Annotated in this window: 53 protein-coding genes and 2 other annotated features (1 of these 55 running past the window's edge); of the genes, 46 read left to right on the top strand and 7 right to left on the bottom strand. The window is 48.1% G+C overall.

All coding sequences use genetic code 11. From position 1 onward, the window contains the following. From tig to ispG, 4 genes are all read left to right on the top strand, one after another. Nucleotides 1-1,044 carry the 3' portion of a trigger factor gene (gene tig, locus PBN151_RS26555; RefSeq protein ID WP_065292018.1) on the top strand. The gene continues 243 nt to the left of window position 1, outside the view, so only the last 1,044 of its 1,287 coding nucleotides appear in the window; the start codon falls outside the window, past its left edge; its stop codon occupies nucleotides 1,042-1,044. Between the two features lie 354 nt (nucleotides 1,045-1,398). Then, on the top strand, nucleotides 1,399-1,995 hold the full coding sequence (clpP, locus tag PBN151_RS26550; RefSeq protein ID WP_021252338.1) for an ATP-dependent Clp endopeptidase proteolytic subunit ClpP: 597 nt from the start codon (nucleotides 1,399-1,401) through the stop codon (nucleotides 1,993-1,995). A 13-nt stretch (nucleotides 1,996-2,008) separates the two neighbouring features. After that, complete coding sequence (clpX, locus tag PBN151_RS26545) at nucleotides 2,009-3,256, top strand: ATP-dependent protease ATP-binding subunit ClpX (protein WP_021252337.1); 1,248 nt, start codon at nucleotides 2,009-2,011, stop codon at nucleotides 3,254-3,256. A gap of 43 nt (nucleotides 3,257-3,299) precedes the next feature. Further along, nucleotides 3,300-4,397, top strand: coding sequence for a flavodoxin-dependent (E)-4-hydroxy-3-methylbut-2-enyl-diphosphate synthase (gene ispG / locus PBN151_RS26540; RefSeq protein WP_021258198.1), 1,098 nt, complete (start codon nucleotides 3,300-3,302; stop codon nucleotides 4,395-4,397). Nucleotides 4,398-4,512: 115 nt separating this feature from the next. Here the strand turns inward: ispG and PBN151_RS26535 are convergent, their stop codons facing one another. Further along, nucleotides 4,513-4,917 carry a bactofilin family protein gene (locus PBN151_RS26535; RefSeq protein ID WP_021252335.1) on the bottom strand — a complete coding sequence of 135 codons (405 nt, stop codon included), beginning with the start codon at nucleotides 4,915-4,917 and terminating at the stop codon, nucleotides 4,513-4,515. 27 nt (nucleotides 4,918-4,944) lie between these two features. Continuing rightward, nucleotides 4,945-6,006, bottom strand: a complete 1,062-nt coding sequence (locus tag PBN151_RS26530; RefSeq protein WP_072731602.1) for a M23 family metallopeptidase — start codon at nucleotides 6,004-6,006, stop codon at nucleotides 4,945-4,947. Between the two features lie 342 nt (nucleotides 6,007-6,348). Between PBN151_RS26530 and PBN151_RS26525 the strand changes: the two genes are divergently transcribed. The 13 genes from PBN151_RS26525 to hemB all read left to right on the top strand — a co-directional run bounded on the left by PBN151_RS26525 (nucleotide 6,349) and on the right by hemB (nucleotide 21,525). Then, on the top strand, nucleotides 6,349-7,710 hold the full coding sequence (locus PBN151_RS26525) for an alanine/glycine:cation symporter family protein (RefSeq protein WP_051249836.1): 1,362 nt from the start codon (nucleotides 6,349-6,351) through the stop codon (nucleotides 7,708-7,710). 102 nt (nucleotides 7,711-7,812) lie between these two features. Then, nucleotides 7,813-9,549: an ATP-dependent protease LonB gene (gene lonB, locus PBN151_RS26520; protein WP_072731600.1), complete on the top strand. Its 1,737-nt coding sequence runs from the start codon at nucleotides 7,813-7,815 to the stop codon at nucleotides 9,547-9,549. Between the two features lie 96 nt (nucleotides 9,550-9,645). Further along, nucleotides 9,646-11,982 (top strand): endopeptidase La, encoded by a 2,337-nt coding sequence (lon, locus tag PBN151_RS26515; RefSeq protein ID WP_072731599.1) that lies wholly within the window; start codon nucleotides 9,646-9,648, stop codon nucleotides 11,980-11,982. A 123-nt stretch (nucleotides 11,983-12,105) separates the two neighbouring features. Further along, nucleotides 12,106-12,699 carry a ribosome biogenesis GTP-binding protein YihA/YsxC gene (yihA, locus tag PBN151_RS26510; RefSeq protein WP_072731597.1) on the top strand — a complete coding sequence of 198 codons (594 nt, stop codon included), beginning with the start codon at nucleotides 12,106-12,108 and terminating at the stop codon, nucleotides 12,697-12,699. Between the two features lie 157 nt (nucleotides 12,700-12,856). Next, on the top strand, nucleotides 12,857-13,441 hold the full coding sequence (locus PBN151_RS26505) for a hypothetical protein (RefSeq protein WP_021252329.1): 585 nt from the start codon (nucleotides 12,857-12,859) through the stop codon (nucleotides 13,439-13,441). A gap of 339 nt (nucleotides 13,442-13,780) precedes the next feature. Continuing rightward, the gene (gene speD, locus PBN151_RS26500) at nucleotides 13,781-14,179 is read left to right on the top strand and encodes an adenosylmethionine decarboxylase (RefSeq protein WP_021252328.1); all 399 of its coding nucleotides are present in this window, start codon (nucleotides 13,781-13,783) and stop codon (nucleotides 14,177-14,179) included. 152 nt (nucleotides 14,180-14,331) lie between these two features. Further along, nucleotides 14,332-14,871, top strand: a complete 540-nt coding sequence (locus tag PBN151_RS26495; RefSeq protein WP_072731596.1) for an S-adenosylmethionine decarboxylase — start codon at nucleotides 14,332-14,334, stop codon at nucleotides 14,869-14,871. Between the two features lie 196 nt (nucleotides 14,872-15,067). Next, nucleotides 15,068-16,453 carry a glutamyl-tRNA reductase gene (hemA, locus tag PBN151_RS26490; RefSeq protein ID WP_072731594.1) on the top strand — a complete coding sequence of 462 codons (1,386 nt, stop codon included), beginning with the start codon at nucleotides 15,068-15,070 and terminating at the stop codon, nucleotides 16,451-16,453. A gap of 27 nt (nucleotides 16,454-16,480) precedes the next feature. Continuing rightward, nucleotides 16,481-17,308, top strand: coding sequence for a cytochrome c biogenesis protein CcsA (gene ccsA / locus PBN151_RS26485; protein ID WP_021252325.1), 828 nt, complete (start codon nucleotides 16,481-16,483; stop codon nucleotides 17,306-17,308). Nucleotides 17,309-17,311: 3 nt separating this feature from the next. Beyond that, complete coding sequence (locus PBN151_RS26480; protein ID WP_072731593.1) at nucleotides 17,312-17,956, top strand: precorrin-2 dehydrogenase/sirohydrochlorin ferrochelatase family protein; 645 nt, start codon at nucleotides 17,312-17,314, stop codon at nucleotides 17,954-17,956. A 38-nt stretch (nucleotides 17,957-17,994) separates the two neighbouring features. Then, nucleotides 17,995-18,927, top strand: coding sequence for a hydroxymethylbilane synthase (gene hemC, locus PBN151_RS26475; RefSeq protein ID WP_072731591.1), 933 nt, complete (start codon nucleotides 17,995-17,997; stop codon nucleotides 18,925-18,927). A 5-nt stretch (nucleotides 18,928-18,932) separates the two neighbouring features. Beyond that, nucleotides 18,933-20,519, top strand: coding sequence for a uroporphyrinogen-III C-methyltransferase (gene cobA, locus PBN151_RS26470; RefSeq protein WP_072731589.1), 1,587 nt, complete (start codon nucleotides 18,933-18,935; stop codon nucleotides 20,517-20,519). 1 nt (nucleotide 20,520) lies between these two features. Next, complete coding sequence (hemB, locus tag PBN151_RS26465; RefSeq protein ID WP_072731587.1) at nucleotides 20,521-21,525, top strand: porphobilinogen synthase; 1,005 nt, start codon at nucleotides 20,521-20,523, stop codon at nucleotides 21,523-21,525. 115 nt (nucleotides 21,526-21,640) lie between these two features. Here hemB and PBN151_RS26460 read toward each other — a convergent pair whose 3' ends face one another. Next, nucleotides 21,641-22,318, bottom strand: coding sequence for a Crp/Fnr family transcriptional regulator (locus PBN151_RS26460; RefSeq protein ID WP_021252320.1), 678 nt, complete (start codon nucleotides 22,316-22,318; stop codon nucleotides 21,641-21,643). A gap of 78 nt (nucleotides 22,319-22,396) precedes the next feature. Between PBN151_RS26460 and hemL the strand changes: the two genes are divergently transcribed. From hemL to PBN151_RS26445, 3 genes are all read left to right on the top strand, one after another. Next, complete coding sequence (hemL, locus tag PBN151_RS26455) at nucleotides 22,397-23,701, top strand: glutamate-1-semialdehyde 2,1-aminomutase (protein ID WP_072731586.1); 1,305 nt, start codon at nucleotides 22,397-22,399, stop codon at nucleotides 23,699-23,701. A 132-nt stretch (nucleotides 23,702-23,833) separates the two neighbouring features. Then, a complete protein-coding gene (locus tag PBN151_RS26450; protein WP_139295429.1) occupies nucleotides 23,834-24,721 on the top strand; it encodes an RluA family pseudouridine synthase in 888 nt (295 codons plus the stop codon). 143 nt (nucleotides 24,722-24,864) lie between these two features. Then, nucleotides 24,865-26,448, top strand: coding sequence for a LysM peptidoglycan-binding domain-containing protein (locus PBN151_RS26445; protein ID WP_072731584.1), 1,584 nt, complete (start codon nucleotides 24,865-24,867; stop codon nucleotides 26,446-26,448). Between the two features lie 99 nt (nucleotides 26,449-26,547). On the opposite strand, the gene PBN151_RS31555 is transcribed toward PBN151_RS26445, so the two are convergent. After that, a complete protein-coding gene (locus PBN151_RS31555) occupies nucleotides 26,548-26,712 on the bottom strand; it encodes a hypothetical protein (protein ID WP_162833933.1) in 165 nt (54 codons plus the stop codon). 164 nt (nucleotides 26,713-26,876) lie between these two features. Then, nucleotides 26,877-27,169 (top strand) — a binding site (T-box leader). Between the two features lie 190 nt (nucleotides 27,170-27,359). On the opposite strand from PBN151_RS31555, the gene PBN151_RS26440 reads away from it, so the two are divergent. From PBN151_RS26440 to murC, 3 genes are all read left to right on the top strand, one after another. Continuing rightward, a complete protein-coding gene (locus PBN151_RS26440; RefSeq protein ID WP_175560807.1) occupies nucleotides 27,360-29,996 on the top strand; it encodes a valine--tRNA ligase in 2,637 nt (878 codons plus the stop codon). 93 nt (nucleotides 29,997-30,089) lie between these two features. Beyond that, a complete protein-coding gene (locus tag PBN151_RS26435; protein WP_072731581.1) occupies nucleotides 30,090-31,475 on the top strand; it encodes a bifunctional folylpolyglutamate synthase/dihydrofolate synthase in 1,386 nt (461 codons plus the stop codon). Between the two features lie 7 nt (nucleotides 31,476-31,482). Next, nucleotides 31,483-32,853, top strand: a complete 1,371-nt coding sequence (gene murC / locus PBN151_RS26430; RefSeq protein ID WP_072731580.1) for a UDP-N-acetylmuramate--L-alanine ligase — start codon at nucleotides 31,483-31,485, stop codon at nucleotides 32,851-32,853. 150 nt (nucleotides 32,854-33,003) lie between these two features. Here murC and PBN151_RS26425 read toward each other — a convergent pair whose 3' ends face one another. Next, entirely contained in the window at nucleotides 33,004-33,240 is a 237-nt protein-coding gene (locus PBN151_RS26425; protein WP_021254213.1) for a hypothetical protein, read from the bottom strand. A 177-nt stretch (nucleotides 33,241-33,417) separates the two neighbouring features. Between PBN151_RS26425 and PBN151_RS26420 the strand changes: the two genes are divergently transcribed. The 4 genes from PBN151_RS26420 (at nucleotide 33,418) to PBN151_RS26405 (ending at nucleotide 37,602) form a co-directional block, all read left to right on the top strand. After that, nucleotides 33,418-34,782 carry an SPOR domain-containing protein gene (locus tag PBN151_RS26420; protein ID WP_072731579.1) on the top strand — a complete coding sequence of 455 codons (1,365 nt, stop codon included), beginning with the start codon at nucleotides 33,418-33,420 and terminating at the stop codon, nucleotides 34,780-34,782. Between the two features lie 280 nt (nucleotides 34,783-35,062). Beyond that, nucleotides 35,063-35,671: a Maf family protein gene (locus PBN151_RS26415; RefSeq protein WP_072731577.1), complete on the top strand. Its 609-nt coding sequence runs from the start codon at nucleotides 35,063-35,065 to the stop codon at nucleotides 35,669-35,671. A gap of 166 nt (nucleotides 35,672-35,837) precedes the next feature. After that, complete coding sequence (radC, locus tag PBN151_RS26410; RefSeq protein ID WP_065293527.1) at nucleotides 35,838-36,524, top strand: RadC family protein; 687 nt, start codon at nucleotides 35,838-35,840, stop codon at nucleotides 36,522-36,524. Nucleotides 36,525-36,567: 43 nt separating this feature from the next. After that, nucleotides 36,568-37,602 carry a rod shape-determining protein gene (locus PBN151_RS26405; RefSeq protein ID WP_021254217.1) on the top strand — a complete coding sequence of 345 codons (1,035 nt, stop codon included), beginning with the start codon at nucleotides 36,568-36,570 and terminating at the stop codon, nucleotides 37,600-37,602. On the opposite strand, the gene PBN151_RS31550 is transcribed toward PBN151_RS26405, so the two are convergent. Continuing rightward, nucleotides 37,554-37,724: a hypothetical protein gene (locus PBN151_RS31550; protein WP_175560804.1), complete on the bottom strand. Its 171-nt coding sequence runs from the start codon at nucleotides 37,722-37,724 to the stop codon at nucleotides 37,554-37,556. The genes PBN151_RS26405 and PBN151_RS31550 overlap by 49 nt on opposite strands. 66 nt (nucleotides 37,725-37,790) lie before the next feature. Between PBN151_RS31550 and mreC the strand changes: the two genes are divergently transcribed. The 13 genes from mreC (at nucleotide 37,791) to obgE (ending at nucleotide 49,053) form a co-directional block, all read left to right on the top strand. Further along, a complete protein-coding gene (mreC, locus tag PBN151_RS26400; protein WP_036591306.1) occupies nucleotides 37,791-38,693 on the top strand; it encodes a rod shape-determining protein MreC in 903 nt (300 codons plus the stop codon). Continuing rightward, nucleotides 38,690-39,217 carry a rod shape-determining protein MreD gene (gene mreD / locus PBN151_RS26395; protein WP_021254219.1) on the top strand — a complete coding sequence of 176 codons (528 nt, stop codon included), beginning with the start codon at nucleotides 38,690-38,692 and terminating at the stop codon, nucleotides 39,215-39,217. Before mreC ends, mreD begins: the two co-directional genes overlap by 4 nt. Nucleotides 39,218-39,345: 128 nt before the next feature. Then, entirely contained in the window at nucleotides 39,346-40,002 is a 657-nt protein-coding gene (minC, locus tag PBN151_RS26390) for a septum site-determining protein MinC (RefSeq protein WP_065293529.1), read from the top strand. A gap of 4 nt (nucleotides 40,003-40,006) precedes the next feature. After that, on the top strand, nucleotides 40,007-40,804 hold the full coding sequence (minD, locus tag PBN151_RS26385; protein ID WP_021254221.1) for a septum site-determining protein MinD: 798 nt from the start codon (nucleotides 40,007-40,009) through the stop codon (nucleotides 40,802-40,804). A gap of 7 nt (nucleotides 40,805-40,811) precedes the next feature. After that, nucleotides 40,812-41,969: an FtsW/RodA/SpoVE family cell cycle protein gene (locus PBN151_RS26380; protein ID WP_021254222.1), complete on the top strand. Its 1,158-nt coding sequence runs from the start codon at nucleotides 40,812-40,814 to the stop codon at nucleotides 41,967-41,969. 216 nt (nucleotides 41,970-42,185) lie between these two features. Continuing rightward, nucleotides 42,186-43,118 carry a M23 family metallopeptidase gene (locus PBN151_RS26375; RefSeq protein ID WP_072731575.1) on the top strand — a complete coding sequence of 311 codons (933 nt, stop codon included), beginning with the start codon at nucleotides 42,186-42,188 and terminating at the stop codon, nucleotides 43,116-43,118. Beyond that, a complete protein-coding gene (locus PBN151_RS26370) occupies nucleotides 43,111-43,980 on the top strand; it encodes a site-2 protease family protein (RefSeq protein ID WP_028533800.1) in 870 nt (289 codons plus the stop codon). Before PBN151_RS26375 ends, PBN151_RS26370 begins: the two co-directional genes overlap by 8 nt. A gap of 146 nt (nucleotides 43,981-44,126) precedes the next feature. Then, entirely contained in the window at nucleotides 44,127-45,392 is a 1,266-nt protein-coding gene (locus PBN151_RS26365) for an Rne/Rng family ribonuclease (RefSeq protein ID WP_021254225.1), read from the top strand. 53 nt (nucleotides 45,393-45,445) lie between these two features. Beyond that, nucleotides 45,446-45,526: a sequence feature (ribosomal protein L21 leader region), on the top strand. 13 nt (nucleotides 45,527-45,539) lie between these two features. Further along, entirely contained in the window at nucleotides 45,540-45,851 is a 312-nt protein-coding gene (gene rplU / locus PBN151_RS26360) for a 50S ribosomal protein L21 (RefSeq protein ID WP_005547385.1), read from the top strand. Between the two features lie 11 nt (nucleotides 45,852-45,862). After that, nucleotides 45,863-46,189, top strand: a complete 327-nt coding sequence (locus tag PBN151_RS26355) for a ribosomal-processing cysteine protease Prp (protein ID WP_021254227.1) — start codon at nucleotides 45,863-45,865, stop codon at nucleotides 46,187-46,189. A gap of 22 nt (nucleotides 46,190-46,211) precedes the next feature. After that, nucleotides 46,212-46,523 carry a 50S ribosomal protein L27 gene (gene rpmA, locus PBN151_RS26350; protein WP_021254228.1) on the top strand — a complete coding sequence of 104 codons (312 nt, stop codon included), beginning with the start codon at nucleotides 46,212-46,214 and terminating at the stop codon, nucleotides 46,521-46,523. 445 nt (nucleotides 46,524-46,968) lie between these two features. Next, a complete protein-coding gene (locus PBN151_RS26345) occupies nucleotides 46,969-47,724 on the top strand; it encodes a Spo0B domain-containing protein (protein ID WP_072731574.1) in 756 nt (251 codons plus the stop codon). Between the two features lie 12 nt (nucleotides 47,725-47,736). Beyond that, nucleotides 47,737-49,053: a GTPase ObgE gene (gene obgE / locus PBN151_RS26340; RefSeq protein ID WP_072731573.1), complete on the top strand. Its 1,317-nt coding sequence runs from the start codon at nucleotides 47,737-47,739 to the stop codon at nucleotides 49,051-49,053. A gap of 81 nt (nucleotides 49,054-49,134) precedes the next feature. Here obgE and PBN151_RS26335 read toward each other — a convergent pair whose 3' ends face one another. Next, entirely contained in the window at nucleotides 49,135-50,004 is an 870-nt protein-coding gene (locus PBN151_RS26335; RefSeq protein ID WP_083545341.1) for an aldo/keto reductase, read from the bottom strand. A 298-nt stretch (nucleotides 50,005-50,302) separates the two neighbouring features. Here PBN151_RS26335 and PBN151_RS26330 point away from each other — a divergent pair, with 298 nt between their 5' ends. The 6 genes from PBN151_RS26330 (at nucleotide 50,303) to PBN151_RS26305 (ending at nucleotide 57,356) form a co-directional block, all read left to right on the top strand. Then, entirely contained in the window at nucleotides 50,303-50,740 is a 438-nt protein-coding gene (locus tag PBN151_RS26330; protein ID WP_021254232.1) for an ACT domain-containing protein, read from the top strand. 83 nt (nucleotides 50,741-50,823) lie between these two features. Then, complete coding sequence (locus PBN151_RS26325; RefSeq protein WP_072731572.1) at nucleotides 50,824-52,110, top strand: homoserine dehydrogenase; 1,287 nt, start codon at nucleotides 50,824-50,826, stop codon at nucleotides 52,108-52,110. A gap of 35 nt (nucleotides 52,111-52,145) precedes the next feature. Beyond that, nucleotides 52,146-53,213 (top strand): threonine synthase, encoded by a 1,068-nt coding sequence (gene thrC / locus PBN151_RS26320; RefSeq protein ID WP_072731571.1) that lies wholly within the window; start codon nucleotides 52,146-52,148, stop codon nucleotides 53,211-53,213. Next, nucleotides 53,213-54,172 (top strand): homoserine kinase, encoded by a 960-nt coding sequence (gene thrB, locus PBN151_RS26315; RefSeq protein WP_072731570.1) that lies wholly within the window; start codon nucleotides 53,213-53,215, stop codon nucleotides 54,170-54,172. The genes thrC and thrB overlap by 1 nt, the downstream gene beginning before the upstream one ends. A 21-nt stretch (nucleotides 54,173-54,193) precedes the next feature. Next, entirely contained in the window at nucleotides 54,194-55,063 is an 870-nt protein-coding gene (gene pheA, locus PBN151_RS26310) for a prephenate dehydratase (RefSeq protein WP_072731569.1), read from the top strand. 283 nt (nucleotides 55,064-55,346) lie between these two features. Beyond that, nucleotides 55,347-57,356 carry a LysM peptidoglycan-binding domain-containing protein gene (locus PBN151_RS26305; RefSeq protein WP_072731568.1) on the top strand — a complete coding sequence of 670 codons (2,010 nt, stop codon included), beginning with the start codon at nucleotides 55,347-55,349 and terminating at the stop codon, nucleotides 57,354-57,356. The last annotated feature ends 315 nt before the right edge of the window (nucleotides 57,357-57,671 follow it).

Raw genomic sequence — 57,671 nt, 5'->3', positions numbered from 1 at the left:
GAAACAAACATCCAACCGGTTGATCAGCCGGAAATCGAAGTTGAACAATTTGCAAAAGGCAAAACGTTCAAGTTCAAAGCAAAAGTAACAGTTAAACCTGAAGTGAAGCTTGGCGACTACAAAGGTCTTGAAGTGGAAGCTAAGGAAGCTGAAGTTACTGAAGAAGAGCTTGACGCTGAATTGAAGCGTCTGCAAGAGCGTCATGCTGAACTCGTTATCGTTGACGAAGAAACAGCACAAAAAGGCGACAGCGTTGTTATGGACTTCGAAGGATTCGTTGATGGCGAAGCATTTGAAGGCGGCAAAGGCGAGCGCTACACATTGGAGCTTGGCTCTAACACGTTCATTCCTGGATTCGAAGATCAATTGGTTGGCCTTGGAACAGGCGACTTCAAAGATGTTGAAGTTACATTCCCTGAGCACTACCATGCAGAGAACTTGGCTGGCAAGCCTGCAACATTCAAAGTGAAAGTTCATGAAATCAAGCGCAAGCAGCTTCCACAGCTTGATGATGAGTTCGCTAAAGATGTTAGCGAGTTCGAAACTTTGGATGAGTACAAAGCTGATCTTACAAAACAGTTGAAAGAGCGCAAAGGACGCGAACTGGAAGCAGCTCGTGAAGCTGAGCTCGTTGAAAAAGCATCTGCAAATGCAGAAGTAGAAATTCCACGTGCGATGATCGAGACTGAAATTCAGCACATGGTTAAAGACTTGGACAACCGTCTTCGCATGCAAGGCATGAACATGGATATGTTCTTGACATTGTCTGGCCAAACGATTGCAGACTTGCGCGAGCAAATGCAACAAGAGGCTGACAAGCGTGTGAAAAACAACCTCGTTCTTGAGCAAATCGCGAAAGAAGAGAACATCACAATTTCCGAAGAAGAGCTGCAAGAAGAGCTTGATAAAATGGCAGCTTCTTACCAACGTTCTGCGGACGAAATCCGCTCCATCTTGGAGAAGAACGGCACGATTGAAAACTTGCGTGAAGAGGCAGCTCTTCGCAAAACAGTTAAGTTCATTGTGGACAACAGCAAGAATTAATTGCATATCGGCTGCAACTGCATCATGCATGTGAGAGCGGCGTAACAGGATAAGGCACGTTACTTTTTAAGGGCGTGCCTTATTTTTTACCACCTGTCTGGTGAAAGTTTGCTGGATTGTAAGTTCTTGATTTACTACATAACGTTTCACCACCCAGCAATTGGGTGTACATAATCAGTATGTAACATATTAGGCGATTCCGACCCGCGAGAAGTCACGAATATAGAGCTTATTTGCAGGGATTACGGGCATTTGCCGCACATAGAATAATGGTAATCGGTGTAAAAATGACACCACGTTCAGAAAATGTTAGAATAGAAATGTAAAGCTATGTAAAGAAAAGAGGTCGGTACCATGAATTTAATCCCGATGGTCATCGAACAGACAAATCGCGGCGAACGCTCTTATGATATTTACTCGCGTCTGCTGAAAGATCGCATTATCTTTCTGGGCAGCGCCATCGATGATGACGTAGCGAACAGCGTCATTGCGCAGTTGTTGTTCCTTCAAGCAGATGATCCAGAGAAGGACATTTTCTTGTATATCAACTCACCGGGCGGTTCAGTTACGGCCGGCATGGCAATTTACGATACGATGCAGCATATCAAACCTGACGTATCTACAATCTGCGTAGGCTTGGCTGCAAGTATGGGTTCGCTCTTGCTGACAGCTGGGGCGCCAGGCAAGCGTATTGCTCTGCCGAACAGTGAGATCATGATTCATCAGCCGCTGGGTGGCGTGCGCGGTCAAGCGTCCGACATTAAGATTCATGCGGACTGGATCTTGAAGACAAGACATAAGCTGAACCAAATATATGTGGATCGCACAGGTCAGCCGATTGAGAAGATTGAACGCGATACGGATCGTGACAACTTCATGAGCGCTGATGAAGCGAAAGAATACGGTCTTGTTGACCAAGTTTTACATCCGGCAAGCCCGGGGCTCAAGTAAGGGGGGACACCGATTGTTTAAATTTAATGATGAGAAGGGGCAATTGAAGTGCTCGTTCTGCGGCAAGTCGCAGGAGCAAGTACGCAAGTTGGTTGCCGGTCCTGGCGTATATATATGTGACGAGTGCATCGAGCTGTGCAATGAGATTGTAGAGGAAGAGCTTGGTCACGAAGAGGAAGTCGATCTGAAGGATATACCGAAACCGAAGGAAATTCGTGCGATTCTGGATCAATATGTCATTGGTCAAGAAATAGCGAAAAAGTCGTTGTCCGTAGCGGTATATAACCATTACAAACGGATTAACACCCAGAACAAGATTGAGGATGTTGAGTTGCAGAAGAGTAACATCTTGCTCGTGGGGCCTACTGGTTCCGGTAAGACACTCTTGGCGCAGACCATGGCTAAAATCTTGAACGTGCCATTCGCAATTGCGGATGCCACATCGCTTACAGAAGCAGGTTATGTGGGCGAAGATGTTGAAAATATTCTTCTGAAGCTGATCCAAGCGGCAGACTATGACGTGGAGAAGGCGGAACGCGGTATTATTTACATCGATGAAATCGATAAAGTAGCTCGCAAATCCGAGAATCCTTCGATTACACGCGATGTATCTGGCGAAGGGGTACAGCAGGCATTGCTGAAAATTTTGGAGGGAACCGTTGCTTCTGTTCCGCCGCAAGGTGGCCGTAAGCATCCTCACCAAGAATTTATTCAAATTGATACGACGAACATCTTGTTCATTTGCGGCGGTGCGTTTGACGGACTGGAGCAAATTATCAAGCGTCGTGTAGGGAAGAAAATTATTGGCTTCAATGCTGATGGTGGTCAGAAGGATTTGAAGCCTGGCGAATACTTGACGATGACACTTCCGGAGGATTTGCTGAAATTCGGACTTATTCCTGAATTTGTTGGGCGTCTTCCAGTCATCTCGACGTTGGAGCCGCTTGATGAGCATACATTGGTTCGTATCTTGAGCGAGCCGAAGAATGCGCTGACGAAGCAGTACCAGAAGTTGCTTGAGATGGACAATGTGAAGCTTGACTTCGAGTCTGGTGCACTGGAAGCCATTGCTCGCGAAGCGATCAAGCGCAACACTGGAGCGCGTGGATTGCGTGCCATCATCGAGGGCATTATGCTTGATGTGATGTATGAAGTGCCATCGCGCGATGATGTAACAACATGTGTCATTACGGAGCAAGTAGTAAAAGAACGAATGATTCCGGAACTGACGACAGATAAGAAACAAGAGGAAAGCGCCTAATAGGCGCTTTTCCGTCCGTTTCCGACATGGGAGAGAATGTATCATGTATTTGCGACATCAGACTAGAGCTGTAAAAGTGGGCGATGTAACGATTGGCGGCAACAATGAGGTTGTCATTCAGAGCATGTGCACGACGAAGACGGCAGATGTAGAAGCCACTGTTGCGGAAATTCATCGACTTGAAGAAGCTGGATGCCAGCTTGTTCGGGTTACGGTCAACAATGAGGAAGCAGCGGATGCGATTAAGGAGATTAAGAAGCGTATCTCGATTCCGCTCGTTGCTGACATTCACTTTGACTACAGGCTCGCTTTGAAGGCGATTGAGAACGGTATTGACAAGGTTCGGATCAATCCGGGCAATATTGGGCGCCGTGAGAAAGTGGAAGCAGTCGTGAAGGCGTGCAAAGAGCGCGGCATTCCGATTCGAATCGGTGTTAATGCAGGATCGCTGGAGAACCACCTGCTCGAGAAGTATGGATATCCAACGCCAGAGGCGATGGTCGAAAGTGCTCTATTCCATATCGGAATTTTAGAAGAACTTGATTTCCATGATATTATTGTCTCGTTGAAGGCATCAGATGTGCCTATGGCCATCGCTGCCTATACAAAGGCTTCTGAGGTAATTCCGTACCCGCTTCACTTAGGGATTACAGAAGCTGGAACACTGTTCTCAGGGACGATTAAGAGTGCGGCAGGGCTCGGAGCCTTGTTATCACTTGGAATTGGCTCGACGGTTCGTGTCAGCTTGAGTGCGGATCCAGTAGAAGAAGTGAAGGTTGCGCGTGAGATGCTGAAGTGTTTCGGCTTGATTTCCAATGCAGCTACACTTGTATCATGTCCAACATGCGGCCGACTTGACATCGATTTGTTCTCGATTGCGAACGAAGTAGAGGAGTATATCTCCAAAGTGAAAGTTCCAATTAAGGTATCGGTGCTTGGTTGTGCGGTAAACGGTCCGGGCGAGGCTCGTGAAGCGGATATCGGCATCGCTGGAGCTCGTGGTGAAGGGCTGTTGTTCCGCTACGGAGAAATGATTCGTAAAGTACCGGAGGCAGAGCTTGTCTCTGAGTTGAAGAAGGAAATCGACCATATCGTCGCTGAATATGAGCGTACGGGTCAGATTCCAGGGCGTAAGCACTAATCGAAATATAAGAAGCTATCTTGTTATCGTATGATACAAGAACACCCACATGCAGCAGTGGCGCATGTGGGTGTTTTCTTTGTCTGTATCCAAGTTACTAATTCAATGATCTCGTTCATGTGTCAGACGAGTTAGTAACCTCAGCGATAGGAGCATTGGTTAGTGAGGGAGCATTTTGCTGCATTTTGCTGTTTCCGTTGAATTTGCCGCCTTCTTTGATAATGAAGGATTGGCACAATACATTGCCTTCCAATCTGCCAGAGCTCTCGATGATGACACTTTCTGTGACGTTGACATCACCTTGCATGAACCCTGCGATAACTAGGCTGGAAGCTTGAATATGGGAATAGGCTTTGCCCGACTCTCCAATAATTACGTTCTGACTGCAATGAACATCACCAGTAATGGTTCCCTCGATCCGTAGGTCAGTTTCGCATACAAGCTTTCCTTCAAATGTAGTAGCTTGTCCAATTAAGGTGTCGGTTCCGCTAATTTTTTTACCAGAGGATTTGGCGAACATATCGTGCTCCTTTCTTATATAAAAATCTTATTCAGGAGTGTTTACATAAGTCATTGGATCAATAGGCTGTCCGTTCTTACGAATTTCGAAATGTAGATGAGGTCCTGTGCTCCGACCTGTTGTACCGATTTTGCCAATGAGTGTCCCTTTTTTCACCGAATCTCCGCTGGCCACCACTCTCTCGCTTAGGTGCAAGTAACGTGTAGTAAGTCCGCTGCCATGATTCACGATGATATAATTCCCCTTCAGCTCATCCCTGTCGGAATCAATGACGACCCCTTCGGCAGTAGCGTAAACCGGATCGCCTGTATCTCCGCCTATATCTAATCCAGCATGGAATGCTTCATTGCGTTGAAACGGATCACTGCGTTCTCCGAAAAGAGAGGTGATTCGTGTGCTACCTGTTGGCCATAAGGTTGGAGTAGCGTTCAACTGCTGCTGGAAGGCTTCGGCATTCTTAAATAGAGGAGGCATTGTTCGTTCCCAATCCTGCCACTTCTTATTCATATGATGGAGCTGCTTATTCGCGTTCTCCCATGCTTCAAGTGGTGAGACAGGCTTTTGGTCGCTGCTGTTCACTTCTGTAGCGGCAGAACGAAGCGTCGACAACTTAGATGCAGGAAGCATAATATACTCACCACCTAGCGGCAAAGGCAAGGATGCCGTGTCGCGCTTGGTTGACATGGAGTTGGGCTGACCCGTGCCAGGTGACAGCTTGCTATTCTTTGGAGGGTTAGCGCCAGATGGGACTTGTAAATAGGATTGCAATTGCTGTTCCCATTGTGAGATTCTGTCCATTTTCTGTTTCATATCGTTGGAAGAAGCGGTAATAATGGATAATTGCTTGTCCATCTCTGCTAACAGTTGATTCTTCTCCTGCAGTTCAAGCTGTAATTGTTCATGACGAGCAACAATATCATGCATGGTGAATCGTTGAATGACTAACGATAAAAGTAATGCGCTAATCCCGCCAATGACAATAAACATGACAAGTTTAACCACTACAGTTGGAATACTGTATTGAATAACTGGCCGATTTGGTCCTCGCATAAGCATCCACGTCCAGTGGCGATCGTTTGATTTCGTCATAATTCAAGGATTCCTCCTTAACGACACAAAGGTAAAATAAGCTAGAAACGTTTACATAACATTCCTATTGTACATGATTTTCGGTGAAAAGTAAGTAGAATAATGCAACGATTCGACATAAAAATCGGTTTGTGTCGAATAACGAAAAGGTAAATTTTATCACAAATTGAAAAATGATAAAAAACATTTTGCCATTGCCTGCGATTTACGCTACAATCAGATAGTACGTGTTAGCAAAGTTAACATATCGCGTGCAACAGGACTAGAGAATAAGAGAGGTGCGATATATTGATCGATCAAATTCAGGATTGGATCGGAAAGTTTAATGATTTGTGGTATTTGATGCTTATATTTGTCCTGATAACAGCGGGATTATATTTTTCATTCCGAACAGGCTTCGTGCAGCTTTCCGCGATTAAAGAAACGTTCCGTCTTATGTTGGGGCGGGATAAAGGAAAGTCTTCCGGTGAGAAACAAGGCGTTTCCTCCTTCCAGGCATTCGCAATGAGTACGGCCTCGCGTGTTGGTACGGGGAATTTGGCCGGAGTCGCTATTGCCATTTCGTTGGGTGGCCCTGGCGCTGTATTCTGGATGTGGATGATTGCCATTATTGGCGCGGCTTCGGGGTTCGTCGAATCCACATTGGCACAAGTGTATAAAGTGCGCGATGGCAAGGATTTCAGAGGCGGCCCAGCTTACTATATGGAACGAGCGTTGAACGCACGCTGGCTAGGCATTATTTTTGCAGTCCTCATTATTTTCAGTTTCGGATTCGTTTTTAATTCTGTACAGGCCAACACAGCAAGTGCTGCATTCCAGGATATATTTAACTTGGATCCGATTTGGATGGGGGTTATCTTGGCAGTTCTTGTCATCCCGACGATATTCGGTGGGGTTCAGCGGGTTGCTAAGGTTTCTGCGACTGTAGTTCCGATCATGGCGCTAGCCTATATAGCGATTGCCTTGTTCGTCATGTTCGTGAATTTTAGAGAAATTCCGGGCGTGTTTGCTTCTATTATTCAAAATGCCTTTGGATTTGGAGAGGCGCTGGCTGGCGGCGTAGGCGCAGCGGTGATGAACGGGATTAAACGCGGTCTGTTCTCGAACGAGGCCGGAATGGGTAGTGCTCCCAATGCGGCGGCGACAGCCCATGTTAGTCATCCAGTCAAGCAAGGTTTGATCCAGTCGTTTGGGGTATTCGTCGATACATTGCTTGTTTGTTCGTCAACAGCGTTCATTATCCTGTTCTCCGGGATTTCGACGACGGGCGAGCAGAACGGCATTCGATTGACTCAACATGCGCTTGCGGCTCAGGTTGGAGATTGGGCGCACATTTTTATTGGCTTAGCTGTCTTTTTATTCGCATTTACTTCGCTGATTGGAAACTACTATTACGGTCAAAGCAACATCGAATTCATTACGAAGAAAAAGGGTTGGATGCTTGCCTATCGACTAGGTGTCATAGCGATGGTTCTCTTCGGTTCTGTTGCGAAGATGACCCTAGTATGGAATTTGGCAGACTTGTTCATGGGCTTCATGGCGTTTATTAATCTCATTTCCATTATGCTGCTTGGTAAAGTGGCATTTGCGGCTTTGAAAGATTATATGGGTCAGCGTAAGCGTGGCGAGGAGCCAGTCTTCTATGCAGATTCTGTTCCAGGACTGAAGCATGCAGAATGTTGGGAAAGAAATAATAACTCATAATCACATACGCTTATAATGCATCCGGCAAAGGGTAATACTACCAAGTAGTAAACTTTGCCGGATTTTTTTGTCCTTGCGAGGGCGTTATGGGAGGATGAAACGATGAATTTAAGCGTAATATTGATGCTGATCAATGCGTTCTTTGCCGTAGTTATTGGCATATACTTCTGGAATCTGCTGCGCAGTCAGAAAGGAAATCGCACAGCTGTTGATCGAGAATCGCGCAAGGAGATGGATAAGCTGCGCAAGCTAAGGTCTATTTCCTTGACGAAGCCGTTAGCAGAGAAGACAAGACCTGCGATCATGAGCGATATTGTTGGGCAGAAAGATGGATTGAAGGCGCTCAAAGCTGCTTTGTGCAGTTCGAACCCGCAGCATGTGATCATCTATGGCCCACCAGGCGTAGGTAAGACGGCTGCTGCGAGAGTAGTGCTGGAGGAAGCGAAGAAGAATGCGAGCTCGCCATTTACAATGGAATCCAAGTTCACTGAAATCGATGCGACGACAGCAAGATTTGATGAACGTGGCATTGCCGACCCATTAATAGGCTCGGTTCATGATCCAATTTATCAAGGTGCTGGTGCGATGGGAGTCGCTGGGATTCCACAGCCGAAGCCGGGAGCGGTGACGAAGGCACATGGGGGCATGCTGTTTATTGATGAGATTGGTGAGCTTCATCCGATACAGATGAATAAACTGTTGAAGGTACTTGAAGATCGTAAAGTATTTTTGGAGAGCGCTTATTACAATTCGGAAGACTCGAATGTACCTTCGTATATTCACGATATTTTTCAAAATGGATTGCCTGCGGACTTCAGGCTTGTGGGAGCGACGACCCGCTCTTCCCAAGAACTCCCGCCAGCGCTTCGTTCACGTTGTATGGAAATCTACTTCAGGCCGCTGCTTCCTGATGAAATCGGAGCTATTGCAGAAAATGGTCTGAAGAAAATTGGCTTCCCGCACTCGCCAGAAGCGGTAGATATGGTGAAAAAGTACGCGACCAATGGGCGTGAGGCGGTGAATATTGTCCAACTGTCGGCTGGACTGGCGATGTCAGAAGGGCGGACATCGATTGATGCGGCTGATGTAGAATGGGTTGCCAACAGCAGCCAGATTGCTCCGCGTCCTGATCGCAAAGTTCCTGCAGAACCACAGGTTGGTCTCGTGAATGGCTTGGCTGTGTACGGTCCTAGCATGGGAGCGCTGCTGGAAATTGAAGTGAGTGCGATCCGTGTGAAGAGTGGGCACGGCAAGTATACAATTACGGGTGTTGTCGAGGAAGAAGAGCTGGGCGGTGGAAGCCGAACGCTGCGCCGCAAGAGTATGGCGAAGGGGTCTATTGAGAACGTATTGACCGTGCTTCGCAGCCTGGGACATGAGACATCCAACTTCGATTTGCACATTAACTTCCCAGGCGGATCGCCAGTAGATGGTCCATCCGCGGGCATGGCAATGGCGATAGCCATCGCATCAGCATTGAATGGATGGCCTGTGGACAATAAGCTTGCGATGACAGGTGAAATCAGTCTTCATGGGCGCATTAAGCCGGTCGGCGGCGTACTTGCCAAGGTGGAAGCGGCTTTTCAAGCAGGAGCAACTCGCGTGCTTATTCCGAAGGAGAACTGGCAGGATATCTTCGCAGGCTTGGATGGAGTGCAAGTCATACCCGTCGAACACATTGAGGAAGGCTTCCAACATGCATTCGGCAGTGAATGGAAGGGAGATGCACAGCATAAGCCGCAACCGTTCGAACGTGCCGTGGGCACCTCGCTGCCGTTGCTGCATGCAGAAGGATCGGAGAAGAATAGCAGTTCTTCTGATGGGAGCAGCTATAGCTGATCGGCCTGTGGAAAATTGGTGTTTTACTTGAACATTTGATAAAATGTTGGTTGCAATGTACTAGATAGATCATGATAGCCATGGGGGTGCCGAACGATGGGGCTTAAATCGAACAAAGACCGCCGCCTGCCTCTGCTCCCGCTACGAGGCTTGCTCGTGTACCCGAGCATGGTGTTGAACTTGGATGTGGGGCGCGATAAGTCGGTACGGGCACTTGAACATGCGATGCTGGAAGATCAATTGCTGCTGTTGTGCACGCAGTCAGAGGTCAGCATCGAGGAGCCTTCTCAGGATGATATTTTCCGTATAGGCACGATAGCGAAGGTTCGTCAAATGTTACGTCTGCCTAATAACACAATACGTGTGCTTGTTGAGGGTGTTGAGCGCGCTGAGATCGTTGAATATGTGCCTAATGAGGAGTTCTATGAGGTTCAGGTGCATGTATTGCATGAAGAGACGTCGGATGATACTTCAGAGACAGAAGCGCTCATGCGCATGGCATTGACCCAGTTCGAGAACTATGTGCAAATGTCGAAGAAGGTGTCGCCAGAGACGCTAGCTTCCGTAACGGACATCGAAGAACCGGGTCGGATGGCGGATGTGATCGCCAGCCACTTGTCCATCAAGCTCAAAGATAAACAGGCGCTTCTGGAGACGGTGGATAGCAAAGCCCGTCTGCATAAGCTGCTTGAGCTGCTCAATAATGAGAGCGAAGTGCTGGAGATGGAGAAGAAGATTGGCCAGCGCGTGAAGAAGCAGATGGAGAAGACACAGAAGGAATACTATTTGCGTGAGCAAATGAAGGCGATCCAGAAGGAATTGGGAGATAAAGAAGGCCGCGCGGGCGAGGCCGAGGAGCTGCGTGCCCAATTGAAGGAGCTCGAGGCTCCGGATAAAGTTCGTGAGAAAATCGGCAAAGAAATCGATCGATTGGAGAAAATGCCGGCTTCTTCCGCAGAAGGTTCGGTGATTCGAAACTATATCGATTGGCTGCTTCAGATTCCGTGGGCTCAGCTCTCGGAGGATGATCTGGATCTGAGCAAGGCAGAATCCATTCTGGAGGCCGATCATTATGGACTTGAGAAGCCGAAGGAACGTGTCCTTGAATATTTGGCTGTACAGCAGCTAGTCAAAGAAATGAAAGGGCCGATTCTATGCCTTGTTGGCCCTCCGGGTGTCGGGAAAACGTCGCTTGCAAGGTCAATTGCGAAATCGCTTGAACGGAAATTTGTTCGTATCTCGTTAGGTGGGGTGCGTGACGAGGCGGAGATTCGCGGTCATCGTCGTACCTATGTAGGTGCAATGCCAGGACGAATTGTTCAGGCGCTTAAAAATGCGGGCACGATGAACCCAGTAATGCTGCTTGATGAAATCGACAAGATGGCATCTGACTTCCGTGGGGATCCGGCATCTGCACTGCTGGAGGTATTGGATCCAGAACAGAATAATGCATTCAGTGATCATTTCGTTGAGCTCCCGGTCGATCTGTCCAAGGTTCTGTTCGTGACAACTGCCAATGCGGTTCACAATATACCGCGTCCGCTGCTGGATCGGATGGAACTGCTGTCCTTGTCTGGATATACGGAGCTTGAGAAGCTGGAAATCGCGAACAGGCATCTGCTTCCGAAGCAGAAGGAAGCCCATGGATTGCAGGCGAATCAGCTGACGGTTCAAGAGGACTGCCTTCTGAAAGTGATTCGTGAATATACACGTGAAGCGGGAGTTCGCCAACTGGAACAGCAATTGGCTGCGCTATGCCGCAAGGCTGCAAAGCGAATTGTATCTGAACAGGTGGAAGACATACAGATTCACGCCCAGCAATTATCCGAATATTTAGGTGTAGCTCGATATCGCTATGGTCTGGCAGAACAAAATGACCAGATCGGAACGGTGACAGGTCTTGCGTGGACGGAAGCGGGAGGGGACACGCTTAACATTGAGGTTACCGTGGTTCCTGGCTCCGGTAAGCTGCAATTGACAGGCAAGCTTGGCGATGTCATGAAAGAGTCCGCACAGGCTGCATTTAGCTACATCCGCTCGAAGGCGGCACAGTGGGGATTGGAGCCCGACTTCCATGAGAAGCTGGATATTCATGTCCATGTCCCTGAAGGAGCGATTCCGAAGGATGGCCCTTCCGCCGGAATCACAATTGCGACGGCACTTGTATCGGCGTTCACTAATCGGTATGTATCCAAGGATGTTGCAATGACCGGTGAGATTACATTGCGCGGGAGAGTACTCCCGATTGGTGGATTGAAAGAGAAGTCGCTGGCCGCGCTTCGTGCAGGAATCAAGACGGTTCTGTTCCCACATGACAATGAACGCGATCTAGCGGATATCCCGGATACAGTACGGCGGGAGCTGACCTTTATACCAGTAGCTCATATGGATGAAGTGCTGCAGCATGCGTTGCTGGAAGCGACTTCATCATAATGGTATAGCAACAAGACGGATGCGCGTGCAGCGCATCCGTTTTTCTTTTTTTTTGTGAAATGACGGGAATCGTGTACAATTGTACAATAGACAGAACAGAATGTAAGGTGAGGATAATCGCGTATGAAAATAACAAATGCTGAATTTATTATTAGTGCTGTTGGATCTGCACAGTATCCAGATGACGGGTTCCCGGAGATTGGTCTGGCAGGCCGATCGAATGTAGGGAAGTCATCGTTAATCAATCGCATGATTATGCGCAAGAACTTGGCGCGTACAAGCTCGCAGCCGGGAAAGACACAGCAGTTGAACTACTATCGCATTAATGAAAATATGTATTTCGTGGACGTGCCGGGATACGGGTATGCCAAGGTATCGAAGACGCAGCGCGCTGCGTGGGGACGCATGATTGAAGCGTACTTCCAAGAGCGTGAGACACTTCGCCTTGTGCTGCTGGTTGTTGATTTGCGCCATGCGCCTACAGCAGACGATTGCATGATGCATGACTGGCTTACGCATTACGGCGTCCCGGTATGTGTGGTTGCGACGAAGGCTGATAAAATATCGAGAAACCATCTTCCGAAGCATGTGAAGCAAGTTCGTACCACCCTTGGGTTGTCATCGGATGCTCCGTTTGTCATGTTCTCCGCGGAGACAGGACAAGGCCGTGAAGAGTTATGGGACATTATTAATCAGCATGCAAGCGTTAATTCGTAAGCATGTTGGATAAAAAGCGGGGTAGTTCCGGCCTCAGTCCGTTTTTTTGCGAAATGCACCATAAAATGGCGGCTCATGAACAGGAATTCATATTCTCCCTGTAGTATAATAAACATGTATAAATATTATATGTTGAATACAGGTAAGGAGAGTTTTTATGGCTCGGCGGTTAGCCACAGAGTATGTGAAAGCCAGTTTACAGTTAACGGAAGCTCAATTGACCCGATTTGTGCAATCGCTCGCGAAGCAATCTATTGTGGGGCGGGTGAAAGTATTAGAAAACGGTAATCAAGAGGTGGTTCTTGAGGACGGCCAGGGTGATGAGATCATATTCCTGTTCGAGAAACAAGGCAATCGGTATGTCTGTGTAACGTCTTGCCGCTTGGTTCATCCGAAATTGACACAAGTGATGCATAAGCTTGTGGCGACATTCCGTGGCGAAGCGGTAGTCAATCGGATTTTTGCGGGATTTACAATCACTTATTATTACGCAGATGGGGCTGTTCGCAAGATTGTAGAGCAGAAGGAAGAGCCTCGCGTTATTTTCGAACATAAGGATACGGTACAGGACTTGCATAACATGTACCGTAACGAACATGTAGAAATACGAATTGCGAGTATTAAGGAGCGCATCAACAGTTTGCTCGATAAGCGCAATCGAAGCCTGTCAGCAGATGAGGTTCAAGCTGTAGATCAGCAGCTAACAGCATTGGCAAAGCAATTGTTCATCTTGGAAGCCTGAGCGGCACTTGAATATGAAAGAACTTAAGGCGTATGCCTTAAGTTCTTTTTTTTGTTCTGCAGCGAATATTGGGCGGGCGTACTAGACACCTATTAGAGGCTTTCGCCATATAGTAGACAGGGAAAATGGAATAGTCAGGGGATAAGTGGATAAAAAAGTGTTGCATTTATGTGAGTAAGATGTTATTTTTAATCTCGTTGAAAACAATATAGGAACCAGGATTCACTCAGGACATTGCATGTTGCGAGAGATTTTTCCCTCGGGAAGTGAATGACGTAGGTCCTAGCGGATGAAATTATTTTTTCAAACATTTTATTCCTAGGAAGGGGGAACCGAAAGATGGAATACTCAACTTTCGGAAGACATGTTGCTGTTGACACGTGGGGAGTCGACTTCGATTTGCTGAACAATGCTCAATTGCTTGAAGCACAACTGGTAGAAGCCGCTGAAGCGTGTGGTGCAACGGTCTTGTCTGTTCAATCTAAACAGTTTGACCCACAAGGGGCAACAGTTCTAGTTATGTTGTCAGAAAGTCATCTTTCAATCCACACTTATCCTGAACGTGGATTTGCAGCAATCGATTGTTACACTTGCGGAGAAACAGTAGACCCGCAGCTAGCCATTGATTACCTGGTCTCTGTGTTGAAACCGGAGAAAACGTACGCGAAGAAACTTATTCGCGGATTAGGCGAATTGCAAGTGGTTACTCCGGATATGAAAGTATCCGAATTGGTATAAACGACAATAAAGACCCGCTCATCCTCGTGCTTGGCACAGGGTGGGGCGGGCTTTTTTTTATTCTCATACAGAGACAACCTCATAGCTCGGTTATTTGTCCACTTGTTGCTCCATAAGCTATATACATAATCATATATAGTAGGTGAATGCTGATGAGACCTAGACGATTTCGAGGCGGTATCGTATGGATGGTTGTGTTGTTCATGCTGCTAATATGGCCTTCCATTCAAGTGTACAACTTATTGTCACCGAAGGCAGAAGCGTCCGACCCGCTTAAAATGCTGTACGAAGTAGCTCAATTTCAAACGAACCTGTTAAAAGGATCATTGCAGGAAGCAGCGCGGTATGACTCGACAGAACCGCTTCAAAAATTGAAGCTTGTTGCTTATTCAGCAGCATTTGCACATGAAAGACTGGTTCGTGCGGTTGGGAAGAAGCAGCTGCCAGAGCTGCCTAGCCTGAATAAGGTTGTAGAAACCATCACATTGATGCAGTTAAATGGCGATCGCCCATTAACGGACAGTGAAAAAGAGATGATCAGCATGAGCGCCGAGGCAATGACCCGACTCTATGACAGCTATGCACTCGTCTATAACAGCAGCGGGGGATGGATCGCATCCAAGCGTGAAGAACTGGTTAGCGCAGACAAGGATTTGAAGGAAGTGCTGGAATCTTATTTTACACCGAAGTGAACTGGCAAAAAGTACATAAAAAAAGAATGACATTGGGGCGTTGCAATGATAGTATAAGGTGCAGTTAGCCCGTACAAACTAAAATTTGACATGCATTTCATAATATTTTCAAATTACGAACGAATGTTCTTGTTGATCTATGTTATAATGATTATCATCTGAGAATGTACTAAATTTTGAAAAGCAGGTGAAATGAATGCACATCATCGTCGTCGGCATGAACTATCGTACGGCGCCCGTAGAAATTCGGGAGAAGTTTGCAGTGCCCGAAAGTGATTGGCAAGAGGCGCTGAGACAATTGAGACAGACGAAGAGCGTGCTCGAATGCGTGATGGTGTCGACATGCAATCGCACAGAACTGTATGTGGTTGTCGACAGATTGCACATGTGCGGTCACTTCATCCGCAGCTTTATGGAGACGTGGTTCGGCATTTCCAGACAGCAATTTACACCGCACCTCTATATATATGAAGATGATCAGGCTGTCGAGCATTTGTTCCGGGTCAGTTGCGGCTTGGATTCCATGGTCATCGGCGAAACGCAAATTTTAGGCCAAATCCGTAATGCCTTCTTGTTCGCGCAAAATGAAGGGGTAACCGGGACGTGGCTGAATACCGTATTTAAGCAGGCGATAACACTCGCGAAGAGAGCACATGCCGAAACAAGCATTAACGAAAATGCGGTATCGGTCAGCTATGCCGCAGTGGAGCTTGGCAAGCGAATATTCGGATCGTTCCAAGGAAAGAAGGTACTCATTCTAGGCGCAGGCAAAATGAGCGAGCTGACTGTGAAGCATTTATATGCCAACGGGGCTGCGGAGGTAATGGTAGCAAACCGTACCCTATCTCGTGCGGAAGAGCTGGCGAAGCAGTTTAACGGTCGGGCAGGTACGCTTGATGCGGCCGAACAGATGCTGGCTGAGGCTGATATTGTGATTAGCTCAACGGGTTCGAAGGAATATGTACTGACAGCGGATGATGTGAAGCGGGCGATGAGCAGACGCAAATCTCGGTCGCTGTTCTTCATTGACATTGCCGTGCCGCGTGACTTGGATCCGGCGATTAGTGACGTGTCGAATGTATTCTTATATGATATCGATGATCTGCAAGGTATTGTGGAGAGCAATCTGGCACGTCGCCGCAAGGAAGCGGCGAAGATCGAAGCTTTTATCGCAGATGAACTCGAGGAGCATCGTCATTGGCTCAAAATGCTGGGTGTAACTCCGATGATTCGATCTTTACAGTCCAAAGCAGAACGCATCCACCAGGATACGCTGCAAAGCTTGTTCAATAAACTTCCCGAGCTGTCTGAACGGGAAGAAAAATTGATACGCCGTCTGACGAAGAGCATGTTGAACCAAATGATGCACGACCCAATTAATCAAATTAAAGAGCTCGCCGCTGAGAAAAATGGGGACGAGGCATTGCGGTTATTTTCGCAAATTTTCGCACTGGAGCAGCCAGAAGCGGGTGGCAAGGAGGAGCGAGGCAAGGAACAGCCCTCACCCCAAGTCACCGTGAATCGAAATACGGAACCCGAGCGGGGGAAGTCTGTGCTGTCTTGGGCAGCCGTCACATGGTAGAGGAAGAACAGGAGGCGGCAGGCATCGATGGTTACGAATAGTTGGATTTACGATGCGATTATCTACACATACGCCCTGAGCCTTCTGTTTTATTTTTCCGATGTGGTAGGAGTCAATCGGAAAGCGAAGCGGATGGGCGCAGGGCTTCTTACTTTTGTATGGGTACTTCAGACGATCTTCTTGATTGTAAGAATGGTGAGGCATCAGGATGTGCCCGTTTTTAGTAGTTTTGAATTTATGTTTTTGTTTTCATGGTTCCTCGTGACCGTATCCATTGTCATTAGCAGGTTCTTTCATATCGAATTTATCGTTTTTTTCGTCAATCTTATTGGGTTTGCCTTATTGCTCGTGAACATGCTTAACGACCCGACAATGCCTGCATCGATGAAGGAATGGGAGATGATGCGTAATTTGCTCTCTTTCCATATCTCGCTTGTAGCCTTTGGTTTCGCAGCCTTAACGATTAGTGCCGTATTCGCGGGCATGTATGTATTTCTCCATCATAAGTTGAAGGCTAAGCAATGGTCTGACGCGGTGCGGCGCTTGCCTAGTCTTGAACGAATTGAACGCTTTTCGTTTCTAGCTGTCGTAATTGGCATTCCGATGATTTTACTGTCGCTTGCCGTAGCAGTTGGGGCTATTCTGCTCGACAATCGTACGGAATTGCTGATTGATTTTAAGATATGGTTTACGTTATTAGCGCTTTTATTCTATGGCTCTTATATTGTGAAACGCTCGCGTAATGATTCAACAGGATTTCGACTTTCTTTGTTGAATTTAGGATGTTATGCGGTAATGATGCTCAATTTCGCATTGAATTCATTGTCGACATTTCATCGCTGGATTGGAGTGTAGCGAATGGGAGATTCCCCTCTGTATCCGATTATGCTGAAGCTTGTTGGCAAGCCATGTACGGTGATTGGCGGCGGCAAGGTAGCTGCGCGCAAGGTTCGTCACTTGCTGGCGAGTGGTGCTGAAGTGAAAGTGGTCAGTCCCGTATTGACTGCAGAGCTTTGGCACTTTGTCCATGAAGGTAGCATTGTTCATATCGCAAGAGAGTATGAAGAGGGGGACGCCATTGGAGCGCTGCTTGTGTTTGCTGCGACAGATCACTGTGAAGTGAATGAGCGAGTAGCCGCGGAAGCAAGGCGCTGTGGGGCGTTTATCAATATTGCTCATAGTCCGGAACAGAGTGACTTCGCCAATCCTGGGACGGTGCAGCACGGAGATGTTCATCTCGCTGTATCGACTGGCGGCGCTAGTCCAACTTTGACGAGAAGTATATTAGCCAAGCTGTCCAAGTTAATGGACGATGAGTTGGCGCGAGTAGCGGAGATGCTGCTGCACGCACGCAAGGCTTCGCATGATGTGCTGCCAGACACGGTAGATCGCCAGCGAGCAATGCGGCACTATGCAGAAGAATGCTGGCGAGCCTATGAATGTAATGTCACACTTCCCAAGTGGGAGGACTGGGTCACGGCGTGGCTCGCCCAATATCAATAAATGAATGAATAATTTAGGCAAGCAGGAGGGGCAACTAGATGCGTACTATCATTGTTGGGACAAGGCAGAGCGCCTTGGCATTGACGCAGACCGGGCATGTGATTGCGGCGTTGGAGACCATTTGCAAAGAGAACAACCTTCCGTTCCGATTCGAAATTAAGAAGATCGTAACGAAAGGAGATCGCATCCTGGACGTTACCTTGTCCAAGGTAGGCGGAAAAGGGTTGTTCGTGAAGGAGATTGAACAAGCGTTAATGGATAAGGAAGTGGATATCGCGGTTCATAGCATGAAGGACATGCCTTGGGAACTTCAGGATGGACTGACGGTTGGCGCTGTGCCCAAGCGGGAAGATCCAAGAGATTGCTTGATTATGAAGTCTGGCACCTCGATTGAGGATTTGCCCATAGGTGCGAAGGTAGGCACGAGCAGCTTGCGCAGATCTTGTCAATTGCAGGCGCATAGACCGGATTTGCAGATCGAGCCATTGCGCGGCAATATTGATACACGATTGAAGAAGCTAGAGACGGAAGGATTCGATGCAATCGTTCTTGCTGCAGCAGGACTTCATCGGATGGGATGGCAGGATCGTATCACATCCTATTTGCCGACAGAACTGTGTCTCCCAGCGGTAGGGCAAGGGGCATTGGGGATTGAATGCCGTGCAGATGATGAGGAAGTACTGTCGCTGCTTGCGCGTTATCACGATGTAGATACTGCTCGTACCGTTCAGGCGGAGCGGGCATTTTTAGGCCGCTTGAATGGCGGGTGCCAAGTGCCGATCGGAGCGTATGCAGAGCTTCATAACGCAGATGACACGATACGCTTAACTGGTCTTGTCGGATCGGCGGAAGAGAATACGATTTTGAGTGACACAATGGAAGGCGGTCAACCAGAGGAACTTGGTATTGCAGTTGCAGAGCGTCTGCTGGACCGAGGAGCGGAACAAATGCTATCCCAATTAAGGGGCTGATATGAATGGAACGGCATTCCTCTGAAATAGGTATTGTCTATCTGGTAGGCGCAGGGCCAGGTGACGTAGGGTTGATAACGGTCAAAGGCTTGAATTGTCTGCAGGAAGCAGATGTTGTTGTCTATGATCGTCTCTCTAGCCCTCAATTGCTCAGATATATGAAGCAGGGCGCTCGTAAGATCTATGTGGGCAAGCTGCCTGATCGACATGCGATGAAGCAGGCGGATATTAACCAACTGCTTGCTGATCTAGCACAGGAAGGAAACAGGGTCGTTCGCTTAAAGGGGGGCGATCCTTGTGTGTTCGGCAGAGTGGGAGAAGAAGCAGCTGTGCTGAAGCAGCATGGAGTTCCGTATGAGATCGTTCCGGGAGTCACCTCTGCTGTTGCGGTTCCTGCGTATGCGGGCATCCCTGTGACTCACAGGGACTACGCGTCTTCCTTTTGTGTAGTGACTGGACATGAGAACCCGGACAAGCTGGATGAGTTCATCGCGTGGGAGCAGATGACCCAATCTGCTGGAACTTTGCTGTTCCTTATGGGTATCGGCAAGCTGCGTGTAATAGCCGAACGATTGATGAGTCATGGGCGGGCAGCGGATACACCTGTTGCATTAGTGCGCTGGGGAACAAGAGTTGAGCAGCGCACGCTCGTAGGGACTCTAGCGACGATCGCGAATGAAGCAGAGCGTGCTCGCTTCGAGTCGCCGGCAGTCATTGTCGTGGGGGATGTTGTGAAGCTGCGAGAACAGCTAGCTTGGGCAGAGGAGCGACCGCTGTTCGGTAAGAGAGTACTTGTCACGAGGAGCCGTTCGCAGGCTAGCGAGCTTGTTAAGCCCATTGAACAGCTTGGAGGGGAGACGTATGAATATCCCGTCATTGAGATGCGGGCGCCCGTCTCTCTTGGGAAACAGCAAGCGATTCATCAGGCTTTTATCCATGCACAGCAATATCAATGGCTGGTTCTGACGAGTGTGAATGGCGTCAAGTATTGGTTCCAACACTTGCAGGAGCAAGGGCAGGATATTCGCCAATGGGCGAATGTACGAATCGTAACGGTAGGCCCCAAGACTGCTGAAGCGCTTCGCGAATATGGAGTGCAGCCAGATGTATCTGCTGCTCAGTATAGCCAAGAAGGGGTATGGGATGCCCTTCGTCCATTAATCTCGCCAGAAGAGCGCGTGCTTCTTGCACGGGGTGATCTGGCGCGCCCTTGGCTGAAGGAGATGCTGCAGCAGCATGGCCTGCTTGTGGATGAGGTCGATTTGTACGAGACTGTGCTGCCTGAGTACGATGATCCTTATTTAGTGGAATTGCTGGAAGAGAACGCGATTCATCTGATTACGTTTACAAGTTCCTCGACGGTTACGAACCTGATCGCCGCACTCGAACGCATGGGGGTTCCTGACCCTGTAGCGAAGCTTGGTGGCGCTCAAGTGGTGTGCATCGGGGAGATTACAGCGCGCACGGCGCGTGATGCAGGCTTGCAGGTTGCTGCAGTCGCAGAACGATCTACCATTAGCAGTATGGTGGACGAGATGTGCAGACTTAGCAGTGCTGACAAGGCGCATATACACATTCAAGGAGGTTGCTAACATGGTATTTCCAACTACAAGATTACGCCGCCTACGGAAGACGGCAGCTCTCCGCAATATGGTTCGCGAGACTGTATTGACAGTCAATGACTTAATTATGCCTATATTTGTGACGCATGGTACAGGGATTAAGGAAGAGATTAGCTCCATGCCGGGAGTTTATCATTTCTCCCTTGACCGTATGGATGAAGAAATAGACGAAATTGTTCAATTGGGTATACCAGCTATTGTGCTGTTTGGTGTCCCAGCTTCGAAGGATGCTGTCGGAAGCTCTGCATTCGCCACGGATGGAATCGTCCAACAAGCGACAAGACGAATTAAGGCGGCTCACCCTGACCTGCTTATTATTGCGGATACATGTCTATGCCAATATACCGATCATGGGCATTGTGGAATGGTTCATGTGCATGAAGTGAATGGATGCGAGGTAGGCGAGATTGATAATGACGAGTCGCTCGAGTACTTAGTGCGTACGGCGGTGTCTCAAGCAGAAGCGGGGGCTGATATTATAGCGCCATCCAATATGATGGATGGATTCGTGCATGCGATTCGTGCAGGTCTTGATGAGGCAGGTTATCATGATGTGCCAATCATGTCCTATTCGGTGAAGTATGCATCGGCATTCTATGGTCCATTCCGAGATGCGGCTCATTCCGCGCCTCAATTCGGTGATCGCAAGACTTATCAGATGGATCCTGCCAATGTGCGCGAAGCAATTCGTGAAGCAGAAGAGGACGTTCTGGAAGGCGCGGACATGCTTATGGTGAAGCCAGCCATGGCATACATGGATGTTATCCGTGTGATGAAGGATCAATTCGATTTGCCGCTAGTGGCTTACAATGTGAGCGGCGAGTATTCCATGGTGAAGGCAGCGAGCAAGCTTGGATGGGTTGATGAACGTGCTATTGTGAGCGAACTGCTGCTTGGTCTGAAGCGCGCGGGAACAGATATGATTATTACGTATCATGCGAAGGATGCTGCACGTTGGCTGTCTGAGCGAGCGTAACAATTGTTGCAGTGGGGCTTGATTAAAAGAAGCGACTTCTGTATAAATAGCAAACTCCCCGTGGCAAAGGTCGTTGAATGTGCCGACGGGGAGCTTGTCTACCCGATGTATGGAGCTAGCTAACGTAAGGACTCTGGAATAGTCGGGATACGTCCAGCGTGTATTCGGTCGGCTGCAGCGTCAGGATACGCTGATGCTCGAGATCACGAATCACTTGTTCTAATACGTTCCGATGTACGCCAGCAAGACCTGACATGGCATCAGCGTCGAAGGCGGCACGGATGTAGATTTTATCTCCGCGGCGCTCGCCTTGCTGCTGAGCGATGCGAACGATGTTCTTTACGATGCGGCTTGGTGCATCTAAGAACGTTAAGTCATAGACATATCCGTTCGTCGAGCGCAGTCGACCGCATAGTTGAATCATAACCTGCTTCGCAATATCGTAGTGGGCGCGCAGCAGTAAGTGGAAGCTCTCGGATGTGACGGTAAAGAGAACCGTATCCTCTAATGTCTCTGCTGTTGCAGAACGCGGCTTGCCATCAATAAGCGCAAGTTCGCCGAAGTTGTCGCCGCTCTGAAAGACAGAGAGGATCTTCTGCTGGCCTTTCTTGTTGGATGTGTATACTTTGACGGCACCGCGAAATACGATGCAGAATGTGTGCCCTGGATCTCCCTGCTGGAACAAGATCGTATGTGGGGCATACTCCCGGCGGGATGTGATGGACGATACGATTTCCAGCTGTTCATCAGTCAAATCAGAGAACAGTGGGACGCGTTTGAGCAATTCAATCATGACTTTCCCCTCTTTGCCAAGCCGATTTTTTATTAGTGTAACATAGAACAGAGGAATAAATAAGAAGGAGCAACCAACATGTCTGAAAAAAAATCTGGCCGTGTAGACACACGTTCGCAGGCAGCATTTGCAGAAGCAAAGAAATACATACCTGGCGGTGTGAACAGCCCTGTACGCGCATTCAAATCCGTCGGTCTGACACCCGCTTATATTGAACGGGCGGAAGGATCCCGGCTGTATGATATCGATGGCAATGTATTCGTAGATTATGTATGCTCATGGGGACCGCTAATTATGGGTCATGCGCATCCCGAAGTTGTGCGTGCGATCCAAGAGACGGCTGCGAAGGGTACAAGCTTCGGTGCGCCTACGGAGATCGAGACGGCTATGGCGAAACTGGTATGTGAGCGTGTACCTTCCGTAGACATCGTTCGTATGGTGAATTCCGGAACGGAAGCGACGATGAGTGCAATCCGATTGGCGCGCGGTATTACAAAGCGGAGTAAGATTGTGAAATTCGAGGGCTCTTACCATGGTCATGGAGACAGCCTGCTCATCAAGGCTGGTTCGGGTGTAGCGACATTGGGACTACCAGACAGCCCGGGGGTGCCTGAAGGGGTTGCCAGCAATACGATTGCGGTTCCGTATAATGATCTGGAAGCAGTGAAGCTGGCCTTTGATCGCTATGGCGAAGATATTGCCTGTGTCATTGTAGAGCCGGTTGCAGGCAATATGGGGGTTGTACCACCTCAGGAAGGGTTCTTGGAAGGCCTGCGGCATTTGACGGAGCAATATGGAAGTCTGCTTATTTTCGATGAGGTTATGACAGGATTCCGTGTGGGCTACAGCTGTGCGCAAGGGTTGTTTGGCGTCACACCGGACTTGACTTGCTTCGGCAAGGTTATCGGTGGTGGACTGCCAGTAGGTGCATACGGAGGCAAACGCGAGTACATGGAGCAAATTGCACCGAGTGGCCCAATCTATCAAGCAGGTACGCTTAGCGGCAACCCGCTGGCGATGGCTGCCGGTTATACGACATTGTCTTTGCTTACGCCGGAGGTGTATGCGGAACTGGATCGTAAGGGTGCCAAGCTTGAGGCAGGCTTTATCCGCAATGCGCAAGAACTGGGAGTGCCGTGTACAATCAACCGTGTTGGCTCGATGGTATGCCCATTCTTTACGAATGAGCCGGTAACGAATTTTGATACGGCTCGCACGTCCAATCAAGAGCTGTTCCGTACGTACTTTAAGCATCTACTCGATGAAGGGGTTAATGTAGCGCCTTCGCAATTCGAGGGGATGTTTGTGTCGGCGGCTCATACCGATGAGGACATTGAATTTACAATTCAAGCCAACTATGCTGCACTAAAGAAATCAATCTAAGTATATGCAGGCTTGAATATAGGATGGTATGGTCAATCTATACACATAAATAGGACGAATACGAGCCCGGCGATTCCGCGTTAGAAGTGGAGTGCCGGGCTTTGAAATGGATAGGAACGGAGGAGATGCGTCGTGACACGATATTGGAGACGCCAAGGAGAATGGATAGAATTCATGCCCGGCAAAGCTTCGCTTCAAGATGAACAATCTACACTGGCATGGCTGATTAGCGAGCTGCGTTTGCCAAAAAAATTCGTTCATAGAATGAATCATGCGGGAGATATTCGCACTGCAGGAGATAGGCTGCGTGTGAAATGGTTTGTTGCTGAATCGGATGCTTATGAGCCCGCTGACGCACCTGCCGAGGTGTTATATGAAGATGATGCTTGTCTGGTTGTATATAAGCCTGCAGGTATGGCGGTTCATCCAACGACACCCGAGCAGGATAAGAGGCGGGACAGTCTTGCCCATGCAGTGGCATGCCACTATCTATGGACGGGGCAGGCTTCCAAGGTGCTGCATATACATCGCTTAGATGTTGATACAACCGGGCCGGTGCTGTATGCGAAGCAGCCGTGTACACAAGTGATTCTGGATGAGATGATGCGCGAGAAGAAGATTGAGCGCATCTATCATGCGATTGTTCAGGGAACGCTGACGCCGGCTTCTGGAACGGTAGATGCGCCAATAGGGAAGGATCGTCATCATCGCGGCAAATATCGGGTAAGCGATAGCGGAGCTCCTGCGATTACCCACTATGAAACACTGCAGCCCGGCTCAGAGCTGTCCCTCGTGCGCCTAACGCTGGAGACGGGTCGGACACATCAAATTCGGGTGCATATGAGTGCAAAGGGGCATCCGCTTGCGGGAGATACGCAATATGGGGGCGATGGCAAGCTCATTAGCAGACAAGCGCTTCATGGGGAGAGTTTGCGCTTCATCCATCCGCTGTCAGGAGAACAGATTGTTGTAGACGCCCCGTGGCCTGAGGACATGTTGCGCTTGCGGCAAAAAATATAGTCATGCTCCTCTCTTTCCTCCCATATAGATGAAGTAGTGATACGAGTCTGACTTTGCGACTGTAGCTTAACATCGTTGCCATATCGCATGTACGCTGGTCACAAGGGAAGATGGCATATGAACTGCGGGAGGAGGAGCGGTCTGTGAACGAAGAATCATATGGATTGCGCTTTGATATTTATGAACGTGTGCACTTGTCCGACGAAGTGGTCGGCATTGATCAATTGGAAGAAGTGGAGTTGACACCGCACATTCAGGTCATTCCTGCTGGTGACCAGGTGACAGTGCGTGGCAGCTTGCTGCTGGCTGGGGCATATGTAGGTGCTGATGAACTGCGCAGCAGTCATTCGCTTGAGCATTGGATCCCTGTTGAAATCACACTCCCCTTAAATCGGGTGCGCAGCTTGGATGATATTTCGGTCGATATTGAGCACTTCGATGTAGACCTTTTATCAACACGTACATTAAATATTACAGGAATTTTATCGCTGCGCGGCATCTCAATGGAAAGCATAGAGCCAGCGGCTTGGGAGCCGGAGCAATTTACAGTTGTACATCAAACGGAGCTCGAGCACGATGGGGAAGAGCCAGCGTGGCTGCGTGACTACGGTACATATACACCGGCGTTCACGAAATCAGCAGAGCATGTGACTGAAGAAGTTGTAATTGAATCGGAAGTTGCAACTGAATCGGAAGTTGCGACTGAATCGAAAGTAGAAACAGAAGCTGATTATAGAGATTTCAGTCCTGTTAGGGCTTCAGAGGAACAGGAGCAAGAAGAACAAACAGAAGAACAGGCAGAGGAACAGGCAGAGGAACAGATGGAGGATCAGGCAGAAGAAGAGTTGGAAGAGAACTTCGATCGAGCTGCTGAAGACGTGGAGATTCGCGAAGTCGAAGGGGAAAGGATGCTGCCTGCACAAACCGATCATGATGCATTTGATGGAGATACTCCCCAATCTGAACGTATTCCGCTCACATGGAGTGGTTCTCAGTGGGCCAGAGAGACGCGAGATGAGGAAGAGCGGTTAGAGGTTCAGAGTGCCGAGGGGCAAGGCGAAGCAGGGCGAGCGCCGGGCAGAGCAAGTGCTGCCACGGATAGCGCAGAACACGAGCCAGCAGCGAAAATGACTCAGTTGGAGTCTCATTCACCAACCCTCTCGAATGAAGCAAATACGAATGAGCCTGTTGCGAGAAAGGAAAGTGTGCAATCCATCGAAGTAGATGCAGCTGTTCAATCAGAGGGTGAAGGTGAATCGCTCGCCTCGAATCAGGAAGTGGAGCGGGACGATATTGAAGCAGCTGCTCCATTGAATGAGCCGGAGGATGTTCCAGCAGCTGCCAAGCAGGAGATGAAGGTTGCAATCGGCAAGTCGAAAGCGAGCGAGCCGGAAGCAGCGGAACCAGTTGGATTCAGTTCGTTGCTGCAGAAGAAGCGGGAGTCTCAAGAACTGGAACGTATCCAGAAGGAAGAAGAGGCAGCGCAGCTAGCAGCAATGAATGAGGAGACAACTGGTGAGGAAGTAAAGTGGCAGTCGCTATTCCTGCAGCGTATTGATGATGAGCGGGCTTTCAAGAAGGTGCGCTTGTGTATTGTGCAGCGTTCTGAAACACTCGATACAATTGCTGACCGCTATTGCATGAATTCGAGAGAAATTGCGCTCTACAACCGCTTAGCGGAATCGGATATATCCGAAGGGCAAGTTCTGTATATTCCCACCTCGTAACGATATCTCCACTTCCTAATAGATAGGCAAGAAACCCGTATGGCTCAATGAGCGACGGGTTTCTTTGTGTCTGCATGCAGTTGTACAAGAGTACAAGCTTCAATATACATCCCACAAAAATCCAATGAAGATGAGGAATAATACAAATAGCAAAAATACGTCAAATGCTGTTGGCAGAAGCAACGTGCGAACAAATTGCAAGCAAATGATGGGGAAAAGAACCCCTTTAATGGAACCTCGAACACGACACCACCACCGTTCCATGTAAAACACCTCCTATAGTACATGTTATGAAAAATGAAAAACAGGATATGACTAATAGGGAAAGCATTTGTTAGTATCCTTTTGTGCTTCGTCTATTGACTCGCTCGGTATGCGAAGGTACAATATATCGTAAATGTTATTGTTTATTTTTATAAAGATCTGATTGAAAGACTATGAACAGGATTAGTAAGCGATTGGCCCCTTACAGAGAGCAGAGCGACACGGTGCAACGCCTGCAGGATTGTCCCGCGCTGAAGTCACCTGGGAGTTGCCCTTTTGAACGTGTCACGGTAATGTATGAACACGATGTTCATCATGTTCCGGATACGCTAGAATAGGCCGGCCGCAGCCGTTATTTGCAACTGAAGTGCCGCTCACACGATCTGTAAGATGTAAGGATCTGTACTGGGAGCGGAATAAAGGTGGTACCACGGAAGCTAAACCTTTCGTCCTTTGCGGCGTAAGGTTTTTTTATTTGCCTACGTAAGCGAATTGTCCTTGCAAATACCGAGCTATGCGCTTAGAGAAGCATGCATGGATCGAGCAGTATGATTTGCTTCGATTATATAGGCTGAACATTGTCGATTAGATACTCATGATTATGTAACGGAGGGATTTGCTTGGCAGAGAATCAAGAGCAACTGTCTATGCCTACGACGTATGATCCGAAGGCAGCGGAGCAGAAATGGTATGATTTCTGGATGAAAGGCGAGTATTTTAAAGCAGGTGAACGCAAGGATGCTGAACCATTCACAATCGTAATCCCGCCTCCGAACGTTACGGGTATGCTGCATATTGGTCATGCACTTGACTTTACATTGCAGGATATTTTGATTCGTTTCAAGCGGATGCAAGGATATGATGCTTTGTGGCTTCCAGGTTCTGACCATGCAGGTATTGCAACGCAGACGAAGGTAGAGCAGAAGCTGCGCGAAGAAGGAATCACACGCTATGATCTTGGGCGTGAAGCATTCTTGGAGCGTGTATGGGATTGGAAAGAGTTGTATGCGAATACGATTCGTGAGCAATGGGCGAAGATGGGACTGTCATTGGACTTCTCCCGTGAGCGCTTTACGCTGGACGAGGGTCTGTCTCGTGCGGTTCGCCAAGTATTCGTGAAGCTCTATGAGAAAGGTCTCATCTACCGCGGTAAGTATATTATCAACTGGGATCCGGCAGCACGTACGGCATTGTCTGATATCGAAGTTGAATATAAGGAAGTGCAGGGGCATCTCTATCACCTGCAATATCCTCTGAAGGATGGCAGCGGCACAATCACTGTGGCGACAACACGTCCAGAGACGATGCTTGGCGATACAGCAGTAGCTGTACACCCTAAGGATGAGCGCTATAAGCATATGATTGGCAAAATGCTGGTACTGCCGATTGTTGGCAGAGAGATTCCGGTCATTGCTGATGATTATGTAGATAAAGACTTCGGAAGTGGTGCGGTTAAGATTACGCCAGCCCATGATCCGAATGACTTCGAAATGGGACTCCGCCATCAACTGCCGCAAATTACGGTAATGGATGAGTCCGGTAAAATGAACGAGCTGGCTGGTCAATATCAAGGGCTTGATCGTGCAGATTGCCGCAAGCAGATCGTGAAGGATTTGCAAGAACAAGGCGTGCTGATCAAGATTGAAGATCATGTGCATCAAGTTGGTCACAGCGAGCGCAGCGGCGCAGTTGTAGAGCCGTATTTGTCTACGCAATGGTTCGTGAAGATGAAGCCGCTCGCGGAGCGTGCAATCGAAGCACAGAAGTCTGGCAAAGGTGTTAATTTTGTGCCTGATCGCTTCGAGAAGACATATTTGCATTGGATTGAGAATGTACGCGACTGGTGTATTTCCCGCCAGCTATGGTGGGGACATCGCATCCCTGCATGGTACTGTGAGGATTGCGGACACATTCATGTTGCAGAAGAAGACGCGGCTGCATGTACGTCATGCGGAAGCAACCACTTGAAGCAGGATGAAGATGTACTCGATACATGGTTCAGCTCTGCATTGTGGCCGTTCTCCACACTTGGATGGCCAGAACAGACAGAAGATCTGAAGCGCTACTATCCAACGAATGTGCTCGTTACAGGCTATGACATCATTTACTTCTGGGTATCCCGCATGATCTTTACGGCGTTGGAATTTACAGACGAAATTCCGTTCAAGGATGTGCTGATGCACGGCTTGGTGCGTGATGCTGATGGTAAGAAAATGTCCAAATCGCTTGGGAATGGTGTCGATCCGCTTGAAGTTATCGAGAAGTACGGTGCTGATGCAATGCGCTTCATGATTTCGACGAGCAGTACACCAGGCCAAGACTTGCGCTTCCGCTGGGAACGTGTAGAACAGGCTCGCAATTTTGCCAATAAGATTTGGAATGCATCCCGTTTCGCTCTGATGAACTTGGAAGGGTTCACTTATGCGGATATCGACATCACAGGCGAATTGGGCACAGCTGACCGCTGGATTCTCCACCGTATGAACGAGACTGCCCGCGAAATTACTCGCTTGATGGATGCCTATGAGTTCGGCGAAACAGGCCGTGTACTCAATAACTTCATCTGGGACGATCTGTGCGATTGGTATATTGAATTTGCGAAGCTTAGCTTGTATGGCTCGAATGAGCAAGCGAAGAAGAAGACGCAATCCGTTCTGGCTTACGTGCTTGACCGTACAATGCGCATGATCCATCCGTTCATGCCGTACATCTCAGAGGAAATTTGGCAGCATCTGCCGCACTCCGGCGAGACGGTAACACTTGCGGAATGGCCAGTATACCGTGCTGAATTCGAAGCGCCTGAGGCGGTTCGCGAGATGACACTTCTTATGGATATGATTCGCGCAGTACGCAATATTCGTGCTGAAGTGAACGTTCCGATGAGCAAGAAGGTAGAATTGATTGTGAAGCCGACTGATCGTATGGTAGAAGCGAACATTACGAACAACCTTGAGTTCGTGGAACGCTTCTGCGGTACTTCGAAGCTGGAGGTAAGCATAGAAGCTGCTGCTCCGAACAAAGCGATGACCGCTATTGTGACAGGAGCCGAGTTGTACTTGCCGCTCGCTGGCCTTCTTGACATTGATCAGGAGATTGCACGTCTTCAAAAAGAAGTCGAGCACCTGAACAAAGAAGTGGAGCGTGTCGATAAGAAGCTTGCTAATCAAGGTTTCATCGCGAAGGCGCCTGCTTCGGTCATTGATGAAGAGCGTGCCAAGCAGCGTGATTACAGTGAGAAGAGAGACAAAGTACTGGCGCGTATTACCGAATTGAAAGAAGCGTAATCAACCTGTGCGATATGTACGACCGATCCGGACGTGAGCGCTGTCTCATGCCGGTTCGGTCGTTTAATGACATCTGATAAAGGATGAGGAACTATGCCTACGACAAGCGAGACGGAAGCAACCGATTTTCCTTTTGTTCGGGTAGAAGACGCAATTGATTGGATTAATTCTTTAATTCCTTTTGGAATCCGTCCTGGATTGGATCGGATCGAACTGTTGATGGAGCGGTTAGGTTCTCCGCACCGTCGCTTGAAGTTCATTCATGTTGCGGGCACAAATGGTAAAGGCTCGACCTGTGCGATGTTAACAAGTGTCTTGCTTGCTAACGGATATGATGTCGGCACATTTACTTCTCCTTATATTGAGAAGTATACGAATCGTTTAAAGTACAACAACGAGGACATTCCTGAAGATACGCTGCTTCAACTTGTGAACAAGCTGAAGCCGTTGGTGGATGAAATCGCACAAACGCCGCTCGGTTCGCCGACGACGTTTGAAGTATCAACTGCGCTCGCCATTATGTACTATGCGACAGTGACGTTCCCGGATGTCGTCGTATGGGAAACAGGACTTGGCGGACGGCTTGATGTAACGAACATCGTGACGCCGATCGTATCGATTATTACGAATATCGGCCATGATCACATGGACATACTTGGGGATACGATTGAGAAGATTGCTGCCGAGAAAGCAGGAATTATTAAACCAGGGGTGCCAGCGGTGACGACGGTGGAGCAGCCAGAAGCGCTTGAAGTGATTAAGCAGGCTGCTGAGAAAAACCAATCTACGCTGTATGTCATGAACGAACAGTTCCGGGTGGAACTGCTCCATGCGATTGAAAATGAACAGAACTTCACATTCTTCGGCCCATTCCGTTCGATGGAAGGAATGTCGCTCACGATGAACGGAGCACATCAGTTGAAGAATGCGGCCGCCTCATTAATGGCGCTTGAAGTGCTGCGACAATATATGGCTTTCATGCTAGAGGATGCTACCACGCAAGAAGGACTGAAGCGTGCAGCATGGCCAGGGCGCTTAGAGATGGTATGCGAGAAGCCTCGCATGCTGCTCGATGGAGCGCATAATCCGGAGGGGGCAGCGACGCTTGCACAAGCGCTGCGCGATACGTACCGGTATGAACGGCTTCATATTATGATGGGTATGCTGTCGACAAAGCATCATCCCGATGTTCTACGACATATACTACCTTTAGCAGATACCGTTATTTTTACAGAACCAGATTTCCGCAAGAAGATGGATGCGGAGAGCTTGAAACATATTGCCGAGCAAGTGATGGAGGGCGAGGGCGATATACAATGTCCAACCATTCTTGTAGAGCCGGATTGGCATAAGGCTTTGGAACAGCTACAAGCGATGACAGAGCCAGGAGATTTAGCAGTAGTTACGGGGACATTATATCTGATTGCAGACGTGCGTTCTTTCGTTCTGCATCGGACCGAATCTGAAAAGGGTTGGTGAGTTCGTTTTGAATACGACGGAACATATTCATTTTATCGGCATCGGGGGCTATGGGATGAGCGCCATCGCTCGTGTCATGCTGGAAATGGGGTACACCGTCACGGGGTCCGATGTGGCCGAACAGGATTTGACGGAAAAGTTACGCAAAAAGGGAGCGACTGTACATATCGGGCATGACCCTGCCTATGTTCAGAACGCAGACACAGTAGTATACTCTACGGCTTGTCCGAAAGATAATGTAGAGCGAGTTGCAGCTGAACAGCAAGGGATTCCAGTCATTCACCGCTCACAGATGCTGGCGCGCTTGCTGAATGCGAAGAAAGGCATCGCTGTAGCTGGTGCTCACGGGAAGACGACGACATCTTCCATGATTGCTTTTGTCATGGAACGCTGTGGCGTAGATCCGACTTATATTATTGGTGGCGAAGTGACGAACCTAGGAACGAACGCCCAAGCAGGAAATAGTGAATATGTAGTAGCTGAGGCGGATGAGAGTGATGGCTCCTTCTTGAATTATCACCCTCATATAGCGGTTGTACTTAACATAGAGGCAGATCATTTGGAGAATTATGGCGGGGATTTCGAGCGATTGAAGGAAGCTTATGTACAGTTCCTATCACAAGTAAATCCGGAAGGATGCTCTGTAGTGTGTGCGGATGATCCGATTGTTGGTTCTATGCTTCCAAACTTGGGCGCAGGTGTTGTGACATACGGCATTGAGCAAGCGGCTGATTATACAGCTACAGAGATTATCGCGGAAGATCGCGGCATGACCTTTACGATGAATCATCAAGGCAAGGCGCTTGGCACAGTACAATTGTCTATTCCAGGTACGCATAATGTGTTGAATGCAATGGCGACCATTATTGTTGCTATGCGTGCAGGCATTCCGTTTGAACAGGCATCTACTGCCATCGTGGACTTTATTGGCGCTAAGCGCCGTTTCCAAGTAATTGGGGAAGAGCAGGGCGTACTTGTTGTAGATGACTATGCTCACCATCCGACGGAGATTGAGGCAACACTTACTGCTGCCAAAGCAACAAACCGTCGTATTGTTGCCGTATTTCAGCCGCAGCGTTATTCGCGGACTTATTTCCTGTTCGATCAGTTCAGCCGCGCATTTGAGGGTGCAGATGAACTGATTCTGACAGATATCTACTCTCCAGCTGGGGAGAAGCCGATTGAAGGGGTACACTCTTCGAAACTGGTTGACCGGATTCGCGAAAACAGCAACAGCAACGCACAGTACATTGCGGATAAGAATGATGCATTAGAGCATCTGAAATCAATTGTGAAGTCCGGAGATTTGGTAATCACAATGGGTGCAGGTGATATTTGGAAGACAGCGCGTGACTTAACTGAGGCATTGAAATCGTAGTATCTCTGGCAGTAAGTCAGCGATGTTCCAACAGTGGGATGTAAGTCTGTAAACAACTAGAATAGCAAGAAAAGATCGAGCTGGGGGTCAGGATTTTGGCCCTTCGTTCGATCTTTTTTTCTGTTGACTTATTGTCTTTGTCTGAGTGGATTACACAAGTCTAATAGCAACTACAGCTGCAAATAGAATACGACGGATAAAGAAAAAGCCCCGGCGCTGTACACGTAATCGGAAGGAGATAAGCCCCGAGGATAAGATTCTGCCAACCAGTACTTCTCCAGTAAACAGAACGACAATCACGCGACGGCCGATATTTCGTCTAACGAATCGACGTACCTCAGCTGGGGTCAAACGCAAGTTGCTTTTCTTGCTTTTCTTGCTGTTCATTCTATTCCCTCCTTTGCTGCGGGATTGTATATCATATGCTAGCGTTGCAAGATTTGATAGGACGCATATAGGAGGACGGACGCACTTTCTAGCCAATAATTTGTAAGGTAGGTTCTATTGGATTCGAATCTAGCATAAATCTACTAGTAACCAATAGGACAAGGTAGGTGTTCGGATATGACCAACATGCGAACGAAGATGACGTTTCGATTCGATGATTCCCAGCCTGTGAAGGATAAACATGAGATTCAGGGCATAGAGGCGAGCAAGAAGAAAGAGCGGCTTACAGATTGGGAGGAGATGTCTGATGGTACGATTGTGAATGGGGCTTCAGTTGAGCGGGCGAGCGTATCGGAACTTGAAGAGTATAGTGAATCAACTCCTATAGAGAATCGGCATCATATAGAAAAGGTCGATATAGATGCTCCGAACAATGACCGGGAACAAGAAAAGGTTGAGAGCGAAGATGAACGAGTGGAGCGCTGGATTCGGGAGTCGGATCGTCAGCCTGAATGTGACATTCCGAAGAACGGTTATGCGATCCCAACCTCTATTGAAGATCCTGCCTCTAGTTCACTTAGTGATCAAGGCGAGTTGTTATGGCATGGTATTCATACACGTTCTCGCAAGCCCCCGGTGTGGAGAGTCGTTGCTTCCGTTGCGGGCGCGCTCGCGACGGGGGCCTTGTTCGGATTTCTCGCTCTGTCTCTATTCAAGGGCGAAGTATCGATGCCTAATCCAAGTGATGCAATTCCAGTATTCGCGAATGATAAGCAAGGAAAAGGTGGAGAGCCAGCATCTAAGGACACGGCATTGAACGAACAGGGAACGGTGAAGGCAGGGGATTCAGGAAGCAAGTCCTCATCTACTAGCAATGGAGGGAATTCGGCTGCAGCCGCAGCAGGTCTGTATGTGACGGATGTGAATATTCCAGAGAAAGTGTTTTACATGCTGCAATATGGTGTGTTCGCTCAGGAAGAAGGGGCTCAGAAGGCAGCGGCGGAGCTGAGAGAACTCGGGCTGGCTGCGATGGAGGAGAAGTCAGAGCAGCATCGCGTGTATGCCGCGATAGCACCTTCGAAGGAGGATGCGATGGGGTTGAGCGCGTTGCTGAAGAACAAGCAGGTGGACTTGTATGTGAGAACCTTGAACCGTCCGGCGATTACAAAGTTGGCATTCCAAGGTGACTCAGCCTCCGTGGAGCAATTTTTAGGCCAAAGTGACGTGGTGAATGAATGGTTAATGTCTCAATCGATTGCGTATTTAGAAAAAACCAATACCGAAGCATTCACTCAAGAGATCACGGAACAGCTTCGGAAGGAGCATCAGAAGTGGACACAGCAAATGAGCACCGTGCAAAAAGGGATTCCCGACCAGTCCAAGAAAGCTTGGACGGAGCTGGTTCAGAGCATGAACACAGCAATCAGTGCAGTGAATGAGTATAATAAGCAGCCTTCGTCCTCGCATTTATGGAGTATCCAGCAGGCGGTTATGCATTATCGGAATGCAGAGGCGGTTTGGTTGGGTACGATGAAGGTGTAGCTGAGAGCGGAATAGATCACATGCCAATTATATTGTTGGGAACAGAGTCTTTTGATAGGAGCGTAGCTCTTTGAAGGGGCTCTGTTTTGTATATAAGAACTTGCATTCGCATTGTTGTGAGGGGAAGGATAGAAAACTGCATGAATTTGGGATTGTTGCATAGATTACCATAAATTGTTCATCTAAATCTTGCAAAGATCATCATTTGAATGTTTGTTTCGACAGCCAGTTACGCGTATAATAGAACAGTGTCAAAAAATGGCGAGGAGCGACTACGAAAATGAGTATATCCAAATTTGAGCGACCAACGATCGTAATGGCTTCCTCCTCACCACGGAGACAAGAGCTTGTCCGTTCACTCGGTCTTCCTTATGTCGTACATCCTAGTAATGCAGACGAGACAGTGGATCCCAATCTGGATCCTGACTGTATTGTTGAGACGCTGGCACTGCGCAAGGCACAGGCTGTAGCAGATGTCCGCAAGGCGGCTGGTGAGCACGGTATTGTCATCGGTTCAGACACCATTGTCGTCTTGGATGGCGAAGTGCTGGGCAAGCCAGTGAATGAAGAGGATGCGGTTCGTATGTTGACTAGGCTGCAGGGAAGATCGCACAAGGTGTATACCGGCGTGGCGATGATTGATTCAGCGGACGAACATACAGAAGTTGCGCATGGTGTAACCACAGTCCATATGAAGCCATGGACAGATGAACAGATACATCGCTATGTTGCAACTGGTGAACCAATGGACAAGGCAGGGGCCTATGGGATTCAAGGAATTGGCTCAACACTTGTCACGCAAATTGAAGGCTGTTATTTCAACGTAGTTGGATTGCCGTTGTCGCTTGTTAGCGATATGCTGGCTTCGTATGGCATTATCATCCCGTAATGGGCGCTGCCAGTATGGAGCAGCAAGGTGGAGCAGTAATTGTAAATGAGATAAGATGAGTATGAAATGTTGAATGCAAGACGGTCCTAGGAACAGCGGATGCCGACCAATGGTGCTTCGTCGGTGCATGATGGCGACCGGACAATCGACTACAGGGGGTTGTAAGATGGGACATAGTCCACTTCTACGCGATCTTCCCCATGAAGAACGTCCGAGAGAACGCATGATGCAATATGGGGCAGAGTCATTAAGTCATGCTGAATTACTTGCAATATTACTGCGTACAGGCACGAAAAATGAATCGGCCATTACATTAGCGCAGCGAATATTGAATCACGTAGGACAGCTTCGGCATTTGCACGATATGTCTGTGACAGAGTTGACAGCGATTCGTGGTATTGGCGACGCTAAGGCACTGCAGCTAAAAGCAGGATTAGAGCTTGGACGCCGTATGTCGCGTTCTCGTCTTGAGGATGCACTGCAGGTACGACGGCCGCAAGATGCAGCCGATCTGCTTATGGAGTCGATGCGATACTATGACAAGGAACATTTTATTTGTTTGTTTCTGAATACGAAGAATCGAATTATGGCACAGGAGACGGTTACGATCGGAATCCTGGATGCATCTTTGGTACATCCCCGCGAAGTTTTCAAGGCTGCCCTGAAGTGTGGTGCAGCTTCCATCATTTGTGCTCACAATCACCCAAGCGGAGATCCAACACCGAGTCCAGAGGATGTAGCGCTTACTAGGCGGCTCATGGAAGCTGGAGAAATTGTTGGTATCGAACTGCTGGATCACTTGGTTATTGGCGATAACCAATATGTGAGTTTGAAGGAACGCGGGCTCATGTAATATAATGATTGAGATTGAAGGTTATAAAAAGGAGATTAACATCATGTTGGGTGGCTTTACGAAAGATTTAGGTATTGACTTGGGAACTGCTAATACATTGGTCTATGTACGCGGTAAAGGTGTCGTCGTGCGCGAACCGTCTGTGGTAGCAATCCGCACAGATTCGAAGACGATTGAAGCGGTAGGAGAATCAGCGAAAAATATGATTGGACGTACGCCGGGGAATATCCGTGCAATCCGTCCAATGAAGGACGGCGTCATCGCTGACTTCGACACAACTGCTACTATGATAAAATATTTTATTCGGCAAGCTCAGAAGCAGCGTTCGCTGTTTCCGCGTCATCCGAACGTAATGGTATGTGTGCCTTCTGGTATTACTGCTGTTGAACAGCGTGCAGTTGAAGATGCTACGAAGCAAGCAGGTGCTAGAGAAGCTTATACGATTGAAGAGCCGTTCGCGGCAGCAATTGGTGCTGACTTGCCTGTATGGGAACCAACAGGAAGTATGGTCGTTGATATTGGTGGCGGTACAACTGAAGTAGCGGTGATCTCCCTTGGAGGTATCGTGACATGCCGTTCCGTTCGCGTTGCAGGCGACGAAATGGACGAAGCAATTATTCAATTCATTAAGCGCCAATACAACTTGATGATTGGTGAGCGTACAGCTGAACAGCTGAAGATGGATATCGGCTCGGCTATGGGGCTTGATGAAGAAGAGCAGATGGAGATTCGCGGTCGCGACTTGCTGACAGGTCTTCCGAAGCCGCTCACGATCTCCTCGAACGAAATTACAGATGCTTTGGCTGATACAGTGAGCTCTATTGTTGAGGCTGTTAAGGTAACATTGGAGAAATGTCCTCCTGAGCTTGCAGCTGATATTATGGATCGCGGTATTGTATTGACAGGTGGCGGCGCTTTGCTTCGTAATTTGGATAAGCTGCTTGCTCGTGAGACTGGCATGCCGGTCATCGTGGCAGAGAATCCGCTTGATTGCGTAGCGATTGGTACTGGACGCGCGCTTGATAATATTCATTTGTTCAAGGGACGCAGCAGCTCTGCGCTTCGTTCCAAACGATAAGAATACGCCCATGAGGGAGTCTGATACCCGCGTCGATTCGTTCCAACGACGCGGGCATTGTTATCACTGAAGGTTGCTGCCAAGCCTAATGCTTGGGCATAAGCTTGCGGAAACGACTTCATGATGGCAAGTGGACATCGTGAGCGACCTCTTTTCTGAGGGAACGAGTACCTCTTTACGATGAGAAGGTGTTAATACTGTTTAAGCTTCTGGGGAACAAACGTTTATTTTTGATGTTGTTTGGCCTTATTTTGTTTATTGCGTTAATGGGGTTTACACTAGGCGGACGCCTAAACCTTACTTGGCCAGAGAAATTTGTGCATGATACGGTAACCTTTGTGCAGCAAATATTCTACAGACCGGCATCGTATGTATCGAATTTCGTGAAGGATGTCTCCAGTCTGAAGGAACTGCACGAAGAAAATGAGCAATTGAAGACGATGCTCGCGCAATATACAAGGGATAAGGCCTACTACAATTCGGTTGCGGCAGAAAATAAGAGACTTCTAGACGATCTGGAATTTACGGAGCGTCAGAAGCAGATGAATATGCCTTATAAATACCGAATTGCACAAGTGACGTCTATCAATGTGGCCGATCCATTTAACCAGACGTTGAACTTGAACCTTGGCTCGAAAAATGGAGTTCGTCAAGGTATGCCGGTTATATCGACGGAAGGCGTAGTCGGGATTGTCAGTCGCGTATTCGAATTCTCCTCCACAGTCCAGTTGTTGACGAATATGGATGAGAAGGATCCGAACTCACCAGCAATATCAGCTACTGTACTTGGCAAGGAAAACAAGTCTTTCGGCGTGATTGAGTCTTATGACCACAGCAGTGGTACATTCTTAATGACACGTATTCAAGAGGATGATGAGCTGGAAGAAGGAGATACCATTGTATCGTCCGGCCTTGGCGGTTCATTCCCGAAAGGTCTCGTTCTCGGCCAAGTTGTATCGCGGCAAGTAGGGGACATCGGATTGACGCATTCTGCTACGGTTAAGCCTGCTGCAACCTATCGTGACTGGCGTGAGTTGTTCATCGTTATCACACCGGACATGAAGGAGACGGGGAAAGAGGCGCAGCAATGAATCGAAACTGGATGATCGTATTTATGTTCATTCTCTTCCTGCTGGAAGGTTCGCTGCTGCCTGTATTTATTCCAGATGCGTGGCAAGGACGGATTGTCCCGCAACTGGTATTCATCGTAATACTGTATCATGCCGTATATCATCATCGGCATGCTGCGTTGATGATGGGATTGGGATTCGGGTTTCTGCAGGATATTGTATATTATGGCCATATGCTGGGCCCACACACATTTAGCATGGGGCTGCTCGGATATTTGACAGGATTACTTTTTGCGTCTCGCAACACATCCATGATTACGATGATAATCATTTCTGTATTCGGCAGCTTTGCCTATCAGACGATGCTGTATGCAGCTTACCGACTGTTTGGCTTGCATGGAATGACATTCGAATATGCGATATTCGATTTTATGATTCCAAGCTTGATTGTACAGCTTGTCTTCTCGCTGGCCATATATGTTCCGATGCGAAGATGGTTCGACCATTTGTCTGGGAAGAAGTCTGCCGAAGATGAACAGGGGTAATAGCCGTCTTGGAATATGTTTCCAGACGGCTTATGCCTTTTTGTTATCGATAATTTCTTTTTCAACCCGGTGTTGCAGGAACTTTCCTCTTCCATCTCGAAAAAGATAAAATTGGGGAGGGACCTTTCATGACGGCCAAGTCACTGGTAACGATTAAAGGCATGAAGGACGGCCTAGTGTTCCTGCTTGACGATAAGTGTGAATTTGCAGTCTTGTTGGGCGAATTGCGCGACAAGCTTGAACATACACCGCATTTTTTCGACGGACCGATTGTATATGTCGATGTCAAGTTAGGAGCCCGCGCTGTAACAGACGAGCAGAAGACTGAAGTGCTGGATGTACTGCGTCAGCGGGGGAATTTACTCGTACGTTCGATTGAATCTTTTGAGGACAAGAAGGCGGAGCAGAAGGGGTATCGTATTGAGACGAGAACCGGCATGGTACGTTCTGGACAGGTGCTGCGCCACGAAGGAAATTTATTGTTTTTGGGAGATGTCAATCCTAGCGGAATGATTATATGCACTGGCGATGTAATGGTCCTAGGAGCGCTGCGTGGAATGGTTCATGCAGGGGCAGAAGGAGAGCTATCTGCCGTTATTGGGGCCTCGTTATTTGCACCGACGCAACTACGCATCGGGGAAATTATTAGCAGACCGCCAGATGAATGGGGTGTAACCCAATCGCATATGGAATTTGCTTATGTGCATGAAGGTGTCATGCAAATTGATAAAATCTCGCAGCTACATCGCGTTCGCAAGGACATCAATATGTTCAAAGGAGTGTAGAAGGATGGGAGAGGCAATCGTCGTCACTTCGGGCAAAGGCGGCGTCGGCAAGACGACGACATCCGCGAATATTGGTACCGCGCTTGCTTTGCTCGGCAAAAAAGTGTGCATGATCGATACAGATATCGGTCTTCGCAACTTAGACGTCGTGATGGGGCTTGAAAATCGTATCATCTATGATATCTGCGATGTTGCGGATGGCCGTTGCCGATTGAATCAAGCGCTTGTGAAGGACAAGCGCTTTGATGAGTTGTATATGCTGCCTGCCGCTCAGACGAAGGATAAGTTGGCAGTGTCTCCAGAACAGATCAAGGATATCGTTCTGGAACTGAAGAAGGAATTCGAATACGTTATTATTGACTGTCCAGCAGGCATTGAACAAGGATTCAAAAACGCGATCGCAGGAGCAGACCATGCCATCGTTGTTACGACGCCTGAGAATGCTGCGGTTCGTGACGCTGATCGGATTATTGGACTGCTGGAGAATTCGGAAGTCTCTTCACCGAAGCTGATTGTGAACCGTGTTCGCGCCAATATGATGAAGAAGGATGGCGGCATGCTTGAGCTGGATGATATTTTGCAAGTGCTCAATATCGACTTGCTAGGCGTTGTTCCTGATGATGAAATGGTTATTAAAGCGGCTAACTCTGGTGAACCTACGGTCATGAATCCAGATGCGCCTGCTGCTGTGGCTTATCGGAATATCGCGCGCCGCATCCTGGGGGATACAGTACCACTGATGCCGCTTGAACAGAAGAAAGGCGTGCTAGACCGTGTGAAGAAGTTTTTTGGAATGGGATGATTAATCAGTGTTTAACAAGCTGAAACGAATTGATTGGATTATAGTCGGTATTTTGCTCGTGTTCTCGGTGTTCAGCCCACTGGTCATCCTAAGTGCAACGCATGGGGATGCAATGTTCAGCGATACATCCATGATGATGAAGACGATTATATTCTATATTCTCGGATTTATCCTCATGTTTGCCGTAGCGCTGTTCGATTATCGATTGCTATTGAAGAGCTGGCCGATTTCAATGGGGATCACGATCCTGCTTCTTGTTGGCGTGTTTTTCCTAGGGGCGGATCTTAACGGGGCTGTTGGCTGGTATAAGCTTCCCGGAGGGCAGACCTTCCAGCCTGCAGAGCTCGCGAAGATTACCCTCATATTTGCGTTAGCGCAATTGCTAGGAAGACGGAATGGTGATCCACTCTCACTTACGAAGGACTTGCTGCCAATTGGATTGGTAACGATCCTTCCATTTGGACTAGTAGTGATTCAGCCTGACCTTGGTAACGCCATTATTTATATTGTAATACTGATTGGTATGCTATGGATCGGAGCGGTGAAATACCGGCATGTCCTTGTGGCGCTCCTCTGTGTTGCGGTCATAGGGGGGGCGGTCTACGTATCGTTCACGACCTTCAATAAAGAAGTCAAGGATTTCTTCGTGAATAAGATCGAGAAGAAGCATTGGTATGAGCGGATAAACACATTTATCAACCCAGCGGAAGCAACCAACGATGCGAAGCATCAATCCAACTATGCGATGATTGCGATCGGTTCAGGCGGACTCAGCGGTGATGGCTACATGAAGGGCGAATTGAAGCAGCGCAGCTTCATACCGTATACGTATTCGGATGCCATCTTCGTGGTAATCGGTGAGGAATTCGGGTTCCAGGGCTCGGCCCTGCTGCTGCTGCTGTACTTCCTGATGATATACAGGATGATTCTCATTTCCTTCCAGTGCTATGACTTGCGAGGGTCGTACATGATAATCGGCATTGTGTCGATGTTCGTGTTCCAAATATTCGAGAACATCGGAATGATGATCGGCCTTATGCCGATTACCGGGATTACGCTGCCATTCATCAGTTATGGCGGTACATCACTTCTCTTGAATATGATTTGTATTGGACTGGTGATGAGCATACACATTTATCAAGAGAAATATCAGATTGAGCCTTAATGGAGTCGAAGATTAGGGTCTTGGTCTCATCATTTACGAAATTAGCGCTAAGGCGGCAAAACGTCCATAACGGATGTAGTGCCGCTTTTTTGCGTACATCTGCTTGTTCTCAGGCTCACTGCTCATATCTGCTGTAGGCTTGTCATACACATGTGATAAGCACATCATTCAGCTGATGCATATTGTTGAAATGGGTTAAGAAGGGATGAGACGAGCATGAAAGAAGATATTCGGCGCCGAAGAGAAGAACGAATCCGTGACATTCTAATGGCTGAAGAGATGAAACGTAAGTCGCATGCGAAGGAAGTTGTGGAAGTTAATCTGTCTTCCCATTCACTTGTTCAACCAGATGTCGTGTTGAATACTCCCTCTGCAACGGCTGTCTATAATAACGGAGAGCAGCGTGAGGACTACGAATTCAATCAAGAGTATACGTATGATCCTGAGCAGCAGTGGAAGATAAGCCGTTCGAAGTGGAATGAACGCTACGGCTGGGAAGAGCCTCCTACAGGAAGAGGCAATGTATGGCGCTCCTTGCGCTCCAGACTTCTCGTATCCATCTTGTTGTTCGCTGCAGCTTATGGAATCACATCCTTCCCGGCGGAATGGAATGCACCTATGCGCGCTTGGATTCAATTGTCCCTTCATGATGAGATGGACATGCGGCCGATTGCGGCGTGGTATGAGCGAACTTTCTCCGGAACACCTGTGTTTATCCCTTTGTTTCCACGAGATAAGGAATCTACGAAGGCTGTACAATCCACACATACCTATCCATCCCCAATTAAGGGGCAGATTGTGCAGCCGTTTGCTATGAATCTGAAGTCTGTCGCGATTGCTCCCGATCATGCGAGCGGTGCGGCGATTGAGGTTCAGAATATTGCTACGGGAAAAATTGAACGGGTAACTTCAGACGAGAAGTCAGGAATTACAGTAACTGTCCAACATGCCGATGGTCTTGTGACGGTGTATAGTGGGCTTACAGCGACTTCCGTGCAACAGGATGACTGGCTTGAGCCCGGAGCAACAATTGGTACGATACAGAGTCAGGAGAACCAGTCGGGGGTAAGTGCTGAGCCTGTACTTACATTTGCGATGCAGCAGCGCGGCGTTTATATTGACCCGGCGGATGTGATACGAATTGATTAAATGGGGGGGAACCACCTACTCACTTCATCCGCTATTTGTGATCCTTATGGCTGCAGCTGCAGCTACAGGATATATATTTGAATTGCTTACGTTATTTACGATCGTGCTGATTCATGAACTGGGACATGTAGCTTGTGCTAAGGCGTTTGGATGGACCATCACGGAAGTGAAGCTGCTGCCCTTCGGAGGGATGGCGGAGACGGATGATGGAGCACTATCGCCTGCTTGGCAGGAGTGGATTGTAGCGGTAGCGGGGCCATTACAAAATGGTCTCATGATATTAATTGCATGGTATGCGGAAGCGATGGGTTGGTGTAGTCCAGAATGGGCGAAAGGGTTTATTCAGGCCAATGCGTTCATTGGATTGTTCAATTTGCTGCCGATTCTTCCGCTTGACGGCGGACGAATGATGCAAGCAGCATGTTCGTTATGGATGAGCTATCATCGAACCTTGCTTGTTGGTGCGAGGGTCAGCCTTGGATGCAGTGCCATTATGCTGCTGTACAGTGTGTGCCCGGTAGTTGTGGGAGGCAAGCTGAATATTAATCTCTTGATGCTAGCTCTCTTTTTGCTGTGGACCAACTGGGTGGAACATCGGAATGTTCCTTTTCGTTTCATACGATTTTTGATGAATCGTCCAACGAGGTTGCGCGAGTGGGAGAGTTCGGTCGCACTAGGACGCCCAATTGTAACAGAAGGGGGGCGTTCGTTGTCTCGAATCGTTCGTCTGTTCCGCAGAGATGACTACCACTTCATTTATGTAATGGGTGATGAAGGGCGAATCCAACGGATCGTTCCGGAACAGCAATTAATTGATGCCTTCTTCGATGAGCCTCCGCCTCAGAATCGTATGAAATCATGAGCGCCATCTAGGTAAGTTCGGTCACAATTTTGGAGGTGAAAAGAAACGGTTATCATTTTTTCTAGCCTGTTCCATAAACCGGCATGTTCACCTTATCCTGCTTCATGTTACAATGGAAGATGACGCGCTGTAGTAGAGGTGATACCATGAATCAGATGATTGTTCACTGTGAGGAACAAGTGACGCAGATGGCGTTGCTTGAACATGGTCGGCTCGTCGAATTTGCAGTCGAACGTGCAACTGGCACAACGCTGGTCGGCAGCTTATTTAAGGGGCGGGTAGTGAATGTGCTTCCTGGAATGCAGGCTGCGTTCGTGGACATCGGGCAGAAGAAAAATGCATTTTTATATGTCGATGATTGTTTACATCCTCATTTGGAGAAGCAGCCTAAGCAGAAACCGCCGATAACGAGTCTGCTTCGAGTTGGACAGGAACTTATCGTGCAAGTGATGAAAGATCAGCTAGGAGGCAAGGGAGCGCGTGTAACCACGCATTATTCTCTACCTGGCAGATATTCGGTGTTTATGCCATATGCCGATTATATCGGTGTATCTAAGAAGATTGAGCAGGAATCGGAGCGCAATCGATTGAAGCAGCTTGCTGAACAACTTCGCCAGGGCGAAGAGGGGCTGATCATTCGAACCGTTGCTCAAGGTGAATTGACGGAGACGCTTGAGGGTGATATTGAGTCACTCCGCGAGTTGTGGGAGACGATTGGTTATCGTGCCAAGGAAGCTCAGGCTCCCGCGTTGCTGCACCGTGATCTAAGCATGGTGGAGCGGCTTGTTCGGGATGCGTTCTCACGCGAGATTGACCAGCTGCTCATTGATGATGTTCGCCAATTGAAAAAGGTGCAGTCGTTTGTTCGTTCGTTTGACCCTGAATTGGAAAATCGGATTCATGTATACAAAGACAGTGAGCCGCTATTTACCCGTTATCGGGTGAAAGATCAGCTAGATAAGGCTTTCCAGCGTAAGACATGGCTGCAGAGCGGAGGATATCTAGTATGGGATCAGACGGAAGCACTGACGGTTGTTGATGTGAACACGGGAAAATATACGGGGACAAGCGATCTGGAGGAGACCGTATTCTTAACGAATCTGGAGGCGGCCGAAGAGATTGCGCGTCTTATTCGTCTTCGCGATATCGGCGGCATTATCATTGTTGATTTCATCGATATGGATACGGAAGAACATCGAGTGCGTATTGTGGAGCGATTGGAAACGATGATGCGGAAGGATCGTACGAAGTGCTTGGTTGTCGGTTGGACGAAGCTTGGTCTAATGGAATTGACACGCAAGAAGGTTCGTGAGCAGGTCATGCACCAACTGTTCCAACCCTGTGCCGAGTGCGAGGGAAGCGGAGTTGTTTTGTCCTCGCTTTCTCAACGGGAACCGGAAATTATACGTTGATTTTTATTGAAGAGTGTGCTAAGATCTACGGGTATGTGTTAAGTCTAGTGCTGCACATGCTGTAACCGCTCCAGACAGGTATGAAGTGTGAAGCGATGCTTCACCACCTGATTTAGGCGAGTCTGAGACATGAGGAGGTGCAACACAATGTACGCAATTATCGAAACAGGTGGCAAGCAGTACAAAGTTCAAGCTGGTGATGTATTGTACATCGAGAAGCTGAACGCTGCTGAAGGCGAAAGCGTGACATTTGACCGTGTATTGGCAGTATCCAAGGACAACGGCTTGGTCACAGGTACTCCGGTAGTATCCGGTGCTACTGTTACGGCGAAAGTTGAAAAGCATGGAAAAGGCGCGAAAATTGTCGTGTACAAGTACAAAGCGAAAAAGAACTACCGTCGTAAGCAAGGTCATCGTCAACCGTATACAAAAGTGACGATTGAGAACATTCAGGCGTAAGAAGGTGCCATATGATTCGCATTACAATACGGCGCAAGCCGGATCATTCAATTGAGAGCTTCTCCATTGAAGGACATGCGAATTATGCTCGCCACGGAGAGGATATCGTATGTGCGGGAGTCTCTTCGGTATCGGTGGGTACGGTGAACGCCATTGAAGCATTGACGGGCATTGAGCTGGAATGCAAGATGAAGGATGGATTTTTGAGTGGACGTGTTCCACGCATTAATCAGCCGGATATCGAAGCTAAAGTTCAATTGCTGTTGGAGTCGATGATCGTCAGTTTACACACGATCGAAACTTCATACGATTCGTATCTTCAAATAGAAGACAATTAAGTGAGCAAGGAGGTAGACTATAATGTTGAAACTGAACCTTCAGTTGTTCGCATCCAAAAAAGGGGTAGGTTCCACAAAGAACGGCCGTGATAGTATCGGTCGCCGTCTTGGTGTGAAGCGCTCCGACGGTCAAGTAGTTTCTGCTGGCAGCATTTTGGTGCGTCAACGTGGTACGAAAATCCACCCAGGTAACAACGTGGGCATCGGTAAGGACGACACTCTGTTCGCGAAAGTGGATGGCGTTGTTAAGTTCGAACGTTGGGGCCGCGATCGCAAAAAAGCGAGCGTCTACCCGGTTGAAGTTGCACCTGTTGCAGCAGCTGTGGAGAACTAAGACGACTGAAGAACCCTCGGCTTGAGCCGGGGGTTTTTTTAATGAATAAGAGACGACAATGCGTTGTCTGGCAAAGTGCACGATATGTCAAGCCTGTGCACAGAGCTTATGTAGAGCTTATGCCAAGCTTGTACCAAGCCTGTACCAAGCCTGTGCGAAGCCGAAGTTGTTGTTCGATCGAGAGATAACATAGTCGCTCATCTGAGGAAATGCTTCGAAGGGGCTATGCCACATCAATTCCTTTTTGTCTGCTCATTATTTCCCGCATAATGCCGCCATCAGCGCGGTCCACATTGTTTCTAATTCTGTTGTTACTGGAATGATTTGTGCAAATCCTTTATTTCTTAGTATGATTTTGTTTGGACGAGGTTTCAGGCGCGTGATATACTGAAATTCGGGGAGTTTGTACATAACTGGAAATGTGTGAGTATCGGGGAGCGAAGTGATGAATAGGACAAGCTTATGGATCGGCTGTTGCTGGGCTGTCGCTGCAGCTGGGACAGCAGCTATCATTGGTTGGAATATGCACATCGGGTGGCGTTTTGGACTCGCATTCGTTGTGGCTGCCAGTATTGGCGGAGCATTTTTGCTATTCTCGCGACAACAACAACGACAAAGAGAACGAATGCTTCAAGAAACCCAATTAGCAGCAATTCACTTAATGAATCATCAGCGGCATGATTGGATGAACGACTTGCAGCTTCTGTATGGATATGTTCGTTTGAAAAAGTACGATAAATTACCGGACTGCGTGGAAACAATAAAAGAAAGAATGGCGGAGGAAAGCCGAATTGCCAAACTTGGTTTTCCGGAACTCGTTATGTTTTTGATGCAGCACCGTACCTCTGGCGGTACGATGCCGCTCAAGGTAATGATACCAGAGCCTCTTGAACTCGACCGATTGAACCTGGAAGTGGACACTGTCCGCTTGACGAATATGATTATCGAGACGGTTAACACATTCCGCTTCGCATCCAAGGAGCAGGGGGACGTTTATTGCCCGCTGCAGCTTGCGATATGGTGTGAATCGAGCCAGCTTAACATTCAATATCAATTAGAGGGTAAACTGCTTCGGCCGGGCGAAGTGGCCGAGAAGCTGAGACGAATTGCGATGGAACGCGGCGTGCGGCTGGAGCAGTTGTCGGCGAATCATCATGATGGGCAGGACGCCTACCAAATAGTCGTGCCATGCAGTGCATAATGAGGTGACAGCATGTTTGTAGATAAGACGAGGATTTATGTTAAAGGCGGCGACGGAGGCGACGGAATCGTCTCGTACCGCAGAGAGAAGTATGTGCCAATGGGTGGTCCCGCTGGCGGTGACGGAGGACATGGCGGCGACGTTATTTTCCGTGTAGATGAAGGATTGCGTACGCTTGTCGATTTCCGCTACCAGAAGCACTTTAAGGCAGATCGCGGGGAGAAGGGCCGGAATAAGAGCCGGCATGGAGCGAATGCGGAGGATATGATTGTCCGCGTTCCCCCTGGTACGGTAGTCATCGATGATGATACGAAGGAAGTTATTGCTGACCTTACCCGTCAAGGCCAAGAGGTTGTTATTGCCAAGGGCGGCCGTGGAGGACGAGGCAACATCCGCTTCGCAACAGCGAACAATCCTGCACCGGAACTTGCAGAACATGGAGAAGAAGGTCAGGAGCGCTGGGTTATCCTTGAATTGAAGGTCATGGCTGATGTCGGCTTGGTCGGATTCCCGAGTGTCGGCAAGTCAACTCTCCTGTCTGTTGTATCTGCGGCGCAGCCGAAGATTGGTGCGTATCATTTTACGACGATTACACCGAACTTAGGCATGGTGGATGTCGGAGAAGGACGCAGCTTCGTTATGGCCGATCTTCCTGGGTTGATTGAAGGAGCTCATACGGGTATTGGATTGGGTCATGAATTCCTTCGTCACGTTGAACGTACCCGCATCATTGTTCATGTTGTGGATATGGCGGGCATGGAAGGTAGAGATCCATTCGATGATTGGGTGAAGATTAACGAGGAATTGAAGTTATACAATGAGAAGTTGTCCGAGCGGCCGCAAATTATCGCTGCTAATAAGATGGATATGCCTGAGGCAGAAGAGAATTTGGCGGTATTCCGTGAGAAGGTTCGCGAGATGACGGGAAGCGATATTGAGATTATGCCAATCTCCTCGCTGACACGGCAAGGTATTCAAGAGTTGCTCTATCGAGCGATGGAGTTGCTTGAGCAGTTGCCTGATGCTCCTGAAGTCGAAGAAGTGGCAGAGGTTGATGAGCGTAAAATCTATCGCTTCGAGAAGACAAGACGTGATTCAGAATTTACAATTCGCCGCGAGAACGATACGTTCGTAGTTGAGAGCGAAGCTGTTGAGAATATGCTGAAGCGCATGCAAATGAACTCTCATGATGCGATCTTGCGCTTTGCGCGGACACTGCGCCACATGGGAATTGATGAAGCGCTGCGCAAGCGTGGTGCAGTTGATGGGACGATTGTCCGCATTGCTGATTTTGAATTTGAGTTCGTTGAAGGCAGCAGCTACTATTGAAGTTCATAAGAAAATGATTAGAACGCCTGACCCTTTTGGGTCGGGCGTTCTTTTTTTGAGTCAATGGAAGTGGCGCTTCGATCAAGTGGGAGTATTGGCCTGATCAATATTCGTAAGACGAAGCAGGTCAGCTTCATCCAGCAGAATATCCATTCCGCGTACACTGTCTTGAATAGAGGAAGGCTTGGTGGCTGCCGGTATGGGAATGAGATTAGGGGATAGTGCAAGCAGCCACGCAATCACAATCTGATAAGGGCTTGCCGAATACTTCTGTGCCAGTTCTGACAATACAGGATGGTTCTGCAAATGGATGGAATTGCTCGGCCCACCGAATGGGCTATACGCAATGAAGCTGATCCTATGCTCATCACAGTATCGAAGCACGTCATTCGAGTGTCTGTCATGAAGATGGAGACGGTTCTGAATACAAGTGATGGGTGCGATTTGCTGGACACGCTGACACTCGCTCACAGTAACATTAGATAGGCCTATATGGAGAATTTTTCCTTCTTCCTGAAGTCGGCTTAACGCTCCAACAGATTCTTCAATAGGAACAGAAGGATCGGGAGCGTGCAAAATGTATAGAGGATGGCATTCCCGCTTTAGAGTATGTAAGCTGAGCTCGCATGCAGAGCGAAGAGAATCGGGTCGGCCGTCGCATATCCAGGACCCATTCGGACGAGCTAGCCCCCCTTTTGTAATAATTAGGTACTCTTCCGTGGAATAGGCAGATAGTGCTTCTTGCAGCAATTGTTCATTGTGGCCGAGATCGTGATCATCAAGGCAGTACGTATCGGCAGTGTCAAATAACGTGATTCCGCTTTCGAAGGCAGCTTGGATGGTCGCGATCGCTTGCCCTCGGTCAGGTCTGCCGGCTACAGATAGTGGAGCGCATCCTAGGCCAAGCTTTGACACCTGTATTTGAGTAGTACCAAGCAGTGTGTGCATCATGAATAACTTTACCTCCTCTATGGAAAAATGAAGCAGTTTCAAATTTAATCATTTTATACTGTTACTGTGAAGGGAAGAGAAGGTTTCGTTTTTTTTTTTTCGTCAGAACGGTTTTCATTATTTTTAAATAAAAACAAGGAAGACGATAGGGATAATCGTGTATAATAGATTAAACTTTTTATGCGTGTAAAATGAATTAGAGAAAATATTTATAGATTGGCCTATTGCCAACTTGCGCACATATCCGCTATAATGTCCTCTATAAATAAACAAAAGTCTTTATACGGAGGACTCAATCATGGCAGAGCGATATTACTTGGTGAGAGAAGACATATTGCCAGAGGCGGTAGTGAAGACGGTAAGAGCGAAGCAATTGCTCGCGACAGGTGAAGTGAAGACGGTTCATGAAGCTGCAGAACGAGTTGATTTGAGCCGCAGTGCTTTTTACAAATATAAAGACGGTATCTTTCCGCTTAATCAATTGGAGCGCGAACGGATTGTAACGATCTCAATGGATTTGGATCACCGTTCAGGCATTTTATCTAAAGTGCTTGGTTCTGTCGCTTCCTATGAGGGAAACGTATTGACAATCAATCAGACGATACCCCTGCAAGGAATTGCGAATGTTGTAATCTCGGTTGAAACGTCACTTATCGCAGAGCCATTCGGCAATATGCTGGATGCGCTTCGGGATATCCCTGGGGTAAAGCGTGTGACGATCATCGGACAAGGGTAAGTGTACTTGCTTAATTACATCGGTATTACTCTATAACTACATTAGATACAGACAGCTGCTGGGAGAAGGGGAGGAACTGATTTATGAAGCCGATTAAAGTTGGATTGCTAGGATTGGGGACGGTAGGAACTGGTGTTGTACGTATTGTGGAGGGGCATCAAGAGGATTTGTCCAGCCAAGTGGGCTCGCCGATTGTAATTGAGAAGGTACTCGTGAATGACATTCATAAGGAGCGCAGCATTAGCATTCCTGAACATAAGCTAACAGAACATGCAGAAGATATTATTAACAACCCGGATATTGATATTGTGATTGAAGTCATGGGTGGTCTTGAGCCAACGAAGCAATATATCATGGATGCGCTGGAGCGCGGCAAACATGTGGTTACGGCGAACAAAGACTTAATGGCGCTGCACGGGCGTGAAATTATGGCCAAAGCGAAAGCGAATCATTGCGATGTATTGTACGAGGCAAGTGTAGCTGGAGGCATTCCGATTATCCGCACCTTGATGGAGAGCTTCTCATCTGACCGGATTAAGAAGATTATGGGGATTGTGAACGGAACGACGAACTTCATTTTGACGAAGATGAGCAAGGAAGGCGCGGGCTATGAGGAAGTGCTGAGGGAAGCGCAGCAGCTTGGATATGCAGAAGCTGACCCTACTTCGGATGTAGAAGGGCTTGATGCTGCACGCAAGATGGCCATCTTAGCAACACTTGGCTTCCACGCGGACGTGGCGTTGGAGGATGTTGAAGTTCGCGGAATTTCACAAATCAAAAAAGAAGACATTATGTTTGCGAAGCGTCTCGGTTATGAGATGAAGCTGCTCGGTATCGCAGAACGTCAGGATGATCAGATTAGTGTTGTTGTGCAGCCTACGATGGTCAGCAATGCTCATCCGCTCGCTTCGGTCAATGGTGTCTTCAATGCTGTATATGTGTATGGCGAAGCCGTTGGCGAGACGATGTTCTATGGCCCTGGTGCTGGTGAGATGCCTACAGCTACCTCTGTTGTTGCAGACTTGACGGCTGTCATCAAAAATATGAAGCTCGGCGTGAACGGATTGCGGGCGCTGACTCCATATAAGGAAAAGAAATTGAAAACAGATGATCAAATTTCATATAAGAACTTTATTCTTCTTCATGTGGAAGATAAGGCGGGGGTATTGGCACAGATTACGCAAGTATTCGCGGAGTACGATGTGAGCCTCGATTCCGTCGTCCAACAGCCGAATTCGCATAATCCAGATGCTGAAATTATCATTATCACACATCAAGCCAGCCAAGCGAACATGAAGAAAGTGTTTAAGCATTTTGAAAACTTGGATGTTATTAAATCCATCAAGAGTGCATATCGGGTAGAAGGCTAATCCACCAATCAGGCAGCAGAAAAGGGGTTATTTCGATGAGATACATGGGACTACTAGAAACATACAAATCATATTTGCCTATCAACGACAATACGCCAAAGCTGACACTGCATGAGGGGAATACACCGCTCATTCGCGCGGATCGTCTATCCGAAGAGCTTGGATTGAATTTGTATTTCAAATATGAGGGATTGAACCCTACTGGATCGTTCAAGGATCGCGGCATGGTTATGGCAGTAGCGAAGGCAGTAGAGGAGGGAAGCCGCACAATCATGTGTGCTTCTACAGGCAATACATCTGCTGCGGCTGCAGCTTATGCAGCTCGTGCTGGCTTGAATTGTATCGTTCTCATACCCAACAATAATATTGCGCTCGGCAAGCTCGCTCAAGCAATGATCTATGGTGCCAAAATTATTGCGATTCAGGGCAACTTCGACCGTGCGTTGGAGATCGTGAGGGAGATTACGGCCAAGCACCCGATTACACTCGTGAATTCGGTAAATCCATATCGAATCGAGGGTCAGAAGACGGCAGCTTTCGAAGTGTGTGATCAATTGGGGAAAGCGCCCGATGTGCTTGCAATTCCGGTTGGCAACGCTGGCAATATTTCGGCTTATTGGAAAGGGTTCAAGGAATATCATGCTGCCGGCAAGACAGACTCCCTGCCGAGAATGGTAGGTTTTGAAGCAGAAGGTGCAATGGCGATTGTAAAGGGTGAACCGATTTCGGATCCGGAGACGGTGGCTACTGCTATCCGAATCGGTAATCCGGCAAGTTGGAAGACGGCAGTAGAAGCTGCTGAACAATCGGCTGGCCAAATTAATTACGTGACCGACGAACAAATCCTTGAAGCTTATCAATTAATGGCTGTGAGGGAAGGGGTATTTGCTGAGCCGGGCTCTGCTGCTTCGCTTGCTGGTGTGCTGAAGCTTCATAAGGAAGGATACTTCAAGGGCGGAGAGAGTGTGGTGAGCGTGCTTACTGGACATGGTCTGAAGGATCCGAATATCGCAATTAAGACAGTAGCGAAGGAACCGCTCGTCGTTCAGGATACAGAAGAAGCTGTTATGGAAGCAATTGCGAAGCTGGAGCGTGAACAATAATGTGGCGGGAAGAAGGGGTGCTCGTGCGTGTACCGGCGAGCACCGCGAATTTAGGGCCAGGATTCGATACATTGGGCATGGCGCTTCAACTTCATCTGTGGGTTGCGATGAAACCAGCGGATCAAGCTATCATTCGATTGCACGGTTCTGATCTTGAGGGGGTACCGACGGATGAGAGCAATCTTATCTATCGAATTGCACAATCAGTATTTGATGAAGCGGGAATTGAGCGTCGTCCGATTGAGATGGATGTATATAGTGAAATCCCGTTGACAAGAGGACTCGGAAGCAGTGCCTCAGCCATTATTGGCGGTTTGGTAGCGGCGAATCAGCTGATCGGTGAGCCGCTCGATGCGGATCGTCTCTACGACATGGCGACGGCTATTGAACGCCATCCTGACAATGTTGGAGCCTCCCTCATAGGAGGGATTGTAGCAGCTGCATGGGATGGAGAACATACGACTTATGTTCGTGTTGAGCCGGATAGTTACCTATCCACTGTGGTCGCTATCCCTCAGTTCCAGCTTGAAACAAAGCAAGCTCGAGGTGTGCTGCCCAGCCAAGTAGACATGGCCAAAGCTGTATTTAATATCAGTCGGTCTTCGCTTCTTGTAGCTGCTTTGAGCAGTGGGAGATACGACTTATTGTCTGAAGCGATGAAGGATTGTCTCCATCAGCCATACCGTGCCCCGATGATTCCAGGTATGACTCATATTTTGGAGCATGCTGTGCAGAACGGTGCGCTTGGTGTCGCGCTCAGTGGCGCGGGCCCAACTCTGCTTGCGTTTATTGACAAGCGCAGTGACACCCAAGAACTCATTTCGTTTATGCGAGATACATTTAGCGAGCATCTAATCGATGCTGTTGTGAAAGAATTGGAGCCGAGTCATGAAGGTGCAGTATGTATTGGTACATGGAGCGATGTGGAATCAATCTTATCTGCGCGCATGCTTGAATAGTCTACGAAGGAGTTAGCGTACATGGCACGAATTGCATTATTGCCGGAGGGCTCCGTTTCGCATGAAGCGGCATTGCATTTAGCAGGACAGGATCATCAATTTGTACACTATAAGCTGATTTCGGATGTGTTTCTTTCGACTGCGCGTGGCGATTCAGAATATAGTGTCATCCCCATTGAGAATACAATTGAAGGTTCGGTCAACCTACATATGGACTGGATTGTTCATGAGGTGGATTTGCCGTTTCAAGCGGAATGGGTCTTTCCGTCTATTCAGAATTTGATTGGACGCCGTGAGGAACTGCAGGGGGATTTGGGCAGTATTCAAAAAGTAATGTCACATCCTGTAGCGATGGCACAGTGCATGCAGTACATTCGCAAGTATTTGCCGCATGCGGAACTCGAACATGTGAGCAGTACAGCTGAGGCAATCAATATTGTGAAGCAGAATCCAGGTCGCGGCTGGGCAGCTATTGGAACGACTGTAGGTGCGCATACGCATGGGTTGGATATATTGGCGCCAACAGTGACGGATCATAATAACAACTTTACTCGATTTGTGCTCATTGGGAGGAAGCCACTGGAATTACCTCCTTCAACTGCACATAAGACGACCATTTTGGTTACCTTGCCTGAGGATTTCCCGGGGGCGCTTCATCAGGTTTTGTCTGCATTTGCTTGGAGACGAATTAATTTATCTCGCATTGAGTCCCGTCCAACCAAGAGGAAATTAGGCAGTTATTACTTTTACATTGATGTAGAAATGGCGTTAGATACCGTTCTGCTCCCTGCTGCCATCGAAGAAATTGAAGCGATCGGCTGCCAAGTTCGTATTCTTGGTTCTTATCCAAGTTATTCGTATGAGTTCTCATTAGCGGATTCAAATGGCTGAGGGAACAAATAAATTAGGGCGTTCTTGGTTTAAGTATGGCTTGATGTAAGTCGTAAGAACGAGATAAAGAAAAATCACGGCGCTGCAAGCTGCAATGATATAAGTAGTTTTGTAGTGCTGTGCGAGTATTCCGGATCGTTGTCCTCCCTAACAAGGGAGGATTTTTTTGATTTTATTGCACACATGGATGTCAAACGCCTATTTGCTGCATAGGATAAAGTAGGTGATTTCGGGCTTATGTCCGGTAAGAGTAGGATGACGAACGTGTGGGAGGTTGCATGAAGTGAAAATACACATTGTCAAGAAAGGCGACACGCTATATGCGCTGGCGAAAAAATACGGAATTACTTTAGAAGAACTTATTGCTATGAACAGTCAGCTTGCTAACCCGAACGAACTGGATGTTGGCATGAAAATTAAAGTCCCGTCGACTCCGGTTCCCTCAAGTGGACATGAGATCGTTCACAAGCACGTTGTAAAGGAAGGGGACACCCTATGGAAATTGTCTAAAGCGTGGGGAATACCTCTTCAAACTTTAATCGATGCGAATCCGCAGCTCAAAAATCCGAATGTGCTGGTGATCGGTCAAGTTGTAAACATCCCTAAAATGCAGTCAGATGGCAATGTTCCGGCCCCTAATGTTAATAAGCCGCCATCCTCTAAGGAAGAAATGACGAAGCCCAAGTCTGAAGTAACGAAACCGAAAGAAGAGGTAACGAAACCGAAAGAAGAGGTCGTGAAGCCGAAAGAAGAAGTAACGAAACCGAAAGAAGAGGTTGTGAAGCCGAAGGAAGAAGTAACGAAACCGAAGGAAGAGGTTGTGAAGCCGAAGGAAGAAGTAACGAAACCGAAGGAAGAGGTCGTGAAGCCGAAGGAAGAAGTGGAAAAGCCAAAGGTTGAAATCACGAAGCCAAAAGTAGAAATTGTAGAGCCGAAAAAAGAAGTTATGCCGCAAACCAAAGTTCCTCAACCGAACGAAGAGAACAAGCAAGTGAATGAGCTAAAACCTATCCAAGAGATTGTACAGCCCAAGAAAGAGGTCAAGAAACCACACCATGCAACTGAATTTGTATATGAAATGGAAAAGGTGGACTATGGAAGTACCCAACATGCGCATCCATGGGCAGGGTACAATCAGCCTATAAACTACCCGTCAAACTTTGACCCATCTATGGGGAATCAATCTTTTCTAAACCAGCCAAACATGCAACAACCTTATGCCGCCCCAGTTCCATCATTCCCGCCAAGCTACGAAATTCCTGTCCCAGTTATGCCGCAATATGTGTCCCCTGTACAGTATGAGCCTTGTGGTTGTAATCATATAGCTAGTAATTGGTACCCTACCAACATCCAACCGAATATCGAACCTTACGTACAATCGGACATCCAACCGAACATTTATCCAAATGTACAGCCGAACATCCAACCGAATATTGAACCTTACGTACAATCGGACATCCAACCGAACATTTATCCAAATGTACAGCCGAACATCCAACCGAATATTGAACCTTACGTACAACCGAACATCCAACCGAACATCTATCCAAATGTACAACCAAACATTCAACCGAATATCGAGCCTTACGTACAATCGAATATACAGCCGAATGTATCGCCGATCACAGAGTCGAAGCAACCGTTTTCTCCTTATGAGTGTTACTGCCCACCGACACCAGTCTTCTGCAATCCTGGCTTTCCGCCTGTACCAACTGCTATCTATCCGCCATATCCTCCTGTGTATGGTGGTGCAGTATCGACGGTTCCGGGATATATTCCTTCTGCAATTCCGGCTGCAGTACCAACAGCAGTATGGGGGCCGATTGCTCAACCATTTGTGTATGCTTGTGGTTGTGGAGAAGAGCATGGCAAGCATCCATATGCGAATCAGTCATTAATGAATGCAGCTAATATGTATGCCCCAGCAGGTACACAAGGGAACGATTCTTATGAGCAGCCAACAGGGTATGGTTCGGACGGTATGCACTTCTACAATCCAAACTTATACGGATCCATTCCGGGATTCGCCAATTCGTCTTTGGGGAGTAACGCTTCAATCGGAGCGGGTGGTCATGGCAAACGTGAAGAACATGAAGTGGAGTTCAACAGAGAATCGGCATCCACAACGGACAAAGAAGGGCATGTATCCAGTGTAGGTACAAAAAAGGAACAACAGGCGAGGATTAAAGGGTCGCCTTCCCGGACGACAAAAAAGAAGAGCACGGGAAAAAAGAAAACGGCGCAGAAGCGTTCTAACGTGAACTCGAGAAGCATTCCGTGGATCAACGGATAATCCAAAGGAAGCTGGAGTATCAACTATGAGAGAGACTGCATTAAGCAGAATGATCATGGTTGATATTTCCTGTTGTCAAGATGGGACAGGCCATGATATATTATAAATCCAGTCGCGAGATGCGGCGGCGCAGTAGAGCTTCAACGCTTCAAACGAATCTTCTAAAAAAAGATTTTAAAAAAAGTGTTGACAACAAATTAGCTCCTGTGATAAGATAAAGTTCCTGTTGCGAAAGATGTTGAAAAATGTCGGAGCAGCAAGAAATGAAGATTGTTCTTTGAAAACTGAACAACGAGCAACGTTTGTGAATGAGGT

Source organism: Paenibacillus sp. NAIST15-1 (assembly GCF_001894745.1).
GTDB classification, from domain to species: Bacteria; Bacillota; Bacilli; order Paenibacillales; family Paenibacillaceae; genus Paenibacillus_B; species Paenibacillus_B suaedae.
This window is presented reverse-complemented; position numbering and strand designations above follow the sequence as displayed.

Bases quoted from the DNA above. Each gene is read 5' to 3' on its own strand.
- thrC (WP_072731571.1), top strand. From the start codon at position 52,146: ATGAGATACATGGGACTACTAGAAACATACAAATCATATTTGCCTATC.
- ispG (WP_021258198.1), top strand. From the start codon at position 3,300: ATGTATTTGCGACATCAGACTAGAGCTGTAAAAGTGGGCGATGTAACG.
- hemC (WP_072731591.1), top strand. From the start codon at position 17,995: ATGCGTACTATCATTGTTGGGACAAGGCAGAGCGCCTTGGCATTGACG.
- PBN151_RS26535 (WP_021252335.1), bottom strand. From the start codon at position 4,917: ATGTTCGCCAAATCCTCTGGTAAAAAAATTAGCGGAACCGACACCTTA.
- PBN151_RS31555 (WP_162833933.1), bottom strand. From the start codon at position 26,712: ATGGAACGGTGGTGGTGTCGTGTTCGAGGTTCCATTAAAGGGGTTCTT.
- PBN151_RS26525 (WP_051249836.1), top strand. From the start codon at position 6,349: ATGCTTATATTTGTCCTGATAACAGCGGGATTATATTTTTCATTCCGA.
- PBN151_RS26365 (WP_021254225.1), top strand. From the start codon at position 44,127: ATGAATCAGATGATTGTTCACTGTGAGGAACAAGTGACGCAGATGGCG.
- PBN151_RS26355 (WP_021254227.1), top strand. From the start codon at position 45,863: ATGATTCGCATTACAATACGGCGCAAGCCGGATCATTCAATTGAGAGC.
- PBN151_RS26420 (WP_072731579.1), top strand. From the start codon at position 33,418: ATGACCAACATGCGAACGAAGATGACGTTTCGATTCGATGATTCCCAG.
- obgE (WP_072731573.1), top strand. From the start codon at position 47,737: ATGTTTGTAGATAAGACGAGGATTTATGTTAAAGGCGGCGACGGAGGC.
- clpP (WP_021252338.1), top strand. From the start codon at position 1,399: ATGAATTTAATCCCGATGGTCATCGAACAGACAAATCGCGGCGAACGC.
- radC (WP_065293527.1), top strand. From the start codon at position 35,838: ATGGGACATAGTCCACTTCTACGCGATCTTCCCCATGAAGAACGTCCG.
- PBN151_RS26495 (WP_072731596.1), top strand. From the start codon at position 14,332: ATGAGACCTAGACGATTTCGAGGCGGTATCGTATGGATGGTTGTGTTG.
- PBN151_RS26435 (WP_072731581.1), top strand. From the start codon at position 30,090: ATGCCTACGACAAGCGAGACGGAAGCAACCGATTTTCCTTTTGTTCGG.
- thrB (WP_072731570.1), top strand. From the start codon at position 53,213: ATGTGGCGGGAAGAAGGGGTGCTCGTGCGTGTACCGGCGAGCACCGCG.
- PBN151_RS26405 (WP_021254217.1), top strand. From the start codon at position 36,568: ATGTTGGGTGGCTTTACGAAAGATTTAGGTATTGACTTGGGAACTGCT.
- lon (WP_072731599.1), top strand. From the start codon at position 9,646: ATGGGGCTTAAATCGAACAAAGACCGCCGCCTGCCTCTGCTCCCGCTA.
- hemA (WP_072731594.1), top strand. From the start codon at position 15,068: ATGCACATCATCGTCGTCGGCATGAACTATCGTACGGCGCCCGTAGAA.
- PBN151_RS26325 (WP_072731572.1), top strand. From the start codon at position 50,824: ATGAAGCCGATTAAAGTTGGATTGCTAGGATTGGGGACGGTAGGAACT.
- cobA (WP_072731589.1), top strand. From the start codon at position 18,933: ATGGAACGGCATTCCTCTGAAATAGGTATTGTCTATCTGGTAGGCGCA.
- PBN151_RS26330 (WP_021254232.1), top strand. From the start codon at position 50,303: ATGGCAGAGCGATATTACTTGGTGAGAGAAGACATATTGCCAGAGGCG.
- PBN151_RS26335 (WP_083545341.1), bottom strand. From the start codon at position 50,004: ATGATGCACACACTGCTTGGTACTACTCAAATACAGGTGTCAAAGCTT.
- yihA (WP_072731597.1), top strand. From the start codon at position 12,106: ATGAAAATAACAAATGCTGAATTTATTATTAGTGCTGTTGGATCTGCA.
- PBN151_RS26530 (WP_072731602.1), bottom strand. From the start codon at position 6,006: ATGACGAAATCAAACGATCGCCACTGGACGTGGATGCTTATGCGAGGA.
- PBN151_RS26480 (WP_072731593.1), top strand. From the start codon at position 17,312: ATGGGAGATTCCCCTCTGTATCCGATTATGCTGAAGCTTGTTGGCAAG.
- PBN151_RS26345 (WP_072731574.1), top strand. From the start codon at position 46,969: ATGAATAGGACAAGCTTATGGATCGGCTGTTGCTGGGCTGTCGCTGCA.
- PBN151_RS26505 (WP_021252329.1), top strand. From the start codon at position 12,857: ATGGCTCGGCGGTTAGCCACAGAGTATGTGAAAGCCAGTTTACAGTTA.
- minD (WP_021254221.1), top strand. From the start codon at position 40,007: ATGGGAGAGGCAATCGTCGTCACTTCGGGCAAAGGCGGCGTCGGCAAG.
- pheA (WP_072731569.1), top strand. From the start codon at position 54,194: ATGGCACGAATTGCATTATTGCCGGAGGGCTCCGTTTCGCATGAAGCG.
- PBN151_RS26440 (WP_175560807.1), top strand. From the start codon at position 27,360: ATGCCTACGACGTATGATCCGAAGGCAGCGGAGCAGAAATGGTATGAT.
- rpmA (WP_021254228.1), top strand. From the start codon at position 46,212: ATGTTGAAACTGAACCTTCAGTTGTTCGCATCCAAAAAAGGGGTAGGT.
- hemB (WP_072731587.1), top strand. From the start codon at position 20,521: ATGGTATTTCCAACTACAAGATTACGCCGCCTACGGAAGACGGCAGCT.
- PBN151_RS26425 (WP_021254213.1), bottom strand. From the start codon at position 33,240: ATGAACAGCAAGAAAAGCAAGAAAAGCAACTTGCGTTTGACCCCAGCT.
- ccsA (WP_021252325.1), top strand. From the start codon at position 16,481: ATGGTTACGAATAGTTGGATTTACGATGCGATTATCTACACATACGCC.
- speD (WP_021252328.1), top strand. From the start codon at position 13,781: ATGGAATACTCAACTTTCGGAAGACATGTTGCTGTTGACACGTGGGGA.
- PBN151_RS26375 (WP_072731575.1), top strand. From the start codon at position 42,186: ATGAAAGAAGATATTCGGCGCCGAAGAGAAGAACGAATCCGTGACATT.
- hemL (WP_072731586.1), top strand. From the start codon at position 22,397: ATGTCTGAAAAAAAATCTGGCCGTGTAGACACACGTTCGCAGGCAGCA.
- rplU (WP_005547385.1), top strand. From the start codon at position 45,540: ATGTACGCAATTATCGAAACAGGTGGCAAGCAGTACAAAGTTCAAGCT.
- PBN151_RS26415 (WP_072731577.1), top strand. From the start codon at position 35,063: ATGAGTATATCCAAATTTGAGCGACCAACGATCGTAATGGCTTCCTCC.
- lonB (WP_072731600.1), top strand. From the start codon at position 7,813: ATGAATTTAAGCGTAATATTGATGCTGATCAATGCGTTCTTTGCCGTA.
- PBN151_RS31550 (WP_175560804.1), bottom strand. From the start codon at position 37,724: ATGAAGTCGTTTCCGCAAGCTTATGCCCAAGCATTAGGCTTGGCAGCA.
- minC (WP_065293529.1), top strand. From the start codon at position 39,346: ATGACGGCCAAGTCACTGGTAACGATTAAAGGCATGAAGGACGGCCTA.
- mreD (WP_021254219.1), top strand. From the start codon at position 38,690: ATGAATCGAAACTGGATGATCGTATTTATGTTCATTCTCTTCCTGCTG.
- PBN151_RS26460 (WP_021252320.1), bottom strand. From the start codon at position 22,318: ATGATTGAATTGCTCAAACGCGTCCCACTGTTCTCTGATTTGACTGAT.